General features: G+C 71.4%; 55 protein-coding genes and 1 pseudogene (1 of these 56 cut by a window edge). 24 read left to right on the top strand and 32 right to left on the bottom strand.

The window, feature by feature from the left end:
• Both ACO0M4_RS11785 and ACO0M4_RS11780 read right to left on the bottom strand, forming a co-directional pair.
• Positions 1–946: the 5' portion of an APC family permease gene (locus ACO0M4_RS11785; RefSeq protein WP_430369824.1), read on the bottom strand. 530 nt of this gene lie to the left of the window's left edge; 946 of the gene's 1476 nt are visible here — the first part of the coding sequence; the start codon lies at positions 944–946; its stop codon lies off the left edge, out of view.
• Between the two features lie 137 nt (positions 947–1083).
• On the bottom strand, positions 1084–1710 hold the full coding sequence (locus tag ACO0M4_RS11780) for a YigZ family protein (protein ID WP_430369823.1): 627 nt from the start codon (positions 1708–1710) through the stop codon (positions 1084–1086).
• A 241-nt stretch (positions 1711–1951) separates the two neighbouring features.
• Here ACO0M4_RS11780 and ACO0M4_RS11775 point away from each other — a divergent pair, with 241 nt between their 5' ends.
• The 5 genes from ACO0M4_RS11775 to ACO0M4_RS11755 all read left to right on the top strand — a co-directional run bounded on the left by ACO0M4_RS11775 (position 1952) and on the right by ACO0M4_RS11755 (position 5299).
• Positions 1952–2731: a type VII secretion system-associated protein gene (locus ACO0M4_RS11775; RefSeq protein WP_430369822.1), complete on the top strand. Its 780-nt coding sequence runs from the start codon at positions 1952–1954 to the stop codon at positions 2729–2731.
• Positions 2732–3011: 280 nt separating this feature from the next.
• The gene (locus ACO0M4_RS11770) at positions 3012–3728 is read left to right on the top strand and encodes an acyltransferase family protein (RefSeq protein ID WP_430369821.1); all 717 of its coding nucleotides are present in this window, start codon (positions 3012–3014) and stop codon (positions 3726–3728) included.
• Positions 3729–3868: 140 nt separating this feature from the next.
• Complete coding sequence (locus ACO0M4_RS11765) at positions 3869–4276, top strand: CoA-binding protein (protein WP_430369820.1); 408 nt, start codon at positions 3869–3871, stop codon at positions 4274–4276.
• A 23-nt stretch (positions 4277–4299) separates the two neighbouring features.
• The gene (locus ACO0M4_RS11760) at positions 4300–4764 is read left to right on the top strand and encodes a GNAT family N-acetyltransferase (protein ID WP_430369819.1); all 465 of its coding nucleotides are present in this window, start codon (positions 4300–4302) and stop codon (positions 4762–4764) included.
• Between the two features lie 19 nt (positions 4765–4783).
• Positions 4784–5299 (top strand): GNAT family N-acetyltransferase, encoded by a 516-nt coding sequence (locus ACO0M4_RS11755; protein WP_430369818.1) that lies wholly within the window; start codon positions 4784–4786, stop codon positions 5297–5299.
• Positions 5300–5354: 55 nt separating this feature from the next.
• Here the strand turns inward: ACO0M4_RS11755 and ACO0M4_RS11750 are convergent, their stop codons facing one another.
• On the bottom strand, positions 5355–5912 hold the full coding sequence (locus ACO0M4_RS11750) for a YbaK/EbsC family protein (protein WP_430369817.1): 558 nt from the start codon (positions 5910–5912) through the stop codon (positions 5355–5357).
• Positions 5913–6020: 108 nt separating this feature from the next.
• On the bottom strand, positions 6021–6764 hold the full coding sequence (locus ACO0M4_RS11745) for an acyltransferase (RefSeq protein WP_430369816.1): 744 nt from the start codon (positions 6762–6764) through the stop codon (positions 6021–6023).
• A gap of 144 nt (positions 6765–6908) precedes the next feature.
• Here ACO0M4_RS11745 and ACO0M4_RS11740 point away from each other — a divergent pair, with 144 nt between their 5' ends.
• Positions 6909–7475, top strand: coding sequence for a gamma carbonic anhydrase family protein (locus tag ACO0M4_RS11740; RefSeq protein ID WP_430369815.1), 567 nt, complete (start codon positions 6909–6911; stop codon positions 7473–7475).
• A gap of 75 nt (positions 7476–7550) precedes the next feature.
• Here ACO0M4_RS11740 and ACO0M4_RS11735 read toward each other — a convergent pair whose 3' ends face one another.
• The 8 genes from ACO0M4_RS11735 to ACO0M4_RS11700 all read right to left on the bottom strand — a co-directional run bounded on the left by ACO0M4_RS11735 (position 7551) and on the right by ACO0M4_RS11700 (position 15335).
• Positions 7551–8315, bottom strand: a complete 765-nt coding sequence (locus tag ACO0M4_RS11735; RefSeq protein ID WP_430369814.1) for an enoyl-CoA hydratase/isomerase family protein — start codon at positions 8313–8315, stop codon at positions 7551–7553.
• Between the two features lie 52 nt (positions 8316–8367).
• Positions 8368–9159, bottom strand: coding sequence for a cytochrome P450 (locus ACO0M4_RS11730; protein WP_430369813.1), 792 nt, complete (start codon positions 9157–9159; stop codon positions 8368–8370).
• 563 nt (positions 9160–9722) lie between these two features.
• Positions 9723–11090 (bottom strand): cytochrome P450, encoded by a 1368-nt coding sequence (locus tag ACO0M4_RS11725; protein ID WP_430369812.1) that lies wholly within the window; start codon positions 11088–11090, stop codon positions 9723–9725.
• A gap of 10 nt (positions 11091–11100) precedes the next feature.
• Positions 11101–11691, bottom strand: a complete 591-nt coding sequence (locus tag ACO0M4_RS11720) for a GTP-binding protein (RefSeq protein WP_430369811.1) — start codon at positions 11689–11691, stop codon at positions 11101–11103.
• Positions 11666–12046 (bottom strand): DUF742 domain-containing protein, encoded by a 381-nt coding sequence (locus ACO0M4_RS11715; RefSeq protein WP_390022075.1) that lies wholly within the window; start codon positions 12044–12046, stop codon positions 11666–11668. Before ACO0M4_RS11715 ends, ACO0M4_RS11720 begins: the two co-directional genes overlap by 26 nt.
• The gene (locus tag ACO0M4_RS11710; protein WP_430369810.1) at positions 12043–12456 is read right to left on the bottom strand and encodes a roadblock/LC7 domain-containing protein; all 414 of its coding nucleotides are present in this window, start codon (positions 12454–12456) and stop codon (positions 12043–12045) included. Before ACO0M4_RS11710 ends, ACO0M4_RS11715 begins: the two co-directional genes overlap by 4 nt.
• Positions 12453–13661, bottom strand: a complete 1209-nt coding sequence (locus tag ACO0M4_RS11705) for an ATP-binding protein (protein ID WP_430369809.1) — start codon at positions 13659–13661, stop codon at positions 12453–12455. The genes ACO0M4_RS11710 and ACO0M4_RS11705 overlap by 4 nt, the downstream gene beginning before the upstream one ends.
• A gap of 660 nt (positions 13662–14321) precedes the next feature.
• The gene (locus tag ACO0M4_RS11700; RefSeq protein ID WP_430369808.1) at positions 14322–15335 is read right to left on the bottom strand and encodes an alpha/beta hydrolase; all 1014 of its coding nucleotides are present in this window, start codon (positions 15333–15335) and stop codon (positions 14322–14324) included.
• Positions 15336–15631: 296 nt separating this feature from the next.
• On the opposite strand from ACO0M4_RS11700, the gene ACO0M4_RS11695 reads away from it, so the two are divergent.
• Complete coding sequence (locus ACO0M4_RS11695; RefSeq protein ID WP_430369807.1) at positions 15632–17566, top strand: ATP-binding protein; 1935 nt, start codon at positions 15632–15634, stop codon at positions 17564–17566.
• 164 nt (positions 17567–17730) lie between these two features.
• Entirely contained in the window at positions 17731–17940 is a 210-nt protein-coding gene (locus ACO0M4_RS11690) for a hypothetical protein (RefSeq protein ID WP_430369806.1), read from the top strand.
• 107 nt (positions 17941–18047) lie between these two features.
• On the opposite strand, the gene ACO0M4_RS11685 is transcribed toward ACO0M4_RS11690, so the two are convergent.
• Both ACO0M4_RS11685 and ACO0M4_RS11680 read right to left on the bottom strand, forming a co-directional pair.
• Entirely contained in the window at positions 18048–18710 is a 663-nt protein-coding gene (locus ACO0M4_RS11685; protein WP_430369805.1) for a DedA family protein, read from the bottom strand.
• A gap of 249 nt (positions 18711–18959) precedes the next feature.
• A complete protein-coding gene (locus tag ACO0M4_RS11680; protein ID WP_430369804.1) occupies positions 18960–19418 on the bottom strand; it encodes a DUF4442 domain-containing protein in 459 nt (152 codons plus the stop codon).
• Positions 19419–19901: 483 nt separating this feature from the next.
• On the opposite strand from ACO0M4_RS11680, the pseudogene ACO0M4_RS11675 reads away from it, so the two are divergent.
• Positions 19902–21315 (top strand): annotated as a pseudogene (locus ACO0M4_RS11675) (MFS transporter).
• A gap of 277 nt (positions 21316–21592) precedes the next feature.
• Here the strand turns inward: ACO0M4_RS11675 and ACO0M4_RS11670 are convergent.
• The 4 genes from ACO0M4_RS11670 to ACO0M4_RS11655 all read right to left on the bottom strand — a co-directional run bounded on the left by ACO0M4_RS11670 (position 21593) and on the right by ACO0M4_RS11655 (position 25738).
• Complete coding sequence (locus ACO0M4_RS11670; protein ID WP_430369803.1) at positions 21593–22546, bottom strand: spermidine synthase; 954 nt, start codon at positions 22544–22546, stop codon at positions 21593–21595.
• A gap of 212 nt (positions 22547–22758) precedes the next feature.
• Positions 22759–23607 (bottom strand): patatin-like phospholipase family protein, encoded by an 849-nt coding sequence (locus tag ACO0M4_RS11665; protein ID WP_430369802.1) that lies wholly within the window; start codon positions 23605–23607, stop codon positions 22759–22761.
• Positions 23608–24267: 660 nt separating this feature from the next.
• Positions 24268–25443, bottom strand: a complete 1176-nt coding sequence (gene tuf, locus ACO0M4_RS11660) for an elongation factor Tu (protein ID WP_430369801.1) — start codon at positions 25441–25443, stop codon at positions 24268–24270.
• A gap of 109 nt (positions 25444–25552) precedes the next feature.
• Positions 25553–25738 (bottom strand): hypothetical protein, encoded by a 186-nt coding sequence (locus ACO0M4_RS11655; RefSeq protein ID WP_430369800.1) that lies wholly within the window; start codon positions 25736–25738, stop codon positions 25553–25555.
• Between the two features lie 187 nt (positions 25739–25925).
• Here ACO0M4_RS11655 and ACO0M4_RS11650 point away from each other — a divergent pair, with 187 nt between their 5' ends.
• On the top strand, positions 25926–26627 hold the full coding sequence (locus ACO0M4_RS11650; protein WP_430369799.1) for a TVP38/TMEM64 family protein: 702 nt from the start codon (positions 25926–25928) through the stop codon (positions 26625–26627).
• A gap of 116 nt (positions 26628–26743) precedes the next feature.
• On the opposite strand, the gene ACO0M4_RS11645 is transcribed toward ACO0M4_RS11650, so the two are convergent.
• From ACO0M4_RS11645 to ACO0M4_RS11635, 3 genes are all read right to left on the bottom strand, one after another.
• Positions 26744–27430, bottom strand: coding sequence for a pyridoxamine 5'-phosphate oxidase family protein (locus tag ACO0M4_RS11645; RefSeq protein WP_430369798.1), 687 nt, complete (start codon positions 27428–27430; stop codon positions 26744–26746).
• 229 nt (positions 27431–27659) lie between these two features.
• Entirely contained in the window at positions 27660–28517 is an 858-nt protein-coding gene (locus ACO0M4_RS11640; RefSeq protein WP_430369797.1) for a hypothetical protein, read from the bottom strand.
• 304 nt (positions 28518–28821) lie between these two features.
• On the bottom strand, positions 28822–29691 hold the full coding sequence (locus ACO0M4_RS11635; protein WP_430369796.1) for an SCO6745 family protein: 870 nt from the start codon (positions 29689–29691) through the stop codon (positions 28822–28824).
• Positions 29692–30067: 376 nt separating this feature from the next.
• Between ACO0M4_RS11635 and ACO0M4_RS11630 the strand changes: the two genes are divergently transcribed.
• Positions 30068–30343 (top strand): hypothetical protein, encoded by a 276-nt coding sequence (locus ACO0M4_RS11630; protein WP_430369795.1) that lies wholly within the window; start codon positions 30068–30070, stop codon positions 30341–30343.
• A 212-nt stretch (positions 30344–30555) separates the two neighbouring features.
• Here ACO0M4_RS11630 and ACO0M4_RS11625 read toward each other — a convergent pair whose 3' ends face one another.
• From ACO0M4_RS11625 to ACO0M4_RS11610, 4 genes are all read right to left on the bottom strand, one after another.
• Positions 30556–30780, bottom strand: a complete 225-nt coding sequence (locus tag ACO0M4_RS11625) for a hypothetical protein (RefSeq protein ID WP_430369794.1) — start codon at positions 30778–30780, stop codon at positions 30556–30558.
• A 2-nt stretch (positions 30781–30782) separates the two neighbouring features.
• Entirely contained in the window at positions 30783–31070 is a 288-nt protein-coding gene (locus ACO0M4_RS11620) for a DUF6400 family protein (RefSeq protein ID WP_430369793.1), read from the bottom strand.
• Positions 31071–31401: 331 nt separating this feature from the next.
• The gene (locus ACO0M4_RS11615; protein ID WP_430369792.1) at positions 31402–32634 is read right to left on the bottom strand and encodes a PP2C family protein-serine/threonine phosphatase; all 1233 of its coding nucleotides are present in this window, start codon (positions 32632–32634) and stop codon (positions 31402–31404) included.
• Between the two features lie 140 nt (positions 32635–32774).
• A complete protein-coding gene (locus tag ACO0M4_RS11610) occupies positions 32775–33185 on the bottom strand; it encodes an organic hydroperoxide resistance protein (protein ID WP_430369791.1) in 411 nt (136 codons plus the stop codon).
• 164 nt (positions 33186–33349) lie between these two features.
• Between ACO0M4_RS11610 and ACO0M4_RS11605 the strand changes: the two genes are divergently transcribed.
• From ACO0M4_RS11605 to ACO0M4_RS11585, 5 genes are all read left to right on the top strand, one after another.
• Complete coding sequence (locus tag ACO0M4_RS11605; protein ID WP_430369790.1) at positions 33350–33802, top strand: MarR family winged helix-turn-helix transcriptional regulator; 453 nt, start codon at positions 33350–33352, stop codon at positions 33800–33802.
• A gap of 297 nt (positions 33803–34099) precedes the next feature.
• A complete protein-coding gene (locus ACO0M4_RS11600; protein WP_390022042.1) occupies positions 34100–34333 on the top strand; it encodes an acyl carrier protein in 234 nt (77 codons plus the stop codon).
• Positions 34330–35571: a beta-ketoacyl-[acyl-carrier-protein] synthase family protein gene (locus ACO0M4_RS11595; protein WP_430369789.1), complete on the top strand. Its 1242-nt coding sequence runs from the start codon at positions 34330–34332 to the stop codon at positions 35569–35571. The genes ACO0M4_RS11600 and ACO0M4_RS11595 overlap by 4 nt, the downstream gene beginning before the upstream one ends.
• Positions 35572–35648: 77 nt before the next feature.
• Entirely contained in the window at positions 35649–36542 is an 894-nt protein-coding gene (locus ACO0M4_RS11590; protein ID WP_430369788.1) for an alpha/beta fold hydrolase, read from the top strand.
• Between the two features lie 446 nt (positions 36543–36988).
• Positions 36989–37687, top strand: a complete 699-nt coding sequence (locus tag ACO0M4_RS11585; RefSeq protein WP_430371343.1) for a transglycosylase SLT domain-containing protein — start codon at positions 36989–36991, stop codon at positions 37685–37687.
• Between the two features lie 131 nt (positions 37688–37818).
• Here ACO0M4_RS11585 and ACO0M4_RS11580 read toward each other — a convergent pair whose 3' ends face one another.
• Positions 37819–38037 (bottom strand): hypothetical protein, encoded by a 219-nt coding sequence (locus ACO0M4_RS11580; protein WP_430369787.1) that lies wholly within the window; start codon positions 38035–38037, stop codon positions 37819–37821.
• 554 nt (positions 38038–38591) lie between these two features.
• Here ACO0M4_RS11580 and ACO0M4_RS11575 point away from each other — a divergent pair.
• The 3 genes from ACO0M4_RS11575 (at position 38592) to ACO0M4_RS11565 (ending at position 41097) form a co-directional block, all read left to right on the top strand.
• Positions 38592–39251 carry a transglycosylase SLT domain-containing protein gene (locus ACO0M4_RS11575; protein ID WP_430369786.1) on the top strand — a complete coding sequence of 220 codons (660 nt, stop codon included), beginning with the start codon at positions 38592–38594 and terminating at the stop codon, positions 39249–39251.
• Positions 39252–39567: 316 nt separating this feature from the next.
• A complete protein-coding gene (locus ACO0M4_RS11570) occupies positions 39568–40446 on the top strand; it encodes a lysozyme (protein ID WP_430369785.1) in 879 nt (292 codons plus the stop codon).
• Positions 40447–40644: 198 nt separating this feature from the next.
• Entirely contained in the window at positions 40645–41097 is a 453-nt protein-coding gene (locus ACO0M4_RS11565) for a spore-associated protein A (protein WP_430369784.1), read from the top strand.
• 39 nt (positions 41098–41136) lie between these two features.
• Here the strand turns inward: ACO0M4_RS11565 and ACO0M4_RS11560 are convergent, their stop codons facing one another.
• From ACO0M4_RS11560 to ACO0M4_RS11540, 5 genes are all read right to left on the bottom strand, one after another.
• Positions 41137–41823, bottom strand: a complete 687-nt coding sequence (locus tag ACO0M4_RS11560; RefSeq protein ID WP_430369783.1) for a response regulator — start codon at positions 41821–41823, stop codon at positions 41137–41139.
• On the bottom strand, positions 41820–43127 hold the full coding sequence (locus tag ACO0M4_RS11555; RefSeq protein ID WP_430371341.1) for a sensor histidine kinase: 1308 nt from the start codon (positions 43125–43127) through the stop codon (positions 41820–41822). The genes ACO0M4_RS11560 and ACO0M4_RS11555 overlap by 4 nt, the downstream gene beginning before the upstream one ends.
• Positions 43128–43152: 25 nt before the next feature.
• A complete protein-coding gene (locus tag ACO0M4_RS11550) occupies positions 43153–44400 on the bottom strand; it encodes an acyltransferase family protein (protein WP_430369782.1) in 1248 nt (415 codons plus the stop codon).
• Positions 44393–45430, bottom strand: coding sequence for an alpha/beta hydrolase (locus ACO0M4_RS11545; protein ID WP_430369781.1), 1038 nt, complete (start codon positions 45428–45430; stop codon positions 44393–44395). Before ACO0M4_RS11545 ends, ACO0M4_RS11550 begins: the two co-directional genes overlap by 8 nt.
• A gap of 185 nt (positions 45431–45615) precedes the next feature.
• The gene (locus tag ACO0M4_RS11540; protein WP_430369780.1) at positions 45616–46713 is read right to left on the bottom strand and encodes a LacI family DNA-binding transcriptional regulator; all 1098 of its coding nucleotides are present in this window, start codon (positions 46711–46713) and stop codon (positions 45616–45618) included.
• A gap of 272 nt (positions 46714–46985) precedes the next feature.
• Here ACO0M4_RS11540 and ACO0M4_RS11535 point away from each other — a divergent pair, with 272 nt between their 5' ends.
• The 5 genes from ACO0M4_RS11535 to ACO0M4_RS11515 all read left to right on the top strand — a co-directional run bounded on the left by ACO0M4_RS11535 (position 46986) and on the right by ACO0M4_RS11515 (position 54496).
• Positions 46986–48281 carry an ABC transporter substrate-binding protein gene (locus tag ACO0M4_RS11535; RefSeq protein WP_430369779.1) on the top strand — a complete coding sequence of 432 codons (1296 nt, stop codon included), beginning with the start codon at positions 46986–46988 and terminating at the stop codon, positions 48279–48281.
• Between the two features lie 13 nt (positions 48282–48294).
• A complete protein-coding gene (locus tag ACO0M4_RS11530) occupies positions 48295–49218 on the top strand; it encodes a carbohydrate ABC transporter permease (protein WP_430369778.1) in 924 nt (307 codons plus the stop codon).
• Positions 49215–50066, top strand: a complete 852-nt coding sequence (locus ACO0M4_RS11525; RefSeq protein ID WP_430369777.1) for a carbohydrate ABC transporter permease — start codon at positions 49215–49217, stop codon at positions 50064–50066. Before ACO0M4_RS11530 ends, ACO0M4_RS11525 begins: the two co-directional genes overlap by 4 nt.
• A 30-nt stretch (positions 50067–50096) precedes the next feature.
• A complete protein-coding gene (locus tag ACO0M4_RS11520) occupies positions 50097–51368 on the top strand; it encodes a glycoside hydrolase 5 family protein (protein ID WP_430369776.1) in 1272 nt (423 codons plus the stop codon).
• Between the two features lie 65 nt (positions 51369–51433).
• Positions 51434–54496: an alpha-mannosidase gene (locus ACO0M4_RS11515; protein ID WP_430369775.1), complete on the top strand. Its 3063-nt coding sequence runs from the start codon at positions 51434–51436 to the stop codon at positions 54494–54496.
• Between the two features lie 30 nt (positions 54497–54526).
• Here ACO0M4_RS11515 and ACO0M4_RS11510 read toward each other — a convergent pair whose 3' ends face one another.
• Positions 54527–54820, bottom strand: coding sequence for a hypothetical protein (locus ACO0M4_RS11510; protein WP_430369774.1), 294 nt, complete (start codon positions 54818–54820; stop codon positions 54527–54529).
• Positions 54821–54927: the final 107 nt, after the last annotated feature.

Genomic DNA, 54927 nt, shown 5'->3' with positions numbered 1-54927 from the left:
CGCCGAGAAGCCCGGTGAAGACGGAGGTGACGGCGGTGATCAGGATGAGCACGGTGACGGCGTCGGCGGCGGTGCGGCCCCAGGTGCGTTCCAGGACGGCGGAGGCGACCGAGGAGCCGGCCGTGCTGTGCGGATCGAGCATGTCGCGCCAGTCGACGACGCCCAGGGTGCCGATCTGGAGCAGCAGGTAGATCACCATGATGCCGAGGATGGAGAAGAGGATGGCGCGCGGCAGGGTGCGGCCGGGGCGTTTGATCTCGGCGCCCATGTAGGCGGTGGTGTTGTAGCCGAGGTAGTCGTAGATGCCGATGGTGAGTCCGCCGGCGAAGCCGACCCAGAAGTGACCGGCCGTCAGATCAACCGCGTGGGCGGGGTAGGTGAAGGCCCGCTCCGGGCTGAAGTGGGTGAACGCCGCGACGATGACCAGGCCGACGGCGGCGATCATCACCGTCCACAGCACGACGGTGAGCCGGGCGATCCGCTCCACCCGCCGCCACAGCAGCACCACGATGCCGGCGGTGACGGCCAGGCCGACCGCGTCCCCCTGCCCCTGGCTCATCCCCGGCCACAGATAGCCCAGGTACTGCACGAAGCCGATGACGCCAGTGGCCATCCCGAGCGGGATGAACAGCATCGCCGTCCACACGAACAGAAACGGCATCAACTTCCCGGTGCGGTACTGGAACGCCTCCCGCAGATACACATAACTGCCGCCCGCCCCCGGCAGCGACGCACCCAACTCCGCCCAGATCAGCCCGTCCGCCAGCGCCAACACCGCGCCCGCCACGAACCCGATCACCGCCTGCGGCCCGCCGAACGCGGTCACCATCAACGGGATCGTCACGAACGGCCCGATGCCGCACATCTGGCTCATGTTGATCGCGGTGGCCTGGAACAACCCGATCCGGCGGACGAATCCCACCCGTTCCCCGAGGAGGTCCGACATGCCTGCAGCCCCTTCCCGTGCCGGCGCGCACGCCGGTCCGCGGCCCGTTCCGCCGGCCCAGGCTGACACGTCCGGCACCACCGCGCACCGGTCGGGACCGAACTCACGCCCGCCCCGAGACGGCCGGCGGTCGCCGCCTACACCTCCCCGTACGCCTCCCCGCCGAGCTCCAGCCGGGCCGTACCGGCCGTGGTGTCCGCAAGCCAGGCACGGAACCCTTCCAGGTCGGCCTCCGGCAGCCCCACCTCGATGCTGACCTCGGCCCCGTAGGTCACCTCGCGCACCGCCCGCCCCGTGGTGCGCAGGTCGTTCTCCAGCCGGCCCGCGCGCTGGTGGTCCACGGTGACCGTCACCAGCCGGAACCGCTGCCGGACGACCGTGCCCAGCACGTCCAGCGCCTCGCCGACCACACCCCCGTAGGCGCGGATCAGGCCGCCCGCCCCGAGCTTGATGCCGCCGAAGTACCGCGTGACGACGGCGACCACGTAGCGCATCTCGCGCCGCACCAGCATCTGCAACATCGGTACCCCGGCCGTGCCGCCCGGTTCGCCGTCGTCGCTGGCCTTCTGGATGCCGCCGTCGGCCCCGAGGACGTAGGCGAAGCAGTGGTGCCGGGCGGTCGGGTGCTCCTTGCGGATGCGCGCGATGAAGTCCTGGGCCTCCTCCTCCGTCGCGACCGGCGCGAGCGCACAGAGGAAGCGGGACTTGTTGATCTCGATCTCGTGGACACCCTCGCGGGCCAGCGTCCGGTACTGCTCCTGCATCCGACCAGCCTACGGGCCGGTCCGACCGGGCCGATCGCGGCACCCGACGCCCCGCGCCGCGCTGCGGTGTCCGCCGTACGGCGCAGTCCGCACCGCCGGGCGGCGTACCCGGGCCGTCCGCACGGTGCGTCGGGGAGACGTCCGCCGCCCCCGTGGGCACTGTGGCCCCAGCGGGACCCCGCGGCCGCAGGACGGCCCGGTGGCCCCGCGGGACCGGAACGGCGGCTCGGCGGAGGGCTTGATGGACGACAGCACACAGGCGGCGATGACAGCCGGCGTTCCGGTGACCGGCGAGGAGATGCCGGTGCCTCCCGCGGAGGTCGTCGAGGCGGCCCGCGAGGCACCGGACCACTGGCTGGCCATGGTGGACCTGACCTGGGCGGGCGAGGGCGCGCCCCCGCTGTGGGCGGTGATCGGGCAGTGGCGGTCGGGCCCGGACGGCGAGATCGCCGAGTGGCGGGACAACCCGGAGTACCGCCCGTCACCGCAGATGTTGGACTGGGCGGACCCGACCGACCCGGTGGACCGCGCGGTCCAACTGTCCGCCACCGGCTACGGCCCGGACCGGGCGGTCTGCGAGGAGCTGGCGCAGGCGGAGGTGTCCGTCCTGGTCACCGCCGCCGGCGCACCGCTGGCCGCGGCCTCCCCCGAGGGCGCCCCGGTGGTCCCCGTCTACACCTCTGCCGCCCAGCTGGAATCGGCGGGCCGGCTGCTCTACGACCGGCGGCCGGCGGCCGAACTGGTCGAGCAGCTGCCACCGGGGCACGCCCTCTACCTCAACCCGTCCGGGCCGGTGAGCATGGTCGTGGAGTCCGAGCAGCTGCGTGCGGCACTGGCCGCAGCGGGCGGCACCGGCGCCAAACAGCGCACCCGGGAGCCGGCCACCGGCACGGCGCTGCGACCGGGCACCGGCGCCGGGGCGCCCGAACCGGTGGGCGGTGGCCCGGCGATCGGCAAACCGGCCCGCTCCGCGGCGGGCAGCCGCGTCGTCGGCGCCGGACTGGGCCGCCGCACCGGCTGACCGCCCGCCCCCTGAACCCGCCCCGCCCGTCTTCCCCTTCGGGCGGGGCGTCTTGCTGTGCCCGGCGTCGTCGTCACTGTGGGTGGCCTCCACACGCCCCCCGCCTACCCGTGACCTGCCCGTAATCGAAACCTCGTAGAACTCTGCCTACGGTCTGTCCGCCTCACCAGGCAGAGTTTGCTCCCGCCAGGGGGAGCTCCAGGGGGTTTGCGCAATGGCTGAGAAACGCTCGGGGAACCGACTGGCCGCACTCGACGGCCTGCGATGAGCCGCCGCCTTGATGGTGGTCTTCTACCACTACGTCGCCCTCGCCGTACCGTGGGGCCACGCCACCGGCACCATCTTCCCGACGGCCCACAAGGCGGCCCAGTACGGATGGTTGGGCGTCGAGGTCTTCTTCCTGATCAGCGGCTTCGTCATCTGTATGAGCGTGTGGGGCCGCACGGTGGGCCAGTTCGCGGTCGCCCGCGTCTCCCGGCTGTTCCCCGCCTACTGGGCCAGCATCCTGCTCACCGCCGTGGTGGTGAAGAGGTGGCCGGAGGTCACCTCCCTGCACGGCTGGGACACGGTGATCACCAACTTGACCATGCTCCAGGCCGGCAACAACACGCCCAACGTGGACCCGGTGTACTGGACGCTCTTCGTGGAGCTGAAGTTCTACCTGATCGTGGTCGTGGTCATGCTGTTCGGCGTCACCTACCGCAACTGCCTGCTCCTGTGCGGCATATGGACCGCGGCCGCCGCCCTCGCCCCGGTCCTGGTCGCCTCCGTCACCGCGCTCATGCTGGTGGCCGCCTGGCTCGTCCACCGCCTCGTCGAACGCCCCCTCGGCAGCTGGCTCCGCACCCGCATGCGACGCGGCATCGACGACGTCCGTCAGCACGTCACACCGCGCCGCAGACACGCCCGCCCCACCACACCCCCCACGCCCACCGTGCCCCGCCAGGCCGAAGGCGACCGGACGTCGCCGTCCGCCCGCACCTTCGAGTCCGTCTGACCGACGCCGCTCCAGAAAGCCCAACGGCTCCAGAGGGTTCAGGGAATTCAGGGGATTCCGGGGATTCAGAGCAATCACGGGAATCAGGCGGGCCGATCGCCCGTTGTGCCGTAGCGGAACCACGAACGACAGGAGCCCCCGTGCACGGCGACCAGGCAACCATCCGCAGGATCCTCACCGAGCTCGGCGACACCTGGGCCGTCGTAGGGCTCTCGGCCAACCGCCAGCGCGCCGCCTACCGCGTCGCCGAGGTGCTGCAGAGCTACGGCAAGCGGATCATCCCCGTGCACCCCAAGGCCGAGGCCGTGCACGGCGAAGTGGGCTACCCGTCCCTGGCGGCCGTCCCGTTCACGGTAGACGTCGTCGACGTCTTCGTGCGCAGCGACCTCGCCGGAGCCGTCGCCGACGAGGCCGTCACCATCGGCGCCAAGGCGGTCTGGTTCCAACTCGGTGTCACCGACGACGACGCCTACCACCGCACCCGCACCGCCGGCCTCGACATGGTCATGGACCGCTGCCCGGCCATCGAAATCCCCCGGCTCGGCTGACCTGAGGCTGCAAGAATGCCCGGGTGATCATCCGACCCGCGCAGGAGCCGGACGTCCCCGGTCTGCTCGGCCTGGCAGCCCAGGTCGAGCACTGGTTCGGCGCCATGGTCGCGGAGCCCGGATTCCATCGCGCCCTGGACGGGCACCTCCGCCGGTCCACGGCGCTGGTCGCTGTCTCCGCGGAATCGGCGCTCGTCGGCGGCCTGTTGTTCGGTGCGGAGCCCCCGACCTACCACGTCCACTGGCTCGTCGTCTCGGCGGAGGCACGCGGGACGGGCGTGGGTCGCGCGCTGGTGGCGGACGCGCTACGGAGGTTCGTGCGGGGACCGGGCAGCATCGAGGTGGTCACGTTCGGGGCCGACCACCCGGGCGCCGTTGCCAGCGGTGCACGCGTCTTCTACGAGCGTCTCGGCTTCGCCCCGGCCGAGGCCACGGATCCGGGTCCGGAAGGCGGTGCCCGGCAGATCTACCGCCGGGCCGTCATCTGAGGTGCGCTAGCGTGCTGGCATGATCACGCCACGTGCCGCCCGTCCCGAGGACGCCGCCGAGCTGGTCCGGCTGCGCCGGCTGATGTTCCTGGCCATGAACGGCCGTGCCGATCCCGGCAGTTGGGAGCGGAACGCGGAGGAGATCACACGTCGAGAGCTGGCCGGACCGGACCCCCACCTGATCGGTTTCGTGGTGGACGGGGAGGCGGACGAGGCCGCGGCCGGGGCGGGCGCGCCGCATCTTGCGGCGGGTGCGCTCGGCTGGATCGACGAGCGGCTGCCGTCCCCGGTGAACCCGACCGGTCGGATGGGCTTCGTCTTCAACGTCTGTACGGATCCCCGGTACCGGGGCCGGGGCTATGCCCGGGCGACCACCGAGGCCCTGCTCGGGCGGTTCGCGCAGCAGGGCATAGGCCGGGTCGATCTGCACGCCACGGACGCCGCGGTACCGCTCTACCGCAGCCTCGGCTTCACCGAGCACAGCACGCCGCTCTCCCTGGACCTGCGTCGACGACCGAGCGCCGAGGTCGGCTGACCGCGGCCCTCAAGGCCCGGCCCGGTGGCCGGGTGCCCGGTGGCCGAGTGCCCGGTCAGGCGACGCCCAGCCCCTCCAGGACCGTGGCGCCCGGAAGTTCGGCCAGCGCCTTGCCGGGCACGATGAGCTTGCCCCGGCGGCTGCCGCTGCCGACCAGCGCGTAGGGGGCGTCGGCGACCGCGGCGTCCACCAGCAGCGGCCAGGCCGCGGGCAGGCCGATCGGGGTGATCCCGCCGTACTCCATACCGCTGTCGCCGACGGCGGTGTCCATCGGGGCGAACGATGCCTTGCGGGCGCCCAGATGGCGGCGGACCACGCCGTTGACGTCGACGCGGGTGGTGGAGAGGACGACGCAGGCGGCCAGCGTGACCTCGCCGCCGCGCTTGCCGGCCACCACCACGCAGTTCGCCGACTGCTCCAGCAGCCAGTCGCCGTAGTGGGCGACGAGGAGTTCGGTGTCCGCGATGGCCGGGTCCGTGTCGACGTACCGGAACTCCTCCACGGGGACGGAGCCGCGCCAGCCACGCAGCGCGGCGGCCACGGGGGCGGGCAGGAGGTCCAGGCACTCGGCGGCGGGCCGGACTTCGTCGAAGGCATCCATCGGCACGGGCATACCGCCAAATTAGCAGGCGCAGCAGGCCCAGCGGCCCGCCGGAATGATCACCGGCATCGCCGTCCCCACCGGCTGCGCGCGGTCCGACCCTGATCCAACGGACGGGCCCTACCCCTCCGCCGTCTCCCACTCCCCCAGCGCCAGCAGCTGCTCCGGTGTGACGCCCTCTGGGATCGGGACCGGTGCCGGTGTCCGCAGCGGCGGCTGCCAGCCCTCGCCCGGTTCCCAGCGGCGGACGATCCTGGCGGGTGCCCCGGCCACCACCGCGTGGTCGGGGACCTCGCCGCGGACCACCGCGCCGGCCGCGACCACCACGTTCCGCCCCAGCCGTGCGCCGGGGAGGATGACCGCCCCGGTGCCGATCCAGCCGCCCGGCCCGATGGCGACCGGTTCGGTGCGCGGCCACTGCTTGCCGACCGGCGTCTCGGGGTCGTCGTAACTGTGGTTGGTGGTGGTGACGTACACGCCGGGGCCGAAGAAGCAGTCGTCGCCGATCGTCAGGCGTACGTCCGCGATCACATGGCTGCCGCGCCCCAGCACCACACCGTTGCCCAACGTCAGGATCGGGTCGGGGCCCAGGTCGAGGTCCGGCATCATGCCCGCGGTGAGCGTGACGTCCTGGCCGATGATGCAGTGCGCGCCCAGCTCGATCCAGGGATCGCCGAAGACCGTGCCCTGGGGGAACGCCAGCCGGGTGCCGGTGCCGATCCGGCGGAAGCGGTACGGGCCGGGGCGCTCGGCTGTGACGGCCGCGGTCTCCCGCACCCAGCGCGCCCCGCGGTGGACGGCGCGGGACACCGCCCGGCGCCGCCAGGCCGTCAGGGACGAGAACACGTTCTGGTTTATCGGCACCCGCACACCGTACTCAGCGGGCCCGGGCACCGACCGCGCCTCGGCCTGTGATCTTCACCCCACCCGCGGCCGCCCCGGCCACCTCGCGCCCGCGTCGTCTACGGTGCTGGTGGCGCGGCACTCAACCGGCGAGGAGATGCGCAGATGACAGAACGGTCAGTGATCGTGGCGGTGGGCGGCCAGGCGCCGAACATCGACCCCGGGGCGTACACCGCGCCCACCTCCGTCGTCGTCGGCGACGTCACCCTGGCCGCCGGTACGAGCGTCTGGTACCACACCGTGCTGCGCGCCGACAGCGGCCCCATCGTCCTGGGGGCCGACAGCAACATCCAGGACAACTGCACGGTGCATGTGGATCCGGGCTTCCCGGTGACCGTCGGCGCGCGGGTCTCGGTCGGCCACAACGCCGTGCTGCACGGCTGCACCGTCGAGGACGACGTCCTGGTCGGCATGGGCGCCACGGTGCTGAACGGCGCGCACATCGGCGCGGGTTCGCTGATCGCGGCCCAGGCTCTGGTCCCGCAGGGGATGCGGGTGCCGCCGGGCTCGCTGGTCGCCGGGGTTCCGGCCAAGGTCAAGCGCGAACTGACCGCGGAGGAACGGGAGTCCATCAGGCTGAACGCGGCGAACTACCTGGAGCTGGCGGCCCTGCACCGCGCGGCGGTCCCGGTCGCCACCGGCGGTGCGGATGCCGGGGAGTCCGCGGGCTGACGGCCCCGGATGCGACGTCGGTGCGGCCTGGTCAGGGCCGCACCGACGGGTCTGCGTCCCCCGTGCGGACGGGGCTCAGCCCCGTCGGGCCTGGTGGGCGGCGCTCAGCGCGGAGGAGAGCAGCTCCGCGTCGAAGAGCGTGGCATCCGCGAGGCGGTTGGCGTTCCCGTAGGCGTTCATCATGAGCTTGGCGGTGCGCAGCGCCGTGGGCGACCGGCGGACCAGCGGCTTGGTCCAGCGCGTGACGGCGGCGTCCAGCTCGTCCTCGGGGACGACGGTGTGCAGGATGGACAGGTCCGCGGCCTTCTCGGCGCCGAAGTTGGCGCCGGTGAGCATGAGTTCACGGACCTTGGCGGCGCCGGCTTCGTGCAGCAGCCGCGGCAGGGAACCGCCCCAGGCCGGCGGCAGGCCGAGCGCGAGCTCCGGCATCCGGAAGCGGCAGTTGTCGGCACCGGCCCGCAGGTCACAGAAGAGCGCGAGCGCCAGCCCCGCCCCGATGACCCCGCCGTGCAGTCGGGCGATGGTGACGGTGGGGGCGGTGGCCAGGGCGTCGCAGACCCGGCGCGCCTTGCCCGCCAGGCTCCGGAGGTCCGCACCGTCCGGGTCGGCGGCGAGGAGTTCGCCGAACTCCCGGCGGTCGCCGCCCAGACAGAAGTCGTCACCTGCGCCGGAGAGCACCATGACGCGGACGCGGGGGTCGTCGTGCAAGGCGCCCAGTACGGCGAGGAGTTCGTCCAGGAGGAGTCCGGAAACCGCGTTCCCGGTCTCCGGACTGTGCAATTCCACGTGCGCGACCGGCCCCTCGGTTCTTATCCGGAGGGTCTTGAAGTCTTCCATCACGATGCGCTGTCTTCCTCTGCTTCCCACATGCCTACTACGGTCCGACGATTTGTCAGGATTCAACTACCTGTAGCTCCGTGATCCGCCGGAACCCCACCCGCGGTGCATAGACCGGCGGGGCACTGACCCGCAGTCCGGGCATCCGACGGAGCAGCGCGGTCAGCAGCGTGCTGGCCTCCAGGCGGGCCAGGGGCGCACCGAGGCAATAGTGGATGCCGCCGCTGAAGCTGAGGTGGCTCGCCTTGCGGCGGATGTCGAAGATCTCCGGATCGGCGAAGTGCGCGGGGTCGTGATTGGCGGCGCCCACCATCAGGTGCACCATCCGGTCCTGCTCGATGCGCACGTCGCCGATCGTGCAGTCCTCGGGGGCGACCCGGCTGATGATGTGGTTCGGCGAGTCGTAGCGCAGGACTTCCTCGATGGCATCGGGTATGTGCTCCTGGTGCGCGCGGAGCCATCCGAGCTGCCGCGGGTGCTCCAGGAGGAGCCACACCATGCTGGACAGCAGGGTCGCCGTGGTCTCCGGGGCGGCCAGGAACACCAGGAGCGCCAGCAGGTACACCGCCTCGTCGGCCGCCTCCCGGTCGCGTTCGAGTTCGTCCCAGGTACGCAGCCAGTTCGAGACCGGGTCGTCGCCCGGGGACCTACGGCGTTCCTGCACCAACTCCCGGAAATAGGACTCCAATTGCATGGTGGCGGCATCGGAGAGTGCGAGTTGACTCGCGGAGGGCAGCAATTCCTGGGTGAATACCTGGTCGTGGGCCAGCGACCGGAGCAATCCGTGGTCCGCCACGGGCAATTGGAGCCACTCCCCGATGGAACACATCGGGAGTTCCTCGCTCACCAGTGAACTGAAATCCGCGGCACCGCCCCGCAGTTCCTCGGCGAGCCGGTCGAGAAGGCGCTCGGTATGCGTCTCGACGGCACTCGTGATACCGGCTACGCATTTCCGGTCGAACAAATTGCCCAACGACCGCCGCACCCGGGTGTGATGCGGCGGATTGAGCGCCGGCAGAGTCCGGCCCATTTCGGTCGAAGACGGCGCACCCCAACGGGTACCGCCACCCTGACGTGCCCGCCAGGCACTGTCGGGGACCCGCCACGTCCGGTCCCGGAGGATGCGGTCACACAAACCGTAGGAGTTGATCAGGTACCCGCCCCAGGGGGCCGGAACGACATCTCCCATTGCCCTGAGTTCGGAGTAAATGGGCAAGGGATTCGCTTGTCCGCTCCCCTTCCGCAAACGCGAGAAGAGCGAAACCACCGCACGCCGGTCAACGGACCGAGAGGCCAGGGCGGGCTCCACGACAACTCCCTTTCAGAAGATCATGTAAGACGCGACACCCCTACCTACCCTTGCCATTGAACATTCATACGACGCACTCATGATCGACTTCGTTGCGAACGTCACACCTTCCACCACGACAGAAACCCGCTCCACCAGCTACTCTTTCGAGATTTACCGGAAGCCTGCTCCTGTGCGGCAATCGCACCGGCACCCACCGGAGCCGGCATCGGCCCGGCGGAACGACGCTCGGCCCGCACCGGCGTGAAGCGCGCCGGCAACGAGTTGAGGGCCCGGTGGAAGGGACCCGGCCGCCAGGTCAAACTCTCCTCGGGCACGCCGAGTTCGATGTCGGGCAGCGCGTTCAGCAGCTTCTCGATGGCCAGCACCGAGATCAGCAGTGCCGGGTCCTTCGCCGGGCAGGCGTGCGGGCCGGCGCCCCAGGCCAGGTGCGCCCGCTTGCTCAGCGTCTGCCGCCCGACCGAGAGACCGGGATCGGTGTTGGCCGACGCGAAGCTGATGAGGACGGGACTCCCGGCCGGGAGCCTGCTGCCGGACACCTCCACGTCCTGGACCGGGTAGTGCGTCGCGTAGTTGGCGATCGGCGGGCTGTTCCACAGCACGTCGTGGATGGCGTCGTCGACCGGCAGACCGGCCGAGTGCTGACCGCCCGCGTACCGCTCGTCGCACAGCATCAGCCGCAGCGCGCTGGAGATGAGGTTCTGCATCGGCTCCGCGCCGGCGCCTATCAGCATCACCAGCTGGTGGATCATCTCCTCGTCGGAGAGCTGGGAGGGATGCTGCATCAGCCACGAGGTGACGTCTTCGGCCGGGTTGGCACGCTTGAGGGCGACCAGTTCCAGCAGCGACTCCGTCAGGGTCTCGTTGGCCTTCTCCGCGTCGATGCCGTCGAAGATGCCGGAGAAGCCGAACACCAGCCGGTCACCGATCTCGGCCGGGCAGCCGAACAGGTCGTTGAAGACCAGCAGCGGCAGCCAGCGGGCGTAGTCGGCGACCAGGTCGGCCTTCCCGTGCCCGCTGAACTGCTCGATCAGGTACTTGGCCACCCGGTCCACATGCCGTCCCACCCGGTGCATGTCCAGCCGCGCGAGGCTGTCCGTCACCGCCTGACGCAGCCGCAGGTGGTCGGCCCCGTCGGAGAACATGCTGTTCGGCCGGTACATCAACATCGGCAGCACGGGGCTGTCCAGGGGCACCCGGCCCTCGTTGAGTGCACGCCAGCGCCGCGGGTCGCGGGCGAAGGAGTCGGGGTTCTGCAGGATCTGCAGCGCCGTCGCGTAGTCCGTGACGAGCTCCGCCTCGACGCCGGGGGAGAGTTCGACCGGGGCGGTCGGACCGTGCTGCCGCAGCTGCTCGTACACCGCGTGCGGCGCGGCGGCGAATTCCGGGCCGTGCAGGGAAGTCGTCATGCCGTCGGCATGTGCCGGGCAACCCGGCGGCGGAGTCTGGAATTCCGGATGAGATTGCATGGAGGCACTCCTAGTTGAGGCGGGACTGCAGATAGCGGACCAGCGTGATCAGAGAATCCGCCGACGACTTCTGGTCACGCGCATCGCAATTGATGACCGGCGTTTCGGGGAGGAGATCGAGCGCCTCCCGGATCTCGTCGAGCGAATGCGCCGGCGTCCCGTCGAAGCGGTTCACGGCGATCGCGTACGGGATGCCGTAGTGCTCCACCAGGTCCATGACAGGGAAGGACTCCTGAAGACGCTGCGGATCGACCAGGATCAACGCCCCGAGCGCCCCACGCGTCATGTCCTCCCACACCTGAACGAATCGCTGCTGTCCGGGAGTTCCGAACAGATACAGGACCAGCTGTTCGCTCAGCGTCAACCGCCCGAAGTCCATGGCGACCGTCGTCGTGGTCTTCCCCGGCACCGCCCGCAGGTCGTCGATTCCCGCGCTGGCCTGCGTCATCACCTCTTCGGTGCGCAACGGCGGAATCTCCGACATGGTGCCGATGAACGTGGTCTTGCCCACGGCGAAGTGCCCGACGACCAGGATCTTCGCCGCGGTCTGCACAGAATTCCGCAGGTACACACCGTCATCCAAAGCGAGCCTGGAGCCCATTCAGCACCTCCTCAAGGATTTGCCGTTCGACAAGCTGAGCGCTGGGGATGGGCGCGCGCACATAGAGATGGCCCTCCTCCGTGAGATCGAACACCAGAATTTTGACGACGCCCACCGGCAGCCCGGTGTGCCCAGCTATCTCGGCGATCGACAGAAAACCCCCGGAACACAGCTCCAACAGACGCTGCTTCTCCGGGTCGAGGGGTTTGGTCCGGGGCGGTTCCTGAGCGACGGTGACCAGTGTCAGCAGCGAGAAAGAGCTGTCATCGACGAGGTCCCGGCCGTTGGTGATGACGTACGGCCGTACTAATTCCGCTGCTTCCTGTACCAGCTCCGGCTCGTCATCGGTCGTCATGGTTGGATATCGGCCCTCTCACGCGGAGGACTGGTCAGAGCCTTGCCGAGCTGGCCGACCAGTTGTTGCATCCGGAACGAGATCTCCGCCATGTCGACATCGGGCGACGCCGAAACCGCGAGATATGCACCTTCACCGGCTGAGATGAGGAAGACCCAGCCGTGGTCGAATTCCACTAGCGTCTGCCGCCACTGCGGGCGCCTGGCCGAACCGTTGTTGTTGCAGAAGTCGGAAACCGTGCGGCTCAGCGACTGCATACCGCTCATCGCGGCGGCCACGGTATCGGCATGGTCCCGGCCGACTTCTCTGGAACGGGCCATAAGGAGACCGTCGGCGGAGACGAGAATGGCATGCTGTGCTTCAGGCAATTCCAGAGCACTGTCAAGCATCCACGACAGATCGTAGTTCACGGAACCTCATGCCCTTCACTGCTTGCTTGGGTGGACCGACGGCCCGACTGCGTACCGCGCTGGAACGCGCCCATGGCGGACGCGGTCCGGGCGCTGTCGCGGACCGGAGTGGGGGTGCCCTCGGTCGCCGGCGGCACGATGGATATGGCCCCGCGGCGGCGCCGCTTCGGCAGTCCGCCGGCGGTCGTCTCGTTCACCGCCGGGGCCTCGGTGTCCGGGCCGCCGAAGGGAGGAACTGCCGGCGCGCGGTGGCGCCCCTGGACCGCGGCACTCTGCTGACCAGGAGGATTCTCGGGCGGCAACGGGGTGGATGCGGCCACGGCAGGACCCTCCTCGGGCTCGTGCAGGGACGTGAGCAACTCGTCGGGGAGCAGGACGACCGCGCGCACACCGCCGTACGGCGAAGTGGAGTCGACCGAGACCGTGAAGCCGTAGCGGGCGGCGAGCACACCGATGACGGTGAAACCGAACTGCGGCGGGTTGCCGAGGCTGGAAACGCTCGCCGTATTACCGCCGGCAAGCAACTGGCCGGCCCGCGCCTTCTCTTCCTCGTTCATACCGACACCGGCGTCGTCCACGACGATGCACACGCCCTTGGGCACCGGGCGGATGTTGAGCTCGATCACCGTTTCCGGTGCGGAATAGCTGGTGGCGTTGTCCAGCAATTCAGCCAGCACCAGCGCTACCGGTTCGACGGCGCGGCTCACGATGGCGAAGTTACTCTGCGAACGGATCTCGACGCGAGTGAAGTGACGAATGCGTCCCTTTGCACTGCGGACCACATCGTAGAGCGAGGCGTCATTACGACGCCGGCCGAGCCAACCGTCACAGAGCACCGCGATGGACTGAGCCCGTCGCGCGAACTGCGAGTTCATGTGGTCGATATCGAGCAGGTCCTGGAGGATCTTATGCTCGCCGTACGCTTCCTGGAGCTTGGAGATCGTCAGCTGCTGCTCGCTCGCCAGTCCCTGGAGGGTCCGCATGGCGGCCTTCAGGGTATTCTTGGTGGCTTCTTCGGCGCGGTCCTTGGCCTCCTCCACGGCCTCCGCGTAGTGCTCTTCCAGCTGCGCGTAATGCTGTTTCAGCTCAATTTTTTCTTTTCTTAGCTCCGAAATATTTTTCCGGCCACGAATAATCGCGGTAGCAGCGACAGGTGTACCAGCGACCAATGCCCACAGCGCTGGATCCTGGAGATATTGCGTCATAGGTCTCTCTTCGGATGACGAAGCCACCAGGTGCCGAATGCCCGGCTGCCGTGTGGATACTCACGCGCGGCCCCAGACAATAGACGAACGGCCGCGCACAGTCGCCTGCCAGAAAGCCTCTGAAGGCCCGGATAACGGCATAGCTCTCCCCGGGGTGGCGATTTTCTCAGGTCAATGCGCGGAATTTCCTTTTGCCATAGCAGGTGACCACCCGGTTGGCAAGTGCGATGATCTTAGCATCACGCCATCGGCTGAAGTCCAACAGCGATCCGTAACGTTCTGGCACCTGACGGAGATTCAACAAAGGCCCCCTTTAGGGCCATTGGCTCCCGATACGACGCCACCACGCAACCCGTTGGGGCGCTTCCTGACGGCCCGCTAGCACCCGGAACCGCACCGTAGCGAACGCAACGCAGCGCGAATCGCGGCAGATCAGCGGCGCGGAGCATCGTGGACGCAGGTGATCTCACCACCGCGCACCGCAGGCCCCTTACGGTCATCCGCCGCTGGGTGCCCAGGAGGCGGTAGGCGGTGCAGCGCACCCGCGCGGATCCCGGACGCAGTCAACCGACCGCGGTCCGCTGGGAATCAGCGGACGCGGCAGTCGGCCGAAGACCGACCGACCGGCCACGGCCGCCCGGGCACGCCGCCGACGGGCCGTCAGACCGACGGCGCCGCCACCGGCCCCTGCATCTGCTCGCTGATCCAGTGCAGCGACTCGGCCATCCGCTTGATGTAGGTGTGTCCGCTGTGCACGCCGTCCGGTATTTCGAAGAGCGTGGAGTGGATCGGTCCGCGGGCGCCGTTGGTGTAACCGCCGATGAAGCGCTTCACGTCGGGCACCGCGTCCTCCTTGCTGCCGAGCTCGAAGGCCAGGTAGACCTGCGGCCCGCCGCGTGCGGCCAGCTGCCGCGCCAGGTGCCGGGGGTCGTTGGCCAGCTTCTCGGCCGGGTGCCCCTTCCACAGCGGCGAGTCCGGCGCCGTGTCCGGACCGTTGACGATCGCCGCCTTGAACCGCTGCGGCTCCTTGAGCACCGCCTTCAGCGCCGCGAACCCACCCGACGAGGACCCCATATAGGCCCAGCCGTCCCGCGTCCCGTACGTACGGAAGTTGGCCCGGGCGAACTCCGGCACGTCCTTGGTCAGCCAGCTCCCCATCTTGGGCTGACCGGGGATGTCGCTGCCGTCGTAATACGTCTTGCGGGGGTTGAGGACCGGCATCACCAGGATGAACGGCAGCGTCTTGCCCTCCTTCGCCCACTCCCCGAGCCGCTCTTCCAGCGCGAACGGCGCATCCGTCCAGTAATTGGCCGGGTACCCCCAGGCACCGGGCAACGCGATCAGCACCGGGAAGCCGCTCCGGGCGTACCGGGGCTGGTTGTACTGCGGCGGCACCCAGGCCCAGACGTCGCCGGTGTAACCGGACGCGCGCCCGTGCCACCTGGTGTGCAGCACCTTGGTTCCGTCGTCCCCGGTCGGCCGGTAGGTGGTGAACACCGAGCGGGGGCCCTGCGGCAGCACCGTCCGCGGCCGGCCGTTCAGCGCGTCCGCGGCGTGGGCCCGCAGCCGCGGCACCTTCGACGCGTCGACGACGTCCTGCCCCGGCCCACCGCATCCGGCCAGCAGCCCCAGGGCCAGCACACTCACCGCAGCTCTGACGCGCAGGGACTTCATCGGGACGATCTCCTCAGGCACTTGGGGCCGGCCGGGGCACCACGGTGCCATCGCGAAACCGGTCGAAAGGCACCACTCTAAGATCGGCCCGTCAGCAGCCGGACGCCGACCCCGCCCTTCGTGACCTGGGGTTTACCGTTCCGTTTCACCATCAAGACGAACCGCCGCGTCAAGCGCACCGCGCACGTTTCCCCCTAACGGTGAACCCCGTCCGCTGTTTACCCGGCGGTCGGTTCTGGCATCGTGGTTCGCTCCTAGGGAAGTGCGCGGCGATGTGCCGTGTTTGGGGATGACCGATGACCGCGTGGGCCGATCACGGGCCGCTGCCCGGCGTAGTGGGGCGGGCAGTTGAACACGAGCAGGTGGCCGGACTGCTGGGCCGGACCGCCCCGGTCACACTCACCGGACCGGCCGGGGTGGGCAAGAGCCTGCTGGCCCGCGCCGTCCTCGAAGAGCGCACCGCGACCGGCCCGGACACCGTCATCCGGATCGCCTGCTGGGACGGGCTGACCGCGGACGAACTGACCGGCGCCCTCCTCCGCGCGGCCGGCCTCCCCCCGCGGAGCACCGCCGAGGACCTCGCCGCGCACTGCCGCACGCACCGCGCGATCCTCCTCCTCGACGACTGCGACCCGCTGCGCGACGCCTGCGCGGCCCTGGTCCGGCGGCTCCTGCGGACCGAACCGGCACTGCGGATCGTAGCGACCGCCCGCCGGCCCCTGGGGCTGCCCGGGGAACGCGTGATCGCCCTCGCCCCACTGCCGGTGACCCTCGGCGAGGGCATCGCCGGGCCGGCGGTCGAACTCCTGGCGGCGCGCACCGGCCCCGCCGCCCCGGAACTCCTGGTCGCGGTGTGCCGGGCGCTGGAGGGGTGCCCGCTCGCGATCGGCCTGGCCGCCCGGCAGTTGGACCGGATGACGCTGGCCCAACTCGCCGCCCGGCTGGACGGGGAAGACCCGTTGCACTACTCCGGCCCCTCCCCCACCACCCGCCACGCCTCGCTGTACGCCGCGCACGCCGCCGGCTACGCCCTCTGTTCTCCTGTCGATCGCCAGGTCTGGGCCCGCCTCTCGGTTCTCCCCGGGGATTTCGACCCCTGGCTGGCGGGGTGCGTCTGTAGCAGCAGTGACGTTCCTGCAGCCGCCGTCGACGGAGCGCTGGAACGCCTCCGCACCGCCTCCGTCCTCACCTGCGTACGGGACGCCGAGAGCGCCACCGGCGCCGGGGCCGGACTGCCGCCCCGCTACCGGCTCCCGCGCGGCGCCCGGGAGTTCGGACGCGTCCGGCTGCGCGAGACGGGCGACGAGGTGGGGGCGCTGCGCCGGTTCCGCCAGGCGTGCGCGGCCCTCGCGGCGGAGGCGCAGATCACCTGGCAGGGCACCGGCCAGCAACTCGCGGTCCGCCTCGTCGAGGACGAGCAACACCACCTCGACGCGGCGCTGACCCGCCCCCCACTGGATGCCGAGGACGCCCTGAGCGCCCTGGAGATCGCGGTCTCACTGTGGTTCCAGTGGGCGGCCTGCGGCTTCCGCCACGAAGGCCGCGCCCACCTGGACCGGCTGCTGCGACTGTCCCAGGAGGACACCGCGCTACGGGCCCGCGCCCTGTGGCTGGCCGGCTACCTCGCGGCCCAGGAGAACGCCCCCACCACCGCCGAACCCCTCCTCACCCAGGCATGGACGGCGGCCGTGATGCACGCGGACGCCGACGGCCTGGCCCGTATCGCCCATGCGCACGCGGTCCTGGCGCTGTACCGCGAGGACACCACGGCCGCCGTGGCCTGCCTGGAAGAGGCCGTCCGGCACACCTCCCGCGACCCGTGGTTCGGCCCCGGCCCCGCCCACAGCCGGGCCCTGCTCGCCATCGCCCTCGCCCCGCTCGACGCGGTCCGGGCCCGGACCGCGGCCCACCGCGCCTGGGAGTCCCGCCACGCCGACAGCGACTTCTGGCTCCACTCGACGATCCTCTACGCCCATGCGCTCATCGAACGCGCCCACGGCGACCCGGCCACCGCCCTCCGGGCCTGCCGCAAGGCCCTGGTCGCGAAGAAGCTGATCGGCGACCCGCTGTTCGTCACCGGCGCCCGCACGATGCTGGCCGGCCTGCGCCGCGGCGTCCGCTCCGACACCCCCGTACGCGTACCCGGCGCCGGCGAGGTGCGCTGGTGGCGCCGCCGCGCCTCCGGCCCCGACCGCCAACCGTTCTTCTCACGCCTGCGCGCGGGCCCGTGAGATCCGCCCGGGTGTGCGCGGGCCCGGCCGAGCGGACGGCGTCCGGCCGGGCGCGGGGCGGAGCAGCGCCGGAGCGGGGGAACCGCCGCCGGGCCCGGCACCGTACGTGACACGTCGACTGCGGTCGGAATGCGGGGGCGCCGGGGCCGTCGCATGCTGGAGGCATGAAGCGTGCCCCCGTCATCGTGCATCCGCCGTCCACCGGCGGGCGCCGCGTCACGCTCCATGGGCAGGACCTGGGACGGGCGCTGCGCCCCGGCGACGTGGCCGCGATCCTGCGCCGGGCCGGGTTCTCCACCGCGCGCTTCGTCTGGGACGACACCGGCATCATCGAATGGCGCGACGGCGGACCGGACATCTGGCAGATGCCCTGACGTCCGGCTGCCACGACACCCCACGGACGACGTGAAACGCGCGACGCCCCGGACGTCCTGGTGAGGACGTCCGGGGCGTCGCGGGTGTGCGTTCGCCGACTGCCGGCTCAGTCGCCCGTCGTCGCGGCGACCGGGGACTGAACGGCCTCCGCCGCCTCACGCGCCGCCGCGGCCTTCTTGGCCCGGTGCTTCATGAGCAGGAACGACCCGATGCCGAACAGCACCGCGGCGACCAGGCCCCACGTCTGGAAGCGCTTGAGCCAGGGCTCGGCGACGATACCGACGGTGTAGATCAGCGCGGTCGTACCGCCGGCCCAGATGACGCCGCCGAGGACGTTGGCAATCAGGAACTTCCAGTACGGCATCTTCAGCACACCCGCGAGCGGGCCGGCGAAGATGCGCAGCAGCGCGATGAAGCGGCCGAAGAAGACCGCCCACATTCCCCACTTTTCGAACTTCGACTCGGCCATGGCGACATGGTCGGGCCCGAAGTGCTTGGGGAACTTCCGGCCGGCCCAGGTCAGCAGCGGCTTACCGCCCTTGCGACCGATCGCGTAGCCGATGGAGTCACCGATGATCGCGCCGACGGAGGCGCAGGCACCCAGCACGAACGGGTCGATGTGGTCTTGGGTCGCGGCCAGGATCGACGCGCTGACGAGGACGATCTCGCCGGGCAACGGAATGCCCAGGCTCTCCACCCCGATCACCAGCCCCACGAGGAGGTAGACGCTCAAGGCGGGTACCGTCGCCAGCCATTCCTGGATGTGCAAGGCTGCTTCCTCCGCTGGTGTAGGGCCCCCGTGGGCCGTTGCCCGGTGCCCCCGGCACCGATCGGTCATTCCCTGACGCGCTGTGCCAGCGCGTCAGGGAAGCGTACTCGATCGGGTGGTACCGACGACGATTCCGGTTATGGGCGGGTGCATCGGCCCACCACCGCCTACTCACCCACGGCTACACCCACGGCTGGTCATTCGCCAACCACGGTTACATCCCGCGGACGTCGTCCGGCCCCACCGCGGTCACTTGTTGGGGCGCAGCGTCCACACGATCGTCATCTCACCGGTGACGGCGCCGTCCTTGTCGCGGGTGATCTCGACCTTCACCGGGAACTCCGGGCGCTCCCCGGCGTCCAGTTGGGCGATCACCTCGGACACCGGCCGGCCCAGCTCGGCGGTGGCGGTGACCGCTCCCATGGCGAGCTTTCGGTATCCGATCTCGGCGCCCACCGCCAGCGGCACCGCACGGCCCAGCTGATCGCCGAAGGCGGTCATCACGATCGCGCCGCTCGCCGACTCCGCGAGCGTGAACATCGCGCCGGCGTGCGGGCCACCGACGTGGTTGTGGAAGTCGGGCTGGTCGGCCATGCGGACCACGGCGCGCTCGGCGGTGGTCTCGGTGAACTCAAGGTTCAGGGTGCGGACCATCGGCACGGATGCCGCCATCATGTCGCCGATCGACGGCAGGGACTCAGAGGACATAGCGCCATGTTACCTAGCAGTAGCTTAGCTGTGAAGAGGTCATCCGCCCCTCCCTCCCCGACCACCCCATAACACCGACCCCCTCGCCGAAAACCGGGTGCCGCCACCCCCGAACCCCATAGCGTGAACGCCCATGACACAACGGGGACACACCCAGCGAACCGAGTACGCACTCTTACGGCCACTGCCCCAGGCAGCACGCCGAACCCGGCCGACAACGGGCCGCGATCACTCCCGTCCACCTCATCGGCCTTCCCCACCCCACTCGACATGGCCGCCCCTCTCGACGCGAACATCCCTCTCGACGCGGCCAACCCACCCGACATTGGCGGCCCGCCCGACGCGGCCATTCCTTCTCGTCCGGCCGGTCCTTCCGATCCCGCCGGTCCTTCCGGCACTCCTGGCGCGCCCCTCCTCGGGGACTCCGAACTCCTCGGGAGGACCGCACTCCTCGGGAACTCCGAGCCGACGGGACGGTGCCTGATGGCGGCCCGCCCCACCTGGGCCGGGCGGAACTTCGTCCTGCTCAGCGCCGCCACCATGATCGCCGGCCTCGGCAGCAGCGGAGCGATGATCGCGACCTCGTTCGCCGTGCTCGGCGCGGGGGGCTCCGCGACCGACGTCGGACTGGTCTCCGCCGCCCGCATGGTGCCGCTCGTCCTCTTCCTCCTGATCGGGGGCGCAATCGCCGACCGGCTCCCCCGGCACCGCGTGATGGTCGCGGCGAACAGCGTCAACTGCCTCTCCCAGGGCCTGTTCGCACTGCTCGTCCTGTCCGGCACGGCGCACCTGTGGCAGATGGCGCTCCTGGCGGCGATCGGCGGCACCGGGCAGGCGTTCTTCGCTCCGGCCTCGGAGGGCATGGTGCTCGCCAGCGTCTCCGGCGAGCAGTCCGGCCGCGCCTTCGCACTGTTCCGCGTCGGTATGAACGGGGCGAACATCGGCGGCGCGGCACTCGGGGGCGCACTGGTGGCGGTCGTCGGCCCGGGCTGGGTGCTGGCGGTCGACTCCGCCGCCTTCGCCGTCGCCGGCGCGCTGCGCGCTTTCCTCGACGTGAGCGGAATGCCGGAGCGCACCCCGAGCGGCGGGATCCGCAGCGACCTGCGGGACGGCTGGCGGGAAGTCGCGTCCCGGCCGTGGTTGTGGGCGATCGTGGCGCAGTTCTCCCTCGTCAACGCGCTGGTCACCGCGGTGCAGTCGGTCTACGGGCCGCTGGTCGCCGAGGAACACCTGGGCGGCGCAGGACCCTGGGGCCTGGCGCTGGCCGCCTTCGGCGCCGGCACCGCGATCGGCGCCCTCCTGATGACCCGCCTCACACCGCGCCGCCTCCTGTTCACGGGCACCCTCTGCGTCTTCCCGTTGGCCCTCCCGTCCGCCGCGCTCGCCGTACCGGTGCCGGCCGGCTGGCTCGCCGCGATCATGTTCGGCACCGGGATCTCGGTCGAGGTCTTCTCGGTGACCTGGATGGTGACGCTCCATCAGGAGATCCCTGAGGAGAAGTTCTCCCGGGTCTCCTCCTACGACTGGCTCGGCTCACTGGCCGTGGTCCCGGTGGCCACCGCGCTGGCCCGGCCCCACCCAGGACCTCATCGGCCGCACCGCCGCACTGTGGGCCTGCGCCGCCCTGATCGTGCTCCTGACGGCCGCCACCCTCTGCATCCCCGACGTCCGCGACCTCACCCGGCGCCACCCTCCCTTCGCGCCCTCCCCCGCACCGCCTTCCCCTTCCCCTGCTGCTTCCTCTTCCACTTCCCCGTCCACTTCCCCGTCCTGCCCCTCGCCCCCTTCCGCCTCCTCCCCCTCGTCACCGCTGCCGCCCGCCCGTCACCTCCCGCGCCGCACGCACCCCGGCGATACCCACACCACTCACCGCGACCAACGCAACGAAGGGAATTAATCACTCTCCGTAACCGTTGCCGAAACAGGAGAAAGGAGGCCCCGTCGACACAGAGGCTCGGTCACGGAGGCTCGGTCACGCCGCGGAGGCTCGTCTGCAGAGGCTCACGACAAGATCATGACGAGCTGGCGAGGTCACGATGAGTTAGGGAACGGAGGACACGAGGTAGGGACCGGAGGGCACACGGTAGGGAACGCAGAGCTGGGCCCGTCGACTCATTGCTCGGCTGCTCAGTTGCTCGGTTGCTTGCTCGTGGAGGAGGCATTGCCCGTGGGGATCAAGCGACGCTGAAGGTGCCGTCCGGGGGGATGGGGGACGGGAGGGCTTGGGTATCGGGCACGGGGCTGGCGTCGGCGATCAGGCGGCGCAGGGGGGAGCCGTGTTCGACGCGGGCGGGGAAGACGTCGGCGGCGGTGCGGCGGGCCAGGGCGGCGATCGGGAGCTCCGTGTGCGAAGCGAGCAGCACGGCGTTGCCGAAGCGGCGGCCGCGCAGTACCGACGGTTCCGCGATCAGGGCGAGATGGGCGAACACCGCGGCGAAATTGGCGAGTTGACGGCGCAGGAAGTCGAAGGGGGCACTGTCTGCCAGGTTCGCGGCGTAACAGCCGTGGGGGCGCAGCGCACGGGCGGCGGCGCGCGCGTACTCGACCGAGGTCAGTTGAGCGGGCACCCGAGAGCCAGTGAAGACGTCCGCCACGATCACATCGACGCCGGCCTCCGGTGCCGCCTCCAGTGCCGCTCGGGCGTCCTGCGGGTGCAGCGCGATCCCGGAGTTGCCGGGCAGCGGGAGATGCTCCGTCACGAGGGCGAGCAGACCGTGATCGACGTCGATCACGTCCTGCCGGGAGTGTGGACGGGTCGCGGCGAGGTAACGCGGCAGGGTCAGCGCGCCGCCGCCCAGGTGCAGCACGTCCAATGGCTGCCCGGGGGGCGCGGCCTCGTCCAGGACGTGCGCGAGCCGGCGGACGTACTCGAACTCCAGGTGCGTGGGTTCGTCGAGGTCGACGTACGACTGTGGCGCGCCGTCCACCGTGAGAAGCCAAGCGCGGGGGCGGTCGATGTCCGGGAGGAGTTTGGCCGTGCCGTGGTCGACCGTGCGGGTCACGGGAACCGGGTCCTCGGCGGTCCGGGAGGCTTCCCGCTCCGCGGGGTCCTGGTCGGCCGCCCGGGGCTCGTCAGCCGCCGGTGAGGTGTCCGTCGATGTGTTCGTCGCCGGTGATTCGTTGTGCACCGTGCCATTGTGGCGGGTGGGGTGGGTCTCCTGTCGCGCTGGGGTGGGTCCCCTGTCACGGGCGGGGTGGGGGGACCCCTTGGGCAGGGGCCTCGTCGGATCAGGGGCCTTGCCGGTTGTGCCGAAACAGGCCAAGGCCGGAACGGGTCAGGCTCGGAACGGACCCGAGCCGGAACAGGCTCAGGCCCAGAACGGCTCAGGCCCGGAGCGGGTCAGATGTTCCAGAGGGCGCGGATTTCTGGGGCGTGGGTGGCGGACTGGCGTCGGCCCGCGCGGGCGGCGTCGGCGCGTTTGGCGGGGTCCAGGACGTTCCGGCCGAATGCCGACCTGGATGCGCGGTCCGGGGTGATCACGCATACCCGGGCGCCCTTCCCTGCCAGCCGCGCGCCCTGGGTGCGTGGCGCGACGATCGGTCCGCCGCCAGCCGCGATGGGGGCGATGACCACCACCCGGTCGTAGCCCGCGGCCAGGTCCGCGTTGGCGCTGGAGTGCACGCCGCCGTCCACCCACCGCTTCCCGTCGATCGTGACCGGTGGGTAGACGGCCGGTACCGCGCAGCTGGCGCTCACCGCGTCGAGGAGTGGTACGCCGCTGGTGCCGTCGAAGGCGGTGCGCTCCCCCGTCGCCGAGTCCACCGCGGTGACCAGGAGCCGCCGCGCGGGCCAGTCGTCCATGCCCAGGGTCCGGGCGATCGCCACGCGGTGTTCGGCTTCCGGTGCCGTACGCGCCGCCAGCGCGAGCCGTCCCATCCGCGCACCGAACGACACCGCGTCCCGGGAACGCAGGGCGACGGCCGCGAAGCGTGCGAACACCGCCGGGCCCAGGCGGGCGGCCGGTCGTCCGTCCGGCGCGGCCAATTGGCGCTCGTACAGCTCTTCCAGGGTGTGCAGACGGGAGGTCAGTTGGGCTCCGACGATCGAGCCGGCGGAGGTGCCGATGACGACATCGGCGTCGGCGAGGTCGGTACCCGCCTCCGCGAGGCCCGCCAGCATGCCGACCTCCCAGCCGATGCCGGTCAGTCCCCCGCCGCCGAGGACCAGCGCCGTTCTCGATACGGGCATGCGATGTCCCTTCCACGCCAGAGCCGCTCGACCTTGACTCCTCGCGCGTCGCTGTGTGCGTTATAGACCGGTATGCGGTGCTTGGATTCCTCTGCGTTCAGCTTTCGGCGTTCTTCGGCTTTCGGCTTTCGGCTTTCGGCGTATGCGAGGACTCGAACCCCGTCCGACGGCCGCAACCTCTTCGCACGCGGTCGTCGGTGCCGGCGGCCGCGCCGGCGGCGGCTTCCTGGCGGGATCGTAGGCGCGGAACATGAAGGGGAACAGGGGAACAGTGGCACGAGGGCAGGCAGCCGCGCGGAGGTGAGCACGAGCCCGATGCCGGCACACCGGCGGGGCGTGAGCAGCGGAAGTGGGGGGGTGAGCAGACGACGTGACGTGCAGGAGGGACACGGGAGCAACAGCGGGACACGGGAGTTGCGCACGGGGCACGGGAGTTGCGCACGGGGCAGGGCCTGCCCGGGCATGATCGGCCGGGCAGGCCCTGGTCGAGGCGGGACGAGGACGACGTCAGCCCCTGATCATCTGCTGCTGTTCAGCGACTGCGCGGCCGTAGCGCTACCGGGCCGTGGCTCTCCTACGCGGTAGGTCGCCTGGGCAGTGGCAGTGGCGCGCCTCGGCAATCGCACGTCTCGGCAGTGGTGCCTCCCCTTCCCCATGTGCTCACTCCTCCACGGTGCGGACCGTCCCCGCGCCGACGGTGCGGCCGCCCTCGCGGATGGCGAAGCCGAGGCCGGGCTCCAGTGGTACCGCGCGGCCCAGTTCAACGGTTGCGGTCACCGTCTCGCCGGGGCGGGCGACGGCGCGCTCGCCGAGGTCGATGGCGCCGACCACGTCCGCGGTGCGGATGTAGAACTGTGGGCGGTAGCCGGTGGCCAGTGGCGTGCGGCGGCCGCCCTCCTCGGTGGAGAGGATGTACGCCTCGGCGGTGAAGCGGCGTCGCGGGGTGACGCTGCCGGGCGCCGCGACCACGTCTCCGCGGCGTACGTGCTCACGGTGCAGGCCGCGCAGCAGCAGCGCGACGTTGTCCCCGGCCTCGGCGGATTCCATGGGCTTGCCGAAGGTCTCCACCCCGGTGACGACCGTGTGCAGCGTCTCCGCACCCAGTACGGCCACCTGGTCGCCGCAGCGCACCATGCCGCGCTCGACGGCCCCGGTGACGACGGTGCCGCGTCCGGTGATGGTCAGCACATTCTCCACGGAGAGCAGGAATGGCGCGTCCACATACCGTTCGGGCACCGGTACGTAGGTGTCGATGGCGTCCAGCAGTGCGCCGATCGCGCTCGTCCAGCGCGGGTCGCCCTCCAGGGCGCGGAGCCCGGAGACCCGTACGACGGGGAGGTGCTCCCCGTCGTAGCCGTGTGCGGTGAGCAGTTCGCGGACTTCCAGCTCGACCAGGTCGGTGAGCTCGGGGTCGCCCGCGTCGGCCTTGTTGAGTGCGACGACGACGTGCCGTACGCCCACTTGCTTGGGGAGCAGGACGTGTTCGGCGGTCTGCGGCATGATCCCGTCGAGCGCGGAGACGACGAGGATGGCGCCGTCGAGCTGGGTCGCGCCGGTGACCATGTTCTTGATGAAGTCGGCGTGGCCGGGCATGTCGACGTGGGCGTAGTGCCGGGTGTCGGTCTCGTACTCGACGTGCGAGATGTTGATGGTGATGCCGCGGGCGGCCTCCTCCGGGGCCCGGTCGATGCGGTCGAACGGGACGAACGTGCCGGTGCCCCGGTCGCTGAGGACTTTGGTGAGGGCTGCGGTGAGCGTGGTTTTGCCGTGGTCGACGTGGCCCATCGTGCCGATGTTCAGGTGCGGCTTGGTGCGGACGTATGCCGTCTTGGGCATGGTGTTCTTCCTCGCGGGAATGCGGTGATGACGGCGATGTGGCGCCGTGGGGACCCCTGGTCCGCTCCGACCCTCCCCCTGCGGGGTCCGCCGGACGATCCGGAGAGGGTCAGCTTCGGGTGCCGTGTGCTGCGGCGGCGGCGAGGGTGACGGGTGCCGTGCCGGCCACGACGGTGGCGGGGGCAGCAACGTCGATCGCCGTGGCTGCGGCGAGGAATCCGACGGCAGCCTTCGGCGCGTCCGCGGCGGTCACTGCGACCGCGGACAGCATCGGGAGGAAGGCGTGCCGGAACATGGGTCATATGGTGCCGGGGCGCCGGTCCGGCGTCGAATGATTTACGGGCCCGCCGCCACCGCGGTGTGCGCCCCGCCCCTTCCCGCCGTCCGGACGGCGGCCGCCCGTTGTGCGCCGTGCACCCCGGTTCGTGGTCGTACGGCCCGGATTCCGGCCGTGCGGCGCGCGCGTCGGTTACGCTCCCGGGATGCCCGCCCCCGCCGCCACGCCCGACGGCCTCGCCACGCGCTGCACGCGCGTGGTGTTCTCTCCCTGGTCGCGACTGGTCCTGCTGTTGGTCCTGTTGGTCTCCGCCGCGACCGCGATGGTGTGGTGGCATCCCCAGCGGCTGCTGGCCGGGGGCTGGCCGACGCAGTGGTCGGGGCCGACCGCACTGGTGGGCTTCGCGTTGGCGTACGGGGTGTGCACCACGGCGTTCGTCCCGCGGCCGGTGCTCAATCTCGCCGCGGGTGCGTTGTTCGGCAGCCAGTCGGGGCTGGTCGCCGCGCTGGCCGGTACGGTGCTGGGCGCCGGGTTGGCGTTCGGGCTCGGGCGGCTGCTCGGGCAGGAGGCGCTACGGCCGTTGCTGCGGGCCCGCTGGCTGACCGCCGCGGACCGGCAGTTGAGCGAGCACGGCTTCCGCTCCATGCTGGCGATCCGGTTGTTCCCGGGGCTGCCGTTCGCGGCCATGAACTACTGCGCGGCGGTCTCCCGTATGCGCTGGTGTCCGTATCTGCTGGCCACGGCGTTGGGGAGCATCCCCAACACCGCGGCCTATGCGGTGGCGGGCGCGCGGGCGGCGACGCCGACGTCGCCGGCGTTCCTGCTGTCCATGGGTTTCATCGCGGTCAGTGGGCTGGCGGCGGTGGTCGTCGCATGGTGCAAGCGCAAGGCGTTGCGCGGGGGTTGACTGCCAGGGGCCTGGTCCGGGACGGCTTGGCGGTCATGTCCTGGCCGGGTGCGGCCGGTCCGCCGGGGGCGGCCAGCCCATTGACTCCGGTCCTCGGGTCCGCCGACTCCGGCCTGTCATGACGCGGGCGTGTCCGTGCGTGCGGCGATGTGCGGCGGCACCGGCAGGTCCGTGCCCAGTGCGGGGTCCGGTGTCGGGGCTCCCCATGTCGTGCGGAGCGGAAGGACGCCGGCCCACAGGCCCAGTGCGGCGTCCGGGCCGTCGCCGTCGTCGGGGGCGCCGGTCCTGATCTTCACCGATGCCTCGTCGAGGGAGAGGGCGAGGAGTGCCGTGGCGGCCAGTTCCTTGCGGTGGGGGCGGCGGGCGTAGTCCCATTGGCCGGGTGCGCACTGCTCGGTGAGGCAGCGCAGGCCCGCCAGTTTCTCTTCGTCGTCGGTGACCGGGCGCGGTACTCCGTAGATCATCGCGCTGCGGTAGTTGATGCCGTGCTCGAAGACCGAGCGGGCCAGGACCAGTCCGTCGACGTGGGTGACGGTCACGCAGACGTCCGCGCCCGGGGAGGAGACGAGGCTGCGGCTGGCGACCGAGCCGTGGAAGTAGAGGGTGGTGCCGTCCGAACCGTAGACGGTGGGTACCACGCGTACGGTGCCGTCGACGGTCACGCCGAGGTGGCAGACGAAGCCGGCCGCCAGTACGGCGTCGAGTTCGGTGCGGTCGAGGCTGCCTTGCTCGCGGAGCCGGCGGTGTCGGGTGCGGTCGGTTTCGGTCAGGGTGCGGCCCGGGGTGGGTATGGACTCGGTCATGGCTGTCTGCCTGTCTACCTGTCTGCTCTGGGCTGCCGCGCTACGGGCGCGTCGCCGTGCCACGGGCCGGGAGGCGGGCTGCGTACGCGAGCGGGCAGCCCAGTGGGCCTGCCCGTCAGAGTAACGACTTCATAATATTCAAGCCAGGTATTTCACGGAATTCGTTGCTGACAGCTCGCTTGGCAACTGATTTCGCGCTACGCGTGGTATCCGGTGCTGTTCGGGGTCATCAGGAGCTGAGGTGATATTGGGCCCATGGCTGGTGGGCCGGGGCGGGTTCCTCGTGGGCGGGGGCGAGGGTGCCCCAGGGGGCGAGGGCGCTGTCCCATTCGGAAGCGAGGGCGGTGACATCGGTAACGGGTTCCGTGGGGGGCATCGCGCCCGTGTACCAGGAGGCGGACGTCATGGGGTGGGCGGTGGCGGCGCCGTTCCAGGTCGTCGACTGCTGGGCGGGGATGGTGTATTCGGACTCGTGGACGTCGCCGGGGCCGCGCCGGTGGCGGCCGGCGTAGGTCTCGGCGGAGCCGGGATAGAAGCGCCCCTGGGCCGAGAGTTGCTGGGCGCGCGCCATCAGGCGGCTGAGGTCGAGGCCGAATTCGGCGGCCAGTTCCCTGAGGTCCACGCCGGTCTGCCAGCTGCCGATCAGGACCGCGTCCATGGCGGGTGACCAGTTCTGGTCCGGTGGGCCGCCGGTGGCCGCCGTACCGGCCTGGCGGCTGGCGGCCGGCGGCTGGGCGGCGGTGGCGGTGTAGGCCGAGAAGGAAGAGTCGGAAGCGTGGTCCGGCACCGGGTCTTCCGGTTCTTCGGGTGGGGTGCGGGCGGCATTGGACAGCAGCTCCTCGGCGACGGCGCGGGCATCGTCCTTGCCCACCGTGCGCCGGGCGACCCGCACTTCCCGTTCATTGAGTCCGAACAGTCCGGCCACCGCGCCCGTACTTCCCACCGTCAGGGCGAACGCCGCGAGCATGCGGGAGCGATCGGCCTGCGCCTCGTCAAGTCTGGCCTGTGCTTCCCGGACACGTTCGTCACCCAGACAAAAGGCTTCTGCCAGTACGGCGTTGCGGTCCCACAATTCTCTCGGATCCATACTCAGACAACGCCGCTTCCGTCGGAGGTGATCCGATCTGTCGCTGCAAAGCACCCCAAAGCACCCATCGAACCACGAAATGACAATCACGTCGTAGCGCAGCTGACAATCACGTCGTAGCCCGGGAGGTCCCCCCGTCGGGGCGAAGTCGATTGTCAGTGCGGCGCGTTACCTTCTAAATCAGCTGGACGTGCCGGGCTGCGGCGGCTCGTACCAGACGTTCTCGGCGGAGCGGGGTGGTACGGGATGCTCGGGTGGCGGGTGGCAGCGCGCGGCTGGTGGTGCGGTGCGGGTGCTGGTGCGGCTAGGGCGTGTCCGGGTGGGGCAGGCCGATGGGGTTGGGGAAGGGGAGGACGTCCGCGGCCAGGATGCGGCGGACGACGGGGTGGAGCAGGTCCAGCAGGTGGTCGGTGTCCGCCGGGGAGAGCGGGCGGAGGAGTCGGGCTGCGAGGCGGTCGGTTTCCGCCTCGATGTGGGCGCGTTCGTGCCGGCCCGGCGCGGTTGCGTTGCCGTGGGCGTCGAGGAGGTTGCGGGAGCGCAGGCGGTCCGCGGCGGCGGCCCATTCCTGCTCGGTCCAGCCGCGGTCCTCCCGCATGGTGTCCTCGGGCACCCGGCCGGTGGCGGCGGTGAGGACCAGCGCTTCGCAGCCGTCCAGTTCCCGGTCGGCGAGCACGGCGAGGTGGGCTTCACCGCGGAACTCCCGCAGTGTGGTGGTGAGTTGCCAGAGTCGTTCCACGGGGTCGGCGTGGTCGCACAGTGCGCGGTTGGCGGCGAAGAGTGGGCGCGCGGTGTCGGGGGCGGCGTCGACGAGTGCCTGGAGTCGGGGCAGCAGTGCGGTGGCGGATCGGTCGAGGTCCGGGGCGACGGTGCGGAGGGCGCGGGCGGCGCGGGTGCCGCGTTCGTCGAGGACGTGGGCCGGGCTGACGGTGCTCCAGGCGGCGGGCAGTGCGCGGGCCACCATGCCCGGGGCGAAGACTCCGAGGACGGCGGTGGCGGTCGCGGGTTCGACGGCGCCCAGGGGCGCGGTGCGGGCGGCGAAGTAGCCCATCCAGAAGCCTTTGAGGCCGAGGGCCTTGCCCAGGGCCCGGCAGTCGTCGTCGAAGTAGCAGACCGCGTGCAGGGGCTCGGTCATCAGCCAGAGCGATCGGGCCCGCTGTGCCGTGGGCGGCTCCATGGTCTGCTCCTCGGACGACTGTTGGGAGTGTGGTGAGTGCGGGGCCGCCCGGGTGCCCGGCCCCGGGGGCGGTTCCTCGGTGGCTCCGCGCCTCGCACGCTATCGCCGTCCGGGCGGGGGCGCAGGGAAAGCGCGGAGGGCAGGGTGGGGCGGGCGGCCTTCGTCGCCGTGCTGTGGGCCGCGGACCAGGACGTCCGCGCCGTGGAGCGGCTCGACGGGAACGTGGCCGGATCGACGTCCGGCGGATCGCCGACGCCGGTCGGCGGCCCGCCGACCGGCCCGGCGAGAGGCCCAGCGATGCAGCCGCCCGCGTGCGACTCGGGCGCTCCTGCTCGGCCTGCGGGAGCACCGTGGCGGCTCGACCGGGGGCGCGGCCATGGGGTGCAGTGGCGTCTCCCCCGACGAGCAGGTGCACCTCAACGACAGCTACGAGCGGGCTACCGATTCCACCGGCCAGTCACTGGACCGCGTCGCCGCTGTCCCCACGGCCCGCTACCCCGACCGGCCGGTGTACGTGGTGACCAGCGCCACCGCGTTCTCCGGTGGGGAGGGCATGGCGACGTGGCGTAGTCGCTCCAGGTGCATGGGCGGGCGGTGGTCGTCGGCGCGCCGCCCCGGGGCGGTGCGCGCCGCGCCGCACGGCATCCAGTGAGCGGGCGCATCACGGTCGCGGTGTCGACCGCGCGGAGCGTGCACGCGGTGGCGGGGCGGGCCGGGCGGGTGTGGGCGGCCGGCCGGATCGTGCCGTTCCGGCGGAGCGGGTGCCGGAGGGGCGTACGAGGAGGTGCGGCGGGGCGACGCCTGGGGGCTGTCCGGTGGGTGAGGGCGGGGTCGGGGCGCTGCGGTGGCGGGTGGGCCGCTGTGTCAGGGGCGGCCGCCGGCGCCGAAGCCGGAGTCCCAGGACCAGAGGTGGGTGCAGGCGGGGCACTGGAGGTGCAGCAGGCTGCCCTTATTGGACAGCAGGTAGCGCCAGTGGTCGTCGCAGGTGCGGCCGGCGTGGCAGGTGTCGCAGTCCTGGTGGTCCTGGCAGCGGGGGCAGGGCACCCAGGCGCGGCGGCCGATGTCGGCGGTGGGGTCGATGGGCAGCATGCTCAGCCCTGCCCGGCGGCCGGTAGCACTCCGGCGGCGACCAGCATGGCGTAGGTGGCCTGCTGGTCGGCGTCGAGGCCGGAGTAGAGGAGCCGCTGGGCCTCCGCCTCGTCGTTCATCACCGCGACGGGGTCCCAGGTGTCGCCGAGCGCGGCGAGGACTTCGGCTCGGCGCCGGGCTTCGTGGCCGGCGAGGTCGAGCTCGAAGGTCCCGCGGGTGCCGTCGTCGGAGATCCCGGTGACGCGGGATATGTCAGCTCCGGGGCTGGAGGGGCTGGTGGGGTCGGTCATGCTGCGCTTCCTGTACCACTCGCGGACGATTCGGACGAGTACCGCCGATCGGACGTGTTTAGCAAGTGGGACGGGCTTGAGGAAGCGTCAGCCGGAGGCATTCTCCGGAAGGGTGCCGAGAACGACGGCGGAAAGGCCAAATATCGGGGTCGGGGCGGAACGCCGACCGGCCGGGCGTGATGGATGTCATGCCCGCGGGCGCCCCTCGACCGGGGTGTTGGCCGCCGGGCCCCGACCGCCGTCCTCGTGCGCGCGGGTGCGGGGGCCCGTCGGATGATCCGCATCCGCCGTCCTCGTGCGCGCGGGTGCTGCGCGCACGGGCCGTAGTCGGCTACGGCGCGCCCTCCGCCGCGTCCGGGCGGTGCGCGGGGCGGGGCGGCAGGCGGCGGAGGGCGACCGCCGCGGCGTCGTCCGCCAGGCGGCCGCCGGTGTGGGCGAAGAGGTCCTCGCGCAGCCGGCGGAGCACGGACTGGGGGCTGCTGCGGCTCCAGGCGCCGGCCCGTTCGGTCAGCGGGTAGAAGTCGCCGTCGGCGTTGCGCGCCTCGCTCACCCCGTCCGTGTAGAGGAGCAGCAGGTCACCGGGGTGGAAGGGGAAGGTGTCGACGTCGTAGTTCTGCGGGCCGTCGAGGGAGCCGAGGCCGATGGGGAGGGCGGGGCATTGGGGGTCGAGGGTGCGGGCGTGGCCGTCGCGCAGCAGGAGGGCGGGCGGATGGCCGCAGCTGATGATGCTCAGTTCGGGGCGCCGGTCGGGGATGTCGAAGAGTGCGACGGTGGCGAACGTTTCGCCGAGGTCAGGACCGGGGGTGGGGTGGGGTGCGGCCCGCTCGGCGGTGGCCGGGACGCTGCCGGCGGGGTCGGCGGGGTCGGCGGCCGACCGCGCGGCCGGGGCGCGCCACTGGCTGGTGTCCCAACGGACCGCGCCGTCCAGGTGGCGGGCGAGGCGGGGCAGGGTGGCCTGGCGGTGCGCGGCCGCCCGGAAGGCGCCGAGGATGAGGGCGGCGTGACTGTACGCGGGCAGGCCCTTGCCGCGGACGTCCCCGATGATCAGCCGGGTACTGGCGGCGGTGCGGGCGGCGGCGAACAGGTCGCCGCCCATCTCCGCCTCCTCCTCCGCCGGGAGGTACAGCGAGGCGATCTCCAGATCGCCGCTGCGCGCCGGCAGCGGCCGGAGCAGGACCTGCTGGGCCACGGCCGCCACCGAGCGGCTGCGGGAGAGTCGCCGCTCGTTGCGCTCCCGCACGACGGTGAAGAGGAAGACCAGCGCCGAGACCACGATCAGGGAGCTGATCTGCGCGTAGAGGTTCTCGGTGAACAGGGCGCCGCGGGCGAGGCCGATGCTCACCTGGGCGGCGACCGCCAGCGTGCCGATCACCGCGGTCGGGCCGGGTCCGGCGAAGGCGGCGGTGAGGGCGGGGGCGGCGACCAGCAGCGGGCCCAGGTGGATGTCCGGCGGAGCGAGGGCGTCGACCGTGCAGACCGCGACGATCATCCCGATCGGGATCAGCAGAAGGGCATGGCTCGGGTCCGGTCGTTGGCTCAGCCGCGTCAGCCGTCGGAAGGGCATGCATCATGGTTGCACTCGGATGAGGGAAATGTCTGGATCGTCGGGTTGCTCCCGGCTCTTCCGCCGCTCCCGCTCGATGCCGCCGCCCCCGTCCCGCCGGGGCGGTTGACGGCGCCCCGGCAGCCTCCGCCCCGACGCCGTTACTCGATGACGAGCTCGACGTCGATGTTCCCGCGCGTGGCCTTCGAGTAGGGGCAGAACTGGTGCGTCGCCTCGACGAGCTGCCGTCCGGTCTCGCCCGCGAGCGCGTCGGGGAGCTCGACCCGCATGACGACGGCGAGGCCGAAGCCGGTGGCGTCCTTGCCGATCGAGACCTCGGCGGTGACCGAGACGTCCTTGGTTTCCAGCTTCATCTGGCGGCCGACGTTGGCCATGGCGCTGGCGAAGCAGGCGGCGTACCCGGCGGCGAAGAGCTGCTCGGGGTTGGTGCCGGCGCCGTCGCCGCCGAGGGCCGGGGGCATGGCCAGGGCGAGGTCGAGCTGGCCGTCGGAGCTGACGGCCCGGCCCTCGCGACCGTTGGCGGTGGCGGCGGCGGTGTACAGGGCGTCCATGAGGGGTCCCTTCGTGTAGTGGACGGGGGCGGGTCGCGCTCGACCCGACGATCCGCGGCGGGCCGGCCGTGCGTCCCGGCCGAAAACAACAGTCGCACGTGATTGAGTTGCGCGCAAGTTGGTTGTGCACAACTCAATAGACCTCCGCGCGTTAACCTGGCTCCATGACCACGCCCCCGGTTTCCGACGCCGAACTGCTCCGCCTCGACCACCAGGTCTGCTTCTCGCTGCACGCCGCCTCGCGGGCGTTCGGGAGCGTCTACCGGGAGGCCCTGAAGGAATTGGGGCTGACCTACCCCCAGTACCTGGTCATGCTGGTGCTGTGGGAGCACGGCCCGGAGCCGGTTAAGCGCATCGGCGAGCGGTTGCGGCTGGACTCCGGCACGCTCTCGCCGCTGCTCAAGCGCCTGGAGGCGGCGGGCCTGGTGCACCGGGAGCGCAGCCATGAGGACGAGCGGTCAGTGATCATCCGGCTCACCGGGGCCGGCGAGACGCTGCGGGAGCGGGCGCTGCCGGTCCCACGTCGGATGCTGGCCGCCACCGGACTCACCGTCGATGAACTCCGGACGCTGCGCGGCCTGTTGGGTCGGGTCACCAGCGCGCTCGACGAGTCCTGAGGGGGCACCGCCGCCAGTGCGCGCCCCGCGGGGCTCGCCCCACACCGGCCGGCGTACGACCCGTACCCCGCAGCCCGTTCCGGCGTTAGACACCAAGCCGTTCCTCGTGGCGCGCGCCGGCTGGACGGATGCCTCTCCCCCACCGCAGTGCGCCCATCACCCCATTGAGCTACCAAGGTTGGGGAGCGCCCCGGACAAAGGCGTATAAAGGGTGGCCAAACCAGCCGGAGCCACCGGCGAAATATCCGCCCAGGACACGGTTGGCAGCATCGCCTACGAACAGCGGAGGAGCGCCACGTGAATGCGGCAGAAGTTGTCAACACCTTGCTGGAGGAGCGGTTCGGGGTCGCACGCGGTGAGGTGACGGCGGATACCCCGCTGCGCAGCCTGCGGCTGGACTCCCTGGCCCTGGAAGAGCTGCGGGTGCTCATCGAGGAGCGGTTGGACATCGATCTCGAAGAGGTGTCGCTCACCTCGCGCGACACCGTGGGCCAGCTGGTGGCGGCCATCGACGGCAAAGTCGCGGCGTGACGGCCCGCCAGAAGCCGTTCATCGCGGCCGTGACCGGACTGGGCCTGGTGACCGCGGCGGGCGTGGGGACGAAGGCCACCTGGCACTCCATCACCCACGACGTGGTGCCCGGCAACGTGTCCCAGCAGGCCGAACTCGCCGATCTGCCCTGCGACTTCATGTACACGGCGGCCGATCTGGACCCCACCGCACTGCTCGGGGTGGCCACCCAGCGGCTGATGGACCGCTTCTCGCAGCTCGCGGTGATCGCCGCCCGGGAGGCGGTCGACGACGCGGGGCTGGACCCGGGCAGCTGGGACGGCGGCCGGGTCGCGGTGGTGATCGGATCCGCCCACGGCGGGCTGCCGTTCTACGACCAGCAGAGCGCGGCGATGGCCGGGTACGGCGCCCGACGGGTCTCCCCCAAGCTGGCCCCGCTGACCGTGATCAACAGTGCGGCCAGCAGCGTCTGCATGGACCTCGGGGCGCACGGCCCCAGCCTGGGGGTGGCGACGGCGTGCTCCTCCGGGACCGTCGCGGTGGGCACCGCGCACCAGCTGCTGCGCGCCGGGGCCTGCGATATCGCCATCGCGGGCGGTGCGGAGTCGGTGCTCTCGCGCCTACTGATCGCCAGCGCCTGCCAGATGAAGGCGGTCTCCACCCGGCGGGAGGACCCGACCGCGGCCTGCCGCCCCTTCGACGCGGAGCGGGACGGTTTCGTCGTCGGCGAGGGCTCGGGGCTGCTGGTGCTGGAGCGGCCCGAACACGCCCAGGCCCGGCGGGCGCCGATCCGTGCACAGATCGCCGGTTACGGGGCGTCCAGCGATGCGTACGCGGCGGTGGCACCGGATCCTGAGGGACACGGCATCGAGCGGGCGTTGCGCACCGCGCTGGCGGACGCCGACGTCCAGCCCGGTGACGTGGGGCATGTGAACGCGCACGGCACCTCGACGGTGCTGAACGACCGCATCGAGGCGGTGATGTTGCGGAGAGTGCTCGGCGAGCATCCGTTGGTGACGTCGACGAAGGCGATGACCGGGCACACGCTGGGCGCCGCGGGCGGGATCGAGACCGCGCTGACCGTCCTGGCGCTGGAACAGCAGTTGGTGCCACCGACCGCCAACCTCACGGTGCCCGACCCGCGGATCCCGATCGACGTGGTGCGCGCCGCGGCCCGGCCGGCGGCGTTCGACTGCGCGGTCAAAACGTCGCTCGGGTTCGGGGGCCACAATGCGGCGCTCGTCCTGACCCGCGGCTAACCAGCCGGTCCTGTCGGGGTCCGGGCGCGCTCCGGGCGCTCCGGGCCTCATCGAGCCTCTCCCAGAAGGAAGCAGCCATGTCCGAGGAAGTGATCCGCTCCCTGTCCGTGTGCGGGGTGTCGTACGCGTACCGGGTGCTGCGGCAGCCGGAGCGGTGCACCGAGCCCGTCCTGGTGCTGGGCGGTGCGTTGCAGGGGATGTTCGGCTGGCCGCAGATGGAGGACCGGTTGGGGCCGGTGGCGGAGGTGGTGACCGCGGATCTGCCCGGGATGGGCGGTGCGGAGCCGCTGCCGCCGGGGCCGAGCATCGAGGTGCTGTGCGCGGCGATCCTGGGGATCATCGACGATCTCGGTGCCCCGCGGATCAATCTCTTCGGCTTCTCCTACGGGGCGGGCCTGGCCTTCGGGTGCGCCCGGCGGTTCCCCGGGCGGATCGCGCGGCTGGTGCTGGGTGGGGTGCCGGCGCACATCAGCGAGGCGCAGGTGGCGCACTGGCGGCGGGCGGCGGGGCACCTGGCGGAGGGGGACACCGACACCTTCGCCACGATGGTGGCCGAGGGGCTGCTGTGTCGGGACGAGAGCCGGCCGGTCGTCCGGCGGGAGCTGGCGTACCGCTATGTGCGGCGGGCGATGCTGCAGGCGGCGTTGCACTCCCCGCATGCGGTGGATTCGCTGAGCCGGGCGCTGACCGACCGGCCGGACTTCTCGGGGGGCCTGTCCGGCATTCCCACGCTGGTCTTCAGCGGTGAGCACGACACGGTGACCGCGCCGTCCCGGCAGCGGGACTTCGCGGCGACCATCGCGGGGAGCCACTTCCTGGCGATTCCCGACACGGATCACTGGGTGGTGTTGGAACGTCCTGAGGAGGTTGCGGAATTGGCGGTCCGGTTCTTCACGGACCGGCCGCTGGGGGTGGTGGGGCGCTCGACCGCGGCGAGTGCGGGCGCGACCGCCGATCCGGTGCGGGCGTGAGGAGCGGGCCCGGCGGCCACGGATCGTAGCCGGGTGACCGCACAGTGGCGGGGCCGGGGTCGCCGGGGACGGCGAACCGGCCCCGTCGAGCTGTGAGCCAGGTAACAAACTGTCGTGCCGGGAGGGGCTCTTGAGGGTCCCGGGCGGTGATGCGGGGCACGCGACGTACGTCACGTACGACCCGGACTAGTCGAGTCCGGGCGCGGCGCGGGCCGGGGATTTCCGGCCCCATTACGGACATCTCGCCCGAACGCACGAAGATGGGTAGTACACGGCATCATTGCCACCATCCCGGGCTGGCGCTAACCATGTTTCCGGTAACACCGAGAACGAGCCTGCGGACTCCGCCAGAGCGGCGAGCGCGGCACCGACCCTCGGTCCCCGAGACGCCACCGATGGCCATCTCCCCGCCACCAAGCCCTGGAAGAGGTCACCTCCGCATGCCCATGCCCCGCTTCTCCCTGCCCCGAACCGCCCACCTCACCCGCACGCACAAGGTCTCCGCGGCGCTGGTGGCCTCCGCGAGCTGCGCAGCCGCCCTGGCGATGACCGCGGCGCCGAGCAACGCCGCGGCCCCGGCCGCGCACGCGTCCGCCACGGTGAAGCCGGTCAGCGCCAACGGCCTGCCGGTCACGGCGAAGGACAAGGCGGCCACGGAGCAGGACCACGTGGTCACCGCCTCGGTGGCGGACCACCTGAAGGTCACCGCGGTCGACAAGCAGGGCCATGCCGCCCAGCAGGCCGCCGACCGTTCCGCGGAGCGTGCCGAGATCGTCAAGGAGGCGCCGAAGGCCGCCCCCAAGGCGGCCGCGCCGAAGAAGTACAGCAACAACCTCGACGGCTGGATCCGCGAGTCCCTGGACATCATGAAGTCCAAGGGCATCCCTGGCAGCTACGAGGGCCTGCACCGCAACATCATGCGGGAGTCCAGCGGCAACCCGCAGGCCATCAATGACTGGGACATCAACGCCCGCAACGGCATACCCTCCAAGGGCCTGCTCCAGGTGATCCAGCCCACGTTCAACACGTTCCATGTGTCGGGTACGCCCCATAACCTCTACGACCCGGTGGCCAACATCACCGCCGCTGCCAACTACGCGGCGCACCGCTACGGCTCGATCGACAACGTCAACTCCGCTTACTGAGGCGGCCTTCCGCGCCGGGACTCCATGAGGGAGCGCCCGGCCGGGACCCCGCGCCCTTGAGGCGCCCAGGACGGTACGGCAATGGCCCTGCCCGCAACTCGCGGGCAGGGCCATTGCCGTTGGCGTTTTCGTCAGTAGCTGTGGGCGTGGCGTGACGGACCGCCGAAGAGCACGTCCAGGAGGTGCCCGGCGAAGCGGAGGCCGGCGCGCTCTTTGGGGGTGAGGTGGTTCGAGTGGCGGCCCTGATGGCGGCCTTGGTCACGGTCGGCGGGGGCGGCGGCGGCGACCCCGGTGGCGAGGATTCCGGCGGCGAGCAGGCCGCTGAGCACAACGGCGGTGCGACGGAACATGAGCACATCCCTACGGTGAGTGGTGGTGGTACGTGATCCCACTCTCAGGGACCCGCGGTCCCGCCGCCTCGCGACAGTCCGGGCGCTGCTACGAACGGACCAGCGGCACCGCCGCATCGACGGGTCCAGGGGGTGCGACCCGCTTCCGGTGCGCCCCGAGGGCGTGAAGTGCGGGGTGGCGATGGCGAATTCGGGGTGTGACCCAGGTAACTCGCAAGGGGTTTCCCGGGGGTCTTCGAGGGCCCCGGCAGGTGACGCCGGGCACGCGACGTACGTCACGTACGAGCCCACCTAGTCGATGCGGGAGCAGGTCGGACCCATGAACACGGGGTTAAAACCGGTCCATTTCGGACATCGCCCGCCATCTCACGAAGAAGGGTAGTACAGGGGGGCATTGCCACCCGTGGGGTCGGCCGCTAACTATGGATCCAGTCGCACCGAGAGCGCGCCGCACCTCCCGCCCCCAAGGGCGAACGCGGCCAAGAGTCTCCGGTCCGAACGCGCCAACGATGGCCACCTCCCCGTCCCCAGCACCTGGAAGAGGTCACCCCCGTATGCCCAGTTTCACCCTGCCCCGCGCTGCCCGGATCGCCCGTATCACCCGTACCCACAAGGTTGCCGTGGCCGTTCTGGCCGCCGCCGGCGCCACCACGGGCCTGGCCGTCACCGCGGCCCCGAGCAACGCCGTGAGCACGGCCGCGCACGCCCCCGCCGCGGTCAAGCCGGTGAGCGCCAACGGGATGCCCGCCAAGGCCGACGGTGCCAAGGTCGAGCGCCCGGTGAGCGCCTCCGTCGCGGACCACATCAAGGTCACCGCGGTCGCGAAGCAGGGCCACGTCGCCGAGCAGGCCGCCAGCCGCTCCGCCGACCGCCCGGCCGCGCCGAAGAAGTACACCGACAACCTCGACGGCTGGATCCACCAGGCCCTGGACATCATGAAGTCCAAGGGCATCCCCGGCAGCTACGAGGGCCTGCACCGCAACATCATGCGGGAGTCCAGCGGCAACCCCAACGCCGTGAACGACTGGGACGTCAACGCTCAGAACGGCATACCCTCCAAGGGCCTGCTCCAGGTGATCCAGCCCACCTTCGAGACGTACCACGTCGCCGGCACCGCCGATCACCTCACCGACCCGGTAGCCAACATCACCGCCGCCGCCAACTACGCGGCCCATCGCTACGGCTCGATCGACAACGTCAACTCGGCGTACTGAGCCACCGTCGACGACGGATGGGACATCCGGCCCGGCAGGGTCGACAGAGAGAACTGGCGAAGCGGTGACATGGCGCGTTCGCCGCTGAGCGGAGAGCGGGTCCCGGCACTGCCGGGGCCCGCTCCTCTCGTGCCACGACCGCCGGGCGGAGGGAACGCGGGCGCCGCCAGACGGGTGAGATGGCCCGGCCGGACGGCGGACCCCCGGCTCATCGAGCCATAGAACCGAGCATTTCAGCGTATAAGTCTTTTCATCGGCAGGATTCTGCTCAAATGCTGCCGAAACTGACTCAACTGAAGTCCTTCGGAGGCACGCGATGCCCTTGCGCAGATCCGCACCGGCCCGGCGTACGGTCCCCCTTGCGGCCGGCTCCCTCGTCTCACTCCTCACCGTGCTTGCACTGCCCCTCACACTGCCCGGCACCGCCCTCGCGACGCCGGACGTCGCGAAGACACCCGCCCACCCCGAGCAGGACTGGATGGGCTCGACCATCGCCGCGCACGAGGGCATCGAGCAGGCCAGCGGCTCGGAACCGCGCGGCGCCTGGACCCGGAAGTCCGTGGCCGGGGTCGACGTCTCCAGCCACAACGGCAAGGTCGGCTGGGAGAAGCTGCGGCACATGGGGGTGCGGTTCGCGTACGTCAAGGCCACCGAGGGGACCAACTACAAGAACCCGTTCTTCAACCAGCAGTACCGGGGCTCGTTCCACGCCGGCATGATCCACGGCGCGTACCACTTCGCGCTGCCGGACCACTCCAGCGGCGCCACACAGGCGCGGTACTTCGCACAGCACGGCGGGGGCTGGTCGCGGGACGGCCGGACGCTGCCGGGCGCGCTCGACATGGAGTACAACCCCTACGGCGCGACCTGCTACGGGAAGAGCCACGACAGCATGGTCAGTTGGATCGCCGACTTCGTGCGGGCCTACCGGGAGGAGACCGGGCGGGACGCGGTGATCTACACCTCGACCAGCTGGTGGAAGCGGTGCACCGGCAACTCCAGCCGGTTCGGGCGGAGCAACCCGCTGTGGATCCCCCGCTACGGCTCCTCCGTAGGTTCCCTGCCGGGCGGTTGGCGGTTCCACAGCATCTGGCAGCACACCTCCTCGGGGCACACCGTCGGTGACCACAACCGGTTCAACGGCCCCTACAGCAGGCTGAAGGTGCTGGCCTACGGCGCGGACGACGACGACTGAGGGGAAGAAGAAGCGAAGACGAAGCGAAGGTCAAGGCGAACGCGAAGGCGAAGGCGAACGCGAAGGCCGGGGCTAAAAGGAACACGCGTACTGGCGGAATTTCACGTACAACCATCCCCGTCCGGCTGGTGTCCAACACGGTGCAGCACCAATTCGGTGCATGACCACGCGACGGACACCACCTGACGGGGGTTTTCCATGAAGCGTTCCTCTCTCCTGGCCGGTTCGGCGACACTGGCCGTGGCGAGCATCGCCACACTGAGCCTGGCCACCACCGCATCGGCCGCGCCGGTCCGCAGTGCGGCGTACAACGGGGCCTGCGGCAGCGGGTACGGAGTCGTGAATTCCGTACCGGTCGGCGGAAAGGGCACCGTCTATCTCACGTACAGCGCAAAGACCGGAAAGAACTGTGTGGTGACGGTCCGGAACAGCCCGGGGAAGGCGGTATTCGTACACGCCGAACTCGGGCCGTCCGACCACAGCTCCGCCCCGGTATTCGACAGCGGGAAATACACCACCTATGCCGGCCCGGTCTATCTCGCGGCGAAAGGGCGGTGCGTGGACTGGGGCGGGGCCATCGAATCGGTGAAGGTCAGCGTCACCGGCTCCAACTGCGGGCGGCTGGCGCCCGGGGTCGTGGTCCGGCACTGAACGGTCCTTCCCGGTAAGGGAGTTCCGTAGCAGGAAGGGTCAGTACCCGGTGGGCCGCACCAGCCCCGTCTCGTAGGCGAAGACGGCGGCCTGGGTCCGGTCACGCAGTCCCAGCTTGACCAGGATGCGGCCCACATGGGTCTTCACGGTCTGCTCGGCCACCACCAAGCGCACGGCGATCTCCGCGTTCGACATGCCCTGGGCGATCAGCGACAGCACCTCGGTCTCGCGTTCGGTCAGCCCCGCCACCCGGTCCTTGAGCGGGGTGCGCGGGGCGCCGGACATCCGGGAGAACTCGGCGATCAGCCGCCTGGTGATACTGGGCGCCAGCAGGGCGTCGCCGGCCGCCACCACCCGTACCGCCTGGGCGAGTTCACCGGCCGAGGCGTCCTTGAGGAGGAAGCCGGAGGCGCCGGCGCGCAGTGCCTCGTAGACGTATTCGTCGAGGTCGAAGGTGGTCAGGACGAGGACCTTGACGGTGGCGTCGGCCGGTTCGGTGATCCGGCGGGTGGCGTCGATGCCGCCGAGTCCGGGCATCCTGATGTCCATCAGGACGACGTCCGGGGCGAGTTCGGCGGTCTTGGTGATGGCGTCGTAGCCGTCCACCGCCTGACCGACGACCTCGATGCCCGGTTCGGCGTTGAGCAACACCGTGAAACCCTGCCGGACCATCATCTGGTCGTCCGCGATCAGGACGCGGATGGCTCGGGTGGTGGCGGTCGTCATGGGGTGTCCTCGGCGTCGTCGGAGGGGGCTTCGGGGGTGGTGGGGGCGGGGAGGATCGCGGTGACCTCGTAGCCGCCGTCGGGGGTGGGGCCGGTGGCCAGTTCGCCGCCGAGCATCGTGGTGCGTTCGTGCATGCCGAGCAGGCCGTGGCCGGTGCCCGGGGAGGGCTGGGCGGGCCGGTCGGGGGCGGTGTTGGTGACACGGAGGGTGACCCGGTCCGGGAGGTAGCCGAGCGCGACGTGGACGGCGGCGCCGGGTGCGTGGCGCATCGCGTTGCTGAGCGCCTCCTGGACGATCCGGAAGGCCGACAGTTCGGTGCCGGGCGAGAGGGGGCGCGGGCTGCCGGTGGTGTCGACGGTGACCTCGACGCCGGCGCCGCGCACGTTGTCGACGAGTTCGTCGAGCCGGTCGAGGGTGGGTTGTGGGGCGTGCGGGGCGCTCTCCGGTCGGGTGTCCTCGGAGCGCAGGACGCCGAGGACCCGGCGGAGTTCGGTGAGGGCCTCGACGGCGTTCTGGCGGATGCCGCGGAGGTTCTCCTTGAGTTCGTCGGAGGGGTTCTCGGCCAGGTGGGGGGCGACCTGGGCCTGGATGGAGATCACCGACATGTGGTGGGCGACCACGTCGTGGAGTTCGCGGGCGATCCGGTTGCGCTCCTCCAGGAGCGTGCGGCGGGCGCGTTCCTCCGCGGTGAGCTTTTCCTGGACGACCAGTTCGGTGCGGGCCTTCTGGCGGCCTCGGAGCAGGGCGCCGACCAGGGCGCAGACCGCGAGCACGATGACCGGCACGTGGTCGTCGCGGAAGCTGTCGGAGACCAGCGCGTTGGCGAAGGCCCCGGCCAGGATGCCGAGTACCAGCATCTCGGCGGTGGCCCGGGGCCGGACCCGCAGCGCCACGAGGAACAGCACGATGGCCTGGCACAGCAGCCCGGTGCGCTGCCAGGGCAGGTCGGCGAACGGGTTGAACCAGCTCCCGGCCTGGTACCCGACCAGCAGCAGCACCCCGGTCGTCGCCCACCAGGCCAGGACCGGGCGGTAGAGCGCGAGGATCGGCGCCCCGGCCTGGATCCCGGCGGTGAGGATGGCGAGCGGCAGGCTCATCCGGTACTGGAACGCGTAGGCGTTGGCGTTGCCGGCGAGCACGACGACCCCGAAGATCACCAGCGGGACGATGATCGCCGGCCGCCAATCGAGCCAGCCGGGCCGTCGGCCGCCGACCGGCAGCGGTTCCTCGGTCGCGCCGGTCAACAGGTCTTCGCGCAGGTGGCGCGGCACCGCTCGTAGGGCCGTCGTCAGCCGACCGGCCATGATCCCCCTCTTCACGGGATGCACCTTAGGCACGGGGCACCGCCGCCCGGCGGGCGGGGCTCCCTTCGCGGACGCCCCGGTCGGGTTCGCCCGCATCCGGTCCGGCCGACTCCGGTCCTCCTGCATCCGGTCCGCCCCGGCGGCGGGTGCCCGGCCGGCGGTGCTCGTACGCGGCGAACGCGGCCCAGCACAGCAGCAGCGCGGCCGCGAAGACCGGCAGCCAGGCGAGCCGGGCGAGGATCCAGGCGGGGCGGTCGGGGAGGGTGTGCAGGCCGGGCAGCGGGCCGGCGAGGAACCAGCCGGTGGCGGTGACGGCCAGCATCGCCGTCTGGTGCCAGAGGAAGACGGTCATCGCGGAGAGGTTCAGCAGGGCCACCGCGGCCCAGGCGGCGGGGCGGCGCAGTGCCCGGTTGAGCGGGTCGCGGAGCAGCAGGGCGGCTCCGCACTGGGCGAGGCCGAAGGTGACGGCGGCCAGGGTGGGCGGGTTGAGGTTGGAGATCGCGGCGCCGGGGACGCCGACCATGGACGCGGGGTAGCCGGCGAACAGGACCAGTCCGGCGGTGGCCGTGGCGCCGCCCAGCAGCAGCGCCCACCCGGTCGAACGGCGGCTGGCGGCGCCGCGGGCGCGGGCCGCGCCGAGGCAGTACGGGACGAGCCAGCCGGCGGGGAGGTTGAGCCAGCCGAGCCAGCCGGGGGCGTCGAGGCCGAAGCGGAGGACGTCGACGAGGACGACGACGGCGCACGGCCAGAGGGGGTGCAGGCGGGCGGTCAGCGGGATGGCGGCGGTCAGGGCGGCGAAGACCAGCAGGAACCACAACGGCGACAGCACCAGTTTGACCAGGGTGTGGACGGTGTCCATCCCGACGCCGGCGGCGAGCATGACGGCGGTGGCGACGGTCCAGACCACGAGGACCGCGGCGACCGGGCGGAACAGTCGGCCGAGCCGGGCGTGCAGCCAGTGCCAGTAGGTGGTGCCGCGGGCGCGGGCCGTGGTGTGGCTGCGGGCGGCGACCTCGCCGCCGACCAGGAAGAACACCGCCAGGGTCTGGAACAGCCAGGATATGGGGGCGAGTTGGGGCATGCGTTGGAGCGGGCTGGCGCCGTGCAGGGTGCCGCTGTCGGTGATCAGGGCGGTGACCAGCCAGTGGCCGAGGACCACGCCGAGGATGGCGAAGGCGCGCAGTGCGTCGGTGGCGCGGTCCCGGTCGGGCGGGGTGGCGGCCTGGATGCGGTGGACGAGGGCGGCCGCGGCGGCGCGTGGGGTGTTAGGCACGGTGGGCCTCGCCGGTGGTGCGCTGCGGGGCGGCGGTCGCGTGGGGGGCGGTGGCTGTGTCGGGGGTTGCGGTCGGGGGGCGGCCGGCGGCGATCCGGGCGAGGTTTGTGAGGGAGCGCGTGCCGGGCTTGAGGTAGTCGCTGTGGCCGCCGTCGCCGGCGGGGAAGTTCCGGGCGCCGAACTGGGGGGAGACCGGGTCGGTGCCGAAGCCGAGGGTGGTGGTGGGGAGGGGGAGTTGGGTGTGTGGGACGTCGGCGATCCAGTCGTCGGCGCCGCGGCCGGCCCAGACGGTGGCCCGGGTGTGCAGGTCCGCGGCGGTGTCGGCGCCGACGCCGGGGCTGCCGTAGAGGACGAGGTCGGTGGCGGGGAGGCCGGGGGCGGCCCGGCCGCAGACCACGGACCCGTAGGAGTGGCAGAGCAGTGTGATCCGGGCGGCGGGCCTGGATTTCCTCAACTCCCGTATGAAGGTACGTAGTTGGGGTGCGGCGTCGTCGGCGCGGGTGGTGGTGAGCGCGGCGGGGCTGACGGTGGCGGGGGTGGGGTAGCCGAGCCAGGCGATGACGGCGGGGTGGATGCCTGGTTGCCGGCCGAGTTGCTGTTGGAGGGCTTGGGCGCCGTTACGGAAGCGCTGGTAGGTGTCGAGGCTGGTGTCCGAGCCGGGGACCAGGACGGCGATCCGGTCGGCGTGGGCGAGGTCACCGTAGACCTCGGTGCTGCGGCCGCCGTCGCAGCCGTCGAAGGTGAGGAACTGCCGGGCGGGGGCGGCCATGGCGTGCAGGGCGGTGGCCCGCCGGTGGTCGCCGTGGGCGTCGGCGGTGCGCTCGGCCGCCCGGATGTCGGCGCGGGTGGTGGCGTACCGGTGGGCCAGGGTGGCGGGGGTGGTGTCGCGCAGCGGGCCGAGGGTGGTGGGGGCCGGTGCGGGGACCGCGGCGGGGCGGGCCGCGCCCGACACCGGGACGGCCACCGAGGCGGTGACCAGCACGGCGAGCAGGGTGCGGGTCAGGCGGCTTCTGCGCAGGCGGGGCGCCATGGTGGGTGGTCCTTCCGTACCGGGGTTCTGGGGTGGTTCCGGCACCGAAGTTATGGAGCGCGAGGCGTGATCGGCGTCCCGCCAGGGAGCGCATCTCGCGGGTAGTCCTCAGGTACTACGGGTACGGGGCGGGGTCCGCTGGTGGACCGGCAACGGTGGGGCGCTGCGGCGGTGGTGGCGGTCCGTCAGCCGTTGTGGGGTGGTGGGCCGGTGCTCTCCCGGGGTTCCAGGTGCGGGAGTTCGCCCTCGACGGTGCGGGGCGGGCCGCCGTCGAGGAGGGCGAGGAGTTCGGTGGCGGCGAGCCGGCCGAAGTCGGCGGTGTCGCGGACCAGTGCGGTGAGCGGGGGGTGGGCGACGCGGCACAGCGGGGAGTCGTCCCAGGCGACGACGGAGAGCCGGCCCGGTACGGGGATGCCGCGGCCGGCGGCGACCGAGGCGCCAGCGACCGCCATCACGTCGTTGTCGTAGATGATCGCGGTGGGCGGTTCGGCCGCGTCGAGGAGGCGGCGGGTGGCCTCGGCGCCCTCGGTGTCGGAGTAGTCGGTGGTGACCGAGCGGACCTGCCGCGCGTCGAGGCCGCGCCGGATGGCTTCGGTGCGCAGCGAGTGGATCCGGCGGGCGGTGTGGGCGAGGCCGGGCAGGCCGGCGACGTGCACGATGCGGCGGTGGCCGAGGCCGTGCAGGTGGTCGAGGACCCGGGCCATGGCCTTGGCGTCGTCGGCCCAGACGGTGGTCAGGAGCGGCGCGGTGGGCGGCGGGGGCGGTCCGGGGGGATCCGGGGCGGCGGGGCCGCCGATGGCGACGGCGGGGAGGCCGAGGGTGGCCAGGAGTGCGGGCCGGGGGTCGTCGGTGCGGGGGTCGACGACGAGGACGCCGTCCACCCGGCGTTCGGCCCACCAGCGGCGGTAGAGGGCGCACTCGGTGTCGAGGTCCTCGACGACCTGGAAGAGCAGGGCGGTGCGCCGGGCGGAGAGCACCTCCTGGATGCCGGAGACGAGTTGGAGGAAGAAGGACTCCACGCCCAGGGTGCGGGCCGGGCGGGCCAGCACCAGGCCCAGGCAGTCGGAGTGTTCGCCGGAGAGGGCGCGGGCGGCGCTGTTGGCCTGCCAGCCCAACTCGTCGGCCACCCGGCGGATCCGGGCGCGGGTGTCCGCGGAGACGCCGGGCCGGTCGTTGAGGGCGAAGGACACCGCGCTCTCGGAGACTCCGGCGCGCCGGGCGATGTCCTTGATGGTCGGGCGGCGCACCGGCTTGCGGCGGGCGGCCTCACCGGGCGCTGTCATCGCGGGCTCCTCAGGGCCGTACCGCATGAGTGCCGACAGTCTGATCAGGGCGGCCGGGCGTGTCAAACAATGCCGGGGCGGCTCGGTCGGTTCGCCTCAACAATCGTGTGGTACCGGGGTGTTGACACCTACTAAATCGCATTAGTAGCGTCTGCCGCGTCGCGATCCGGGAGCCTGGAAACCGTGGGACGGAACCGTATTCCCGCGTCGCGACGGCCTTCGACAGATTTCTGGTCCGAGCACTTCATAGCACTTCAGCCAAGGAGCCGGCCATGCATCGTCATTCCCGTCGGACACCTGCCGCTCTCGCGGTCCTCGCCACCTCGGCGCTTTTACTGTCCGGCTGCGGTGCGCCGGACGGTGGCGGGGATTCCGACAGTGCCGCGGGGAAGGTGGAGGGACAGGTCACCTTCCAGACCTGGAATCTGAAGGCGCGTTTCCAGAAGTATTTCGACGGGGTCATCGCGGAATTCGAGAAGAAGTACCCGGGCACGAAGGTGAAGTGGATCGACCAACCGGCCGAGGGGTATCCGCAGAAGCTGAGTGCGGATGCGGCGGCCGGCACCCTGCCCGATGTGGTCAATGTGTCGCCGGACCTCGCCTATCCGTTGGCGAAGGCCGGGATGGCGCTCAACATCGGTAAGGCGGCCGGGAAATACCGGGCCGAGTATCTGGACGGGGCCTGGAAGAGCCATGAGATGCCGGGGCTGTCGGGTGTCTATGCCTTTCCGTGGTACCTCAACACCGGCCCGATGTTCTACAACAAGGACTTGTTCCGCAAGGCCGGGCTGGACCCGGCGAAGCCACCGACCACTTACGACCGGCTGTTCGCCGATGCGCTCACCATGGCGCGGCACAGCGACCGGAAGATCGCGATGCTGGCCAGTACGCCGTCGATCGAGGACTTCGGCCGCTACGGCGTGCGGCTGATGGACGCCCGAGGCACCGCGTTCACGTTCAACGAGCCCAAGGGCGTGCAGTTGCTCACGCACTACCAGCAGCTGTACGCGGCCGGGGCGCTGGATGCGCAGGCGCTCACCGCCGTGGCCGAGTCGGCGGGGCGGAAGTTCGAGCAGCAGTCGGTGGCGATGAATCCGGGCAGTGCGCTGGATCTGGAGAACTTCAAACGGGACGCGCCGGGCCTGTACCAGAACATCGGCATCACCGACGCGGTCAACAACACCGGTAAGGCCAACATGTACGTGCAGGGCCTGATGGTGAACGCACAGAGCAAGGTCAAACCGGCGGCGGTGGCCTTCGCGCACTTCGTGACGGACCAGCAGAATCAAATGGCGTTCGCGAAACAGGTCACGGTCTTCCCCAGCACGAAGGGTGCGCTGGACGATCCGTATTTCACCAAGGAGGACGGTACGGACGCCACGCGGGTGCGGGTGGCGGCGGCGAAATCCCTGAAGACCGCGGTGAATTACACCCCGGTGCTGCTCAGTGATCAGATGAAGACGGCGCTGCGCAATGCCGTCGCCCGGGCCCTTCAGGGTAAGCAGACGCCGAAGGCGGCGCTGGATTCCGCGGTGGCGGAGTGCAATCGTCTGCTGAAGACCAGCTGAGGTCGGGATGGGAATGCGGAGGTCCGGGTCGGCCGGTGCGGTACGGGGCCCGGGCCGTGTTCGGGGAATCCGTACGCAGCTGCCGGCCAGCCCCTGGCTGTTCCTCGCGCCCGGGCTGCTGATCGTCGGCGGATTCAGCCTCTATCCGTTTCTGAGCACGGTGGCGCATTCCTTCACCGATGCCCGGACGTTGACGGTCGGGCGGTTCACCGGCGGCGCCAATTACCAGGAGATGCTGCACGATCCGATGTTCTGGACGGGGCTGCGCAACAGCCTGCTGTACGTCCTGGGCGTCGTGCCGCCGCTGGTGGTGCTGCCGCTGCTGCTGGCGCTGCTGGTCCGGCGGAGCGTCCCCGGGATCGCCTTCTTCCGGGCCGCTTTCTACCTCCCGGTGGTCGCCTCGGTGGTGGTGGTCGGGTTGATCTGGGTGTGGCTACTGGACGACCGGGGGCTGATCAACGCGCTGCTGGAGGTCCTGGGGTTCGGGCGGGCCGGCTTCCTCAGCGATCCGTGGCTGTTGCTGCTCAGCGCGATGGCGGTGACGGTCTGGAAGGGCCTCGGCTACTACATGATCATTTATTTGGCGGCGCTGGCGCAGGTGCCCCGGGAACTGCACGAGGCGTGCGCGGTCGACGGGGCCGGCCCGGTGCGGCGCTTCTGGACCGTCACGGTGCCGGCGGTGCGCTCCACGATGGTGCTGGTGGCCGCGCTCTCCGCGGTCAACGCCTTCAAGGTGTTCTCCGAGGTCTATCTGATGGCCGGGGCGACCGGCGGCCCGGGCGGGGAGGACACCACGCTGGTGATGCTCGTCCAACAGGCCGGCACCGGTCTCAGCGGTCGGGTCGGCTACGCCTCGGCGCTGTCGGTGGTGGTGTTCGTGCTGACGCTCGGGCTGATGTTGCTGGTGTTGCGCGCCAATCGCGGGGAGGACCGATGACGGGGCCGGACCGGCGCGGGCGACGGTGGGCCGGCGGGCCGCTGCTGGTCCGTTATCTGCTGCTGTTCGCGGTGCTGGCGCTGACCGTCGGGCCGTTCCTGTGGCAGCTCTCGACGTCCCTCAAGGGCCCGGGCGAGGACATCTACCGTTATCCGCCGAGCCTGGTGCCGCACCATCCGACCCTCGCCAACTACGCCGCGGTGGCGCAGGTGGTCCCGGTCTGGGACTTCGCACTGAACTCCGTCAAGGTCGCCGTCGCCAACGTGCTGACCAACTGTGCGGGCGCGGCGCTGGCCGGGTACGCACTGGCCCGGCTGCGGTTCCGCGGTCGGCGGGTCGTCGTGGTGGTCTTCATCATGGCGATGCTGGTGCCGGTCGAAAGCATCATGATCGCCCAGTTTTTGACGATGCGTCAGCTTCAGCTGAACAACACCCTGCTCGGGGTGGTGCTGCCCGCCTGCATCGGCGCGATGAACGTGCTGCTGATGCGGAACGCCTTCGCCGCGCTGCCGTACGAGGTCGAGGAGGCGGCGTTCGTGGACGGCGCCAACGCCTGGCAGCGGTTCGTCCGGATCGCGCTGCCGTCGGTCAAGGGCACCCTGGCGGTGGTCGCGGTCTTCGCGTTCATGGGTGCCTGGGACGACTTCCTGTGGCCGCTGATCGTGCTGAGCGACCAGTCGAAGTTCACCCTGACCGTCGGCCTGAACTACCTGCACGGCACCTTCGCGGACAACCAACGACTGGTGGCGGCCGGCTCGGTGATCGCCGTCCTCCCGCTGATCGTGATGTTCGCCTGTCTCCAGCGTTACTTCTTCCGCGGCGTCGGTGAGGGCGCCGTCAAGGGCTGATCCCACACACCCGGAGGGACGGGACCACTCATGCCGGTACCCCACGAGCCGCGCCGGATCCGCTTCGGCGCCAACTACACACCCAGTCAGGGGTGGTTCCACCACTGGTTGGACTTCGACCTGGACGCGGTGCGCGCGGACCTGGACGCGCTGGCCGCGCTCGGCCTGGACCACGTCCGGGTCTTCCCCCTGTGGCCGCTGTTCCAGCCCAACCGCACCCTGATCCGACCGCGCGCCGTCGAGCACCTGGTGCAGCTGGCCGACGCGGCGGCCGAGCGCGATCTGGACGTGGCGGTGGACGGCCTCCAGGGCCATCTGTCCAGCTTCGACTTCCTGCCCGCCTGGACGCAGACGTGGCACCGCCGCAACCTCTTCACCGACCCGGAAGTGCTCGCCGGCCAGGAGGAGTACCTGCGGACGCTGGCCGCCGCGCTCGCCGACCGGCCCGGCTTCCTGGGGATGACCCTCGGCAACGAGGTCAACCAGTTCTCGGACGACCCGCACCCCGATCCGGACCGCATCACCGGCGCGCAGGCGGCGGCCTGGCTCACGCGGATGCTGGCCGCCTGCGAGCAGGGCGCGCCGGGCCGGGCGCATCTGCACGCCGGGTACGACGCCGCCTGGTACCAGGACGGACATCCCTTCACCCCCGCGCACGCCGCCCGGTTCGGCGCGATGACGGCGGTGCACTCCTGGGTGTTCAACGGAACCGCGCAGCGGCACGGGCCGACCGGCGTCGCCACCGAGCAGCACGCCGCGTACCTCATCGAGCTGTCCAAGGCGTGGGCACCGGACCCGCACCGTCCGGTGTGGCTCCAGGAGGTCGGCGCCCCCGCCCCGCACATCCCCGCGGACCGCGCGGCCCGCTTCACCACGGCGACCGTCACCAACGCCGCGGACTGTCCGGACGTCTGGGGCGTCACCTGGTGGTGTGCGCACGACGTCCCGCGGTCGCTCGCGGACTTCCCGGAGTTGGAGTACGGGCTGGGCCTGCTCACCGAGGACCGTACGGTCAAGCCGGTGGGGCGGGCCTTCGCCGAGCTGGCGGCGCACTGGCGGGACCGTCCGTACCGGCCGCCGGTGCGGTCCACCGCGCTGGTCGTCGACGTCGGCGACGCCGAGGAGGCGCCGCACCGGTCGGTGTGCGCGCCTGGCGGCCCGGTCTTCGAAGCCTGGGCGGAACTGGCCGGACAGGGCGCCCGCCCGACCGTGGTCTTGTCCCAACTCGCCTCCGATAAAGCATATTTGACGTCCCGTGGGATCACTGAGGTGTGCACGCCCCAGGAGGCGGTGCGGCGATGACCGCGCTTCCCGGCCCCCTCCCCCGTCCCCGCACCCTGTCTCCCCGACCTCTGGAGCCGTAAGCCATGCATGACGATCGCGCGCTGGTCGAAGCCCGTCTCAAGCGGGTCCTCAACGAACGCATCCGGCCCGCCCTGTACCCGGAGTCGGTGCCGCTGGAGGTGGCGGCCTGGGTCGCGCCGGGTGAGCCAGTGCCGGTGACCGAGGGGCTGGCCGCCGTGCGAACCCCAGTGGCGGTGGGGGATGCCTGGGGCGCGCCGTGGGCGACGACGTGGTTCCGGGTGCGCGGCACGGTGCCGGAGGCGTGGGCGGGGCGCACCGTGGAGGCGGTGCTGGACCTGGGGTTCGACGAGCGGATGCCGGGGTTCCAGTGCGAGGCGCTGGTGTACCTGCCGGACGGGACGCCGGTGAAGGGCCTCAACCCGCGGAACCAGTGGGTGCGGGTGGGGGCGCCGGTGCGGGGCGGTGAGCGGGTGGAGTGGCACCTGGAGGCCGCGTCCAACCCGGTCATCCTCGACGTCCCCCCGTTCCAACCGACGGCGTTGGGCGACCGGGAGACCGCGGGCAGTGAGCCGCAGTACCGGCTGGCTCGGATGGACCTGGCGGTGTTCGACACCGAGGTGTGGGAGCTGATCTTGGACCTGGAGGTGCTGGGTGAGCTGATGGTGGAGCTGCCGGTGGACAGCCCGCGGCGCTGGGAGGTGCTGCGGGCGGTGGGGCGGGCGCTGGACGCGGTCGACCTCCAGGCGGTGAACGGGACGGCCGCGGCGGCGCGGCGGCATCTGAGCGGGGTGCTGGCGGCGCCGGCTGCGGCGTCCGCGCACCGGATCAGTGCGGTGGGGCACGCGCACATCGACTCGGCATGGCTGTGGCCGCTGCGCGAGACGGTCCGCAAGGTGGCCCGGACGACGGCGAACATGACGGCGCTGTTGGCCGACGAGCCGGAGTTCGTCTACACGATGTCGCAGGCGCAGCAGTACGCCTGGATCAAGGAGCACCGGCCCGAGGTCTACGCGAAGGTCAAGGAGGCGGTCGCGGCGGGCCGGTTCGTCCCGGCGGGCGGGATGTGGGTGGAGTCGGACACCAACATGCCCGGCTCGGAGGCGATGGCCCGTCAGTTCGTGTACGGCAAGCGGTTCTTCCTGGAGGAGTTCGGGGTCGAGAACGACGAGGCGTGGCTGCCGGACACCTTCGGCTTCGCGGCGGGACTGCCGCAGATCATCAAGGCGGCCGGGGCGAAGTGGCTGCTGACGCAGAAGATCTCCTGGAGCCAGGTGAACTCCTTCCCGCACCACACCTTCCGTTGGGAGGGCATCGACGGCACCCGGATCTTCACCCACTTCCCGCCGGTGGACACCTACAACTGCCAGCTGTCGGGCGCCGAACTCGCCCACGCCGCACGGAACTTCAAGGAGAAGGGCACCGCCCGGCACTCCCTGGCGCCGACCGGCTGGGGCGACGGCGGCGGGGGCACCACCCGCGAGATGATCGCCAAGGCCCGCCGGCTGCGGAACCTGGACGGCTCGCCGGTGGTGCGGTGGGAGAAGCCCGCCGACTTCTTCGCCCGGGCACAGGCCGAGTATCCCGACGCCCCGGTGTGGGTGGGCGAGCTGTACCTCGAACTGCACCGCGGGACGCTCACCAGTCAGGCCCGCACCAAACGCGGCAACCGCCGCAGCGAACACCTGCTGCGGGAGGCCGAACTGTGGTCGGCGACCGCCGCCGTCTCCACCGGATTCCCCTACCCCTACGCGGCGTTGGACCGGATCTGGAAGACGGTCCTGCTGCACCAGTTCCACGACATCCTGCCCGGCTCCTCCATCGCCTGGGTGCACCGCGAGGCGGAGCGGACCTACGCCGCGGTCGCCGCCGAGTTGGAGGAGTTGATCGGCGCCGCGCTGGCGGCCCTGGCCGGCGGCGGCGACCGGCAACTGGTGGCGAACTCCGCACCACACGCCCGGGCCGGGGTGGCGGCGGGCGCGGTGGCCCCACCGCTGGCGGAAGGCGACCCGGTGACCGCCGGGCCGCGCCCCGGCGGCGGGTTCGTCCTCCAGCACGACCTGCTCCGGATCGAGATCGACGACCGCGGCCTGGTCGTCTCCGCGTACGACACCACCGCCGAGCGGGAGACCGTGGCCCCGGGCGCGGCGGCGAACCTGCTCCAGATCCATCCGGACTTCCCCAACATGTGGGACGCCTGGGACGTGGACGCCTTCTACCGCGAGGTGGTCACCGATCTGACCGACGCGGACGAGGTCGTGCTCGCCGAGGCGGCACCGCAGGCCGCGACGGTCCGCGTGGTGCGGCGTTTCGGCGGGTCACGGGTGGTCCAGCGCCTGACGCTGGCGCGCGGGCAGCGGCGGCTGGACATCGACACCGAGGTGGACTGGCACGAGACCGAGAAGTTCCTCAAGGCCGCGTTCCCGCTGGACCTGCACGCCGAGCGGTACGCGGCGGAGACCCAGTTCGGGCACCTGTACCGGCCGACGCACACCAACACCAGTTGGGAGGCGGCGAAGTTCGAGGCGTGTGCGCACCGGTTCGTGCACGCCGGGGAGCCGGACTGGGGCGTGGCGCTGGTCAACGACGCGACGTACGGGCACGACGTCACCCGTACCGTGCGGGAGGGCGGGCCCGAGGACGAGCGGGGCACCACCACGACCGTCCGCCTGTCCCTGCTGCGCGCCCCGCGCTTCCCCGACCCGGAGACGGACCAGGGCAACCACCGCTTCCGGTACGCGCTGGTCCCGGGCGCGACCCTCGGGGACTCGGTGCGCGAGGGACACCGGATCAATCTGCCGGAGCGGGCGGTGACCGGGTCCGGTGCGGTGCCGCCGCTGGTCACGGTGGACGACGACGCGGTGGTGGTCACCGCGGTCAAGCTGGCCGACGACCGCAGCGGCGATGTGGTGATACGGCTGCACGAGGCCCGGGGCGGACGCGCCCAGGCCGCCCTGACCTGCGGTTTCGCTCTGGCCGGGGCGGTCATCACCGACCTGCTGGAGCGCCCCGCCGAGGACGGTCCGACCCTGGAGCGGCAGGGCGACACGGTGCGGATGGCGCTACGGCCGTTCCAGATCGTGACGTTGCGGCTACGCCGGGCGGCGGAAGCGCAACCGGCCGGCTGACCGGGCGGCCCGAGGCCGGGGCGGAGCGGCTCAGCCGGGGTCGGCGGACGGTGTGCGGGCGTCCCGGCAGGTGTCCCGACGGTCCGCCTGCCGCCGGTCCCGGCCGGCGCCGCGCCCGCGGCCCCCGCGCCGCGGACCGGGTCCGGGCGTGGCCTCCCCGCCGGGATCCCGGCGGGGATCCAGCCCGAGCATGTCCATCAGCAACGACAGGTCCTGCGCGTCCCGAGCACGGCCGGCCAGCGCCCTCCTGGCGAGCCGTCGCTCGTGCGCACCGGGCACGGCACGGGAGGCGGGGTCATCGGCACTGCGCTGTTCATCGGTCACCGCTGCATTCTCGGCCGGACCGGGTCGGACTGCCCGTCGAACGGGCCGATGGGCGCACGACGGAACCGTTCCCGGTCGAATTCCCTCTTTATGGTCACTTGCACTTG

Source organism: Streptomyces sp. RGM 3693 (genome assembly GCF_050471125.1).
GTDB lineage: Bacteria > Actinomycetota > Actinomycetes > Streptomycetales > Streptomycetaceae > Streptomyces.
Note: the sequence above shows the minus strand (reverse complement) of the source record. Positions and strands in the feature narration are given on the sequence as shown.

What these genes read in the sequence shown, in the direction of transcription:
- ACO0M4_RS11780 (WP_430369823.1), bottom strand. Translation starts at nt 1,710, where the DNA reads ATGCAGGAGCAGTACCGGACGCTGGCCCGCGAGGGTGTCCACGAGATC.
- ACO0M4_RS11775 (WP_430369822.1), top strand. Translation starts at nt 1,952, where the DNA reads ATGGACGACAGCACACAGGCGGCGATGACAGCCGGCGTTCCGGTGACC.
- ACO0M4_RS11770 (WP_430369821.1), top strand. Translation starts at nt 3,012, where the DNA reads ATGGTGGTCTTCTACCACTACGTCGCCCTCGCCGTACCGTGGGGCCAC.
- ACO0M4_RS11755 (WP_430369818.1), top strand. Translation starts at nt 4,784, where the DNA reads ATGATCACGCCACGTGCCGCCCGTCCCGAGGACGCCGCCGAGCTGGTC.
- ACO0M4_RS11750 (WP_430369817.1), bottom strand. Translation starts at nt 5,912, where the DNA reads ATGCCCGTGCCGATGGATGCCTTCGACGAAGTCCGGCCCGCCGCCGAG.
- ACO0M4_RS11740 (WP_430369815.1), top strand. Translation starts at nt 6,909, where the DNA reads ATGACAGAACGGTCAGTGATCGTGGCGGTGGGCGGCCAGGCGCCGAAC.
- ACO0M4_RS11725 (WP_430369812.1), bottom strand. Translation starts at nt 11,090, where the DNA reads ATGCAATCTCATCCGGAATTCCAGACTCCGCCGCCGGGTTGCCCGGCA.
- ACO0M4_RS11720 (WP_430369811.1), bottom strand. Translation starts at nt 11,691, where the DNA reads ATGGGCTCCAGGCTCGCTTTGGATGACGGTGTGTACCTGCGGAATTCT.
- ACO0M4_RS11715 (WP_390022075.1), bottom strand. Translation starts at nt 12,046, where the DNA reads ATGACGACCGATGACGAGCCGGAGCTGGTACAGGAAGCAGCGGAATTA.
- ACO0M4_RS11705 (WP_430369809.1), bottom strand. Translation starts at nt 13,661, where the DNA reads ATGACGCAATATCTCCAGGATCCAGCGCTGTGGGCATTGGTCGCTGGT.
- ACO0M4_RS11700 (WP_430369808.1), bottom strand. Translation starts at nt 15,335, where the DNA reads ATGAAGTCCCTGCGCGTCAGAGCTGCGGTGAGTGTGCTGGCCCTGGGG.
- ACO0M4_RS11695 (WP_430369807.1), top strand. Translation starts at nt 15,632, where the DNA reads ATGACCGCGTGGGCCGATCACGGGCCGCTGCCCGGCGTAGTGGGGCGG.
- ACO0M4_RS11690 (WP_430369806.1), top strand. Translation starts at nt 17,731, where the DNA reads ATGAAGCGTGCCCCCGTCATCGTGCATCCGCCGTCCACCGGCGGGCGC.
- ACO0M4_RS11680 (WP_430369804.1), bottom strand. Translation starts at nt 19,418, where the DNA reads ATGTCCTCTGAGTCCCTGCCGTCGATCGGCGACATGATGGCGGCATCC.
- ACO0M4_RS11665 (WP_430369802.1), bottom strand. Translation starts at nt 23,607, where the DNA reads ATGCCCGTATCGAGAACGGCGCTGGTCCTCGGCGGCGGGGGACTGACC.
- tuf (WP_430369801.1), bottom strand. Translation starts at nt 25,443, where the DNA reads ATGCCCAAGACGGCATACGTCCGCACCAAGCCGCACCTGAACATCGGC.
- ACO0M4_RS11655 (WP_430369800.1), bottom strand. Translation starts at nt 25,738, where the DNA reads ATGTTCCGGCACGCCTTCCTCCCGATGCTGTCCGCGGTCGCAGTGACC.
- ACO0M4_RS11650 (WP_430369799.1), top strand. Translation starts at nt 25,926, where the DNA reads ATGCCCGCCCCCGCCGCCACGCCCGACGGCCTCGCCACGCGCTGCACG.
- ACO0M4_RS11645 (WP_430369798.1), bottom strand. Translation starts at nt 27,430, where the DNA reads ATGACCGAGTCCATACCCACCCCGGGCCGCACCCTGACCGAAACCGAC.
- ACO0M4_RS11640 (WP_430369797.1), bottom strand. Translation starts at nt 28,517, where the DNA reads ATGGATCCGAGAGAATTGTGGGACCGCAACGCCGTACTGGCAGAAGCC.
- ACO0M4_RS11635 (WP_430369796.1), bottom strand. Translation starts at nt 29,691, where the DNA reads ATGGAGCCGCCCACGGCACAGCGGGCCCGATCGCTCTGGCTGATGACC.
- ACO0M4_RS11630 (WP_430369795.1), top strand. Translation starts at nt 30,068, where the DNA reads ATGGGGTGCAGTGGCGTCTCCCCCGACGAGCAGGTGCACCTCAACGAC.
- ACO0M4_RS11625 (WP_430369794.1), bottom strand. Translation starts at nt 30,780, where the DNA reads ATGCTGCCCATCGACCCCACCGCCGACATCGGCCGCCGCGCCTGGGTG.
- ACO0M4_RS11620 (WP_430369793.1), bottom strand. Translation starts at nt 31,070, where the DNA reads ATGACCGACCCCACCAGCCCCTCCAGCCCCGGAGCTGACATATCCCGC.
- ACO0M4_RS11615 (WP_430369792.1), bottom strand. Translation starts at nt 32,634, where the DNA reads ATGCCCTTCCGACGGCTGACGCGGCTGAGCCAACGACCGGACCCGAGC.
- ACO0M4_RS11610 (WP_430369791.1), bottom strand. Translation starts at nt 33,185, where the DNA reads ATGGACGCCCTGTACACCGCCGCCGCCACCGCCAACGGTCGCGAGGGC.
- ACO0M4_RS11605 (WP_430369790.1), top strand. Translation starts at nt 33,350, where the DNA reads ATGACCACGCCCCCGGTTTCCGACGCCGAACTGCTCCGCCTCGACCAC.
- ACO0M4_RS11590 (WP_430369788.1), top strand. Translation starts at nt 35,649, where the DNA reads ATGTCCGAGGAAGTGATCCGCTCCCTGTCCGTGTGCGGGGTGTCGTAC.
- ACO0M4_RS11585 (WP_430371343.1), top strand. Translation starts at nt 36,989, where the DNA reads ATGCCCCGCTTCTCCCTGCCCCGAACCGCCCACCTCACCCGCACGCAC.
- ACO0M4_RS11580 (WP_430369787.1), bottom strand. Translation starts at nt 38,037, where the DNA reads ATGTTCCGTCGCACCGCCGTTGTGCTCAGCGGCCTGCTCGCCGCCGGA.
- ACO0M4_RS11575 (WP_430369786.1), top strand. Translation starts at nt 38,592, where the DNA reads ATGCCCAGTTTCACCCTGCCCCGCGCTGCCCGGATCGCCCGTATCACC.
- ACO0M4_RS11570 (WP_430369785.1), top strand. Translation starts at nt 39,568, where the DNA reads ATGCCCTTGCGCAGATCCGCACCGGCCCGGCGTACGGTCCCCCTTGCG.
- ACO0M4_RS11565 (WP_430369784.1), top strand. Translation starts at nt 40,645, where the DNA reads ATGAAGCGTTCCTCTCTCCTGGCCGGTTCGGCGACACTGGCCGTGGCG.
- ACO0M4_RS11560 (WP_430369783.1), bottom strand. Translation starts at nt 41,823, where the DNA reads ATGACGACCGCCACCACCCGAGCCATCCGCGTCCTGATCGCGGACGAC.
- ACO0M4_RS11555 (WP_430371341.1), bottom strand. Translation starts at nt 43,127, where the DNA reads ATGGCCGGTCGGCTGACGACGGCCCTACGAGCGGTGCCGCGCCACCTG.
- ACO0M4_RS11545 (WP_430369781.1), bottom strand. Translation starts at nt 45,430, where the DNA reads ATGGCGCCCCGCCTGCGCAGAAGCCGCCTGACCCGCACCCTGCTCGCC.
- ACO0M4_RS11540 (WP_430369780.1), bottom strand. Translation starts at nt 46,713, where the DNA reads ATGACAGCGCCCGGTGAGGCCGCCCGCCGCAAGCCGGTGCGCCGCCCG.
- ACO0M4_RS11535 (WP_430369779.1), top strand. Translation starts at nt 46,986, where the DNA reads ATGCATCGTCATTCCCGTCGGACACCTGCCGCTCTCGCGGTCCTCGCC.
- ACO0M4_RS11530 (WP_430369778.1), top strand. Translation starts at nt 48,295, where the DNA reads ATGCGGAGGTCCGGGTCGGCCGGTGCGGTACGGGGCCCGGGCCGTGTT.
- ACO0M4_RS11525 (WP_430369777.1), top strand. Translation starts at nt 49,215, where the DNA reads ATGACGGGGCCGGACCGGCGCGGGCGACGGTGGGCCGGCGGGCCGCTG.
- ACO0M4_RS11520 (WP_430369776.1), top strand. Translation starts at nt 50,097, where the DNA reads ATGCCGGTACCCCACGAGCCGCGCCGGATCCGCTTCGGCGCCAACTAC.
- ACO0M4_RS11515 (WP_430369775.1), top strand. Translation starts at nt 51,434, where the DNA reads ATGCATGACGATCGCGCGCTGGTCGAAGCCCGTCTCAAGCGGGTCCTC.